Genomic DNA, 55,457 nt, shown 5'->3' with positions numbered 1-55,457 from the left:
GCGGCTGATCGCCAAGGCCGATGTCGTCGTCGAGAACTTCCGGCCGGGCACGCTGGAACGCTGGGGCCTGGACTACGAGACCCTGCGTGCGGACAATCCGGGGCTGATCCTCACCCGGGTCACCGGGTACGGGCAGAGCGGGCCGTACGCCGGGCGCGCCGGGTTCGGCTCGATCGGCGAGGCGATGGGCGGAATTCGCTACACCACCGGCGATCCGGATCATCAGCCCGCCAGAACCGGTATCTCCCTGGGTGATTCGCTGGCCGCCGTGTTCGCGACCATCGGCACGCTAGCCGCGGTGCACCACCGCGAACTCACCGGCCGGGGCCAGATCGTCGACTCGGCGATCTACGAAGCGGTGCTGGCGATGATGGAATCCCTGCTGCCGGAATGGGATATCACCGGCTACCAGCGCGAGCGCACCGGCGCGGTGCTGCCGAACGTCGCCCCCAGCAACGTCTACCCCACCGCCGGCGGCGAGATGATCCTCATCGCCGCCAACCAGGACACCGTCTACACCCGCCTCACCGCAGCCATGCGACGCCCCGATCTGGCTGCCGCGCAACGCTTCGCGACCCATTCCGCGCGCGGGGAGAACATGGCCGAACTCGACGACATCATCGCCGAGTGGACGAGCGCCCGCCCGGCGGACGAGGTCCTGACCCTGCTGCACGAGGCGGGCGTCCCGGCCGGGCGCATCTACACCGCCCGCGACATGTTCGCCGATCCGCACTTCGCCGCCCGGGAAGCCATTGTGCGACTAGCCCATCCGGACCTCGGCGACTTCCCCATGCAGAACGTCTTCCCCCGCCTCAGCGAGACCCCGGGCAGCGTCCGCCACACCGGCCCCGAACTCGGCGAGCACAGCACCGAGATCTACTCCACGCTGCTGGGCCTGAGTTCGGACGAACTCGCCGGCCTCGCCACCGCCGGCATCGTCTGAGGAGCAGCACCATGCCAGCGAACGCCGCACCGCCCGTTGCCGAATCAACACCAGCCCATCGCGCGCCACCCGATCTCGGCGCGGTGCTGTCTTCCAGCCCCGGGACATCCGACCTCGCGGCGGACTATCGCACCCACGGATTCGCAGCCCGGCTCGGAGCGGGCGAACGGCTCGCGGTGCTGGTGATCGACGTCTGCATGGCCTACCTCACCAACGGCTCGCCCCTGCGCGCGCCGGTGGAAGACGCGGTCGCGGCCACCGCGCGCCTGGTCGCCCGCGCCCGCGAAACCGGTGTGCCGGTGATCTTCACGCGGGTCAGCTACCGTCCCGGGACCACCGACGGCGGCCTGTTCCGCCGAAAGGTGCCCGCGCTCAGCTTTTTCGAGGAGGGCAACCCGCTGGCCGAGTTCCCCGTGGACCCGGCGCCGCTCCCCGGCGAGACCGTGGTGTCCAAGCACTACGCCAGCGCCTTCCACGGCACCGCGCTCGCCGCCGACCTGACCGCGCAGCGGATCGACACGGTGCTGATCACCGGGCTCACCACCAGTGGCTGTATCCGCGCTAGCGCGACCGACGCGTTGCAGCACGGTTTCCGCCCGCTGGTGGTGGCCGACGCCTGCGGCGACCGTGATCCCCGCCTGCACGAGGCGAACCTGCTCGACCTGGATGCCAAGTACGCCGATGTGATCGACCTCGCCGCAGCGCTGTCGCTGCTGCGCTGATTCTCGCCCGAACCCGGACCGACTGCGAACAACGATGTGCCGCAGCATGTTCCGACACTCCCCGATAGGACAATCATGGGCCCGCATCACTACGGCTGGTGGATTCTGCTGCACCTGGTGCTGTTCGTCTTCTGGCTCGGCGGCGACCTCGGCGTCTTCTACTCCAGCCGGTTCGTCATCGACCCGAAGCTCACCGCGCCCGCCCGCGCCACCGCGCTGGCGATCATGAGCGGGCTCGACCTGGCGCCGCGCATCTGCCTGATCCTGTTCCTGCCCAGTGGCGTGACCCTGATGGCGTGTGATCCGCACGGCGCCAGGCTGTTCGGCATCGACCTGTTCCCGTGGTGGCTGGTGGCCCTGGTGTGGCTGTTCGCGCTCGCCTGGCTCACCCTGGCGGTCGTCACGCACCGCACGCACGGGCGCCTCACGGCGGTGGCCCGCGCGGACCTCACGCTGCGCACCGCCGCGATCATCGGCATGGCCGTAGCCGGGGGCTACACGCTGATCGCGCACGACCCGTTCGGCGTCACCACGAATCCGCGCTGGCTCGGCGGCAAGATCCTGCTGTGGTGCGCGGCCGTCGCCGCCGGGCTCGGTATCCGGATCACGTTGCGCCCCTTCGGTCCCGCCTTCGGCCGGCTGATGGCCGGCGAAACCGGACCGGATCTGGAGACGGTCCTGCGCCGCAGCGTGAACGGCTGCCTGCCCTACGTGTGGACGATCTGGGGCAGCGTGCTCGCCGCGGCGGCGCTCGGGGTGTTCAAGCCCGGCGCGAATCTCTAACCGGCGTAACCCAACTGGGTCGACAGGGTCGTGGCGGCGTCCAGCAGCACCGGCGCGTACTCGTCCATGTGCGGTTCGAACCGCGGCAGCGGCCCGCACACGCTGATCGAGGCCACCACGCCGCCGTCGTGATCGAGGATCGGCGCGGCGATCGAGGCGGCGCCGATCTGCCGCTCCCCCATCGAGCAGGCGTAGCCGCGTTTGCGCACGGCCATCAGTTCGGCGCGCAGCTTGCGCTGGGAGACGATGGTGGCGTCGGTGAATCCGGTCAGCTCGTTGCGGCGCAGGTACTCGTCGATCTCCTCCTTGCGGAGGTAGGCGAGGATCGCCTTCGAGGAACTGCCGGCGTGCAACGGATACGGTTGTCCCAGAACCAATTCCATCTTCAGTTCCTGGTCCGGCACCACCTGGTCCACGTACATGCGGGTGTCGCCGCGGCGGATCGACAGCGTCGCGGTCTCACCGGTCAGCGACGCCAGCCGGCGCAGCTCCGGACCCGCCATCACGCGCAGATCGGTGCGCGCCAGATAGGCCCGGCCCAGCGCCATGGCCGCGTGCCCGAGCGCGTAGCGGCGGGTGCTGGGTTCCAGGGTGATCAGGTCGCGGCTGCGCAGAGCCGTAAGTATCCGGTGCACAGCGGCTTTGGTGAGGCCGAGCTCGTTGGCGATCTCGGTGACGCCGAGGTCGGCACGGCCGCTGCGGCCGAAGAGCAGCAGCACATCCATCGCGCGTTCGACCGCGGCGATGGAGCGACTCTGGCCGTCGGTTTCGGTATCGGGCACCCGGTCAGTCTAGGGGAGAGAATTTCCCGATGGGAAACACCATCCCACTGCTCCGCTTGCGCGAACTGCCCGACCCCGTTACCTTGTGCGTTACAGCGTTTCCACTACCGAAACGGACCAGCTATGGATTCCCGGTATCTCCGTACGGTGCTGGCGCAATGGGCCACCGGTGTCGTCGTGCTCACCACGCGCACCGAGGAGGGCGGTCACCACGGTATGACCGCCAGTTCTTTCACCAGTGTGGCGCTCGATCCGCCGCTCGTCTCGGTATGCGTGGCGTCGGACAGCACGACCTGCCGATTGATCCGCAGCAGCGGCGTGTTCGCGGTGAACGTGCTCGGCTGCGACCACGAGGAGATCGGCCGCCGCTTCGCCACCGCCTCGGCCACCGACCGGTTCGCCGTCGGCGACTGGGACATCGCGACCACCGGTACCGCCGTCCTCACCGACGCCGTCGCCTGGATCGACTGCGTGGTGGCCGCGTGCTACCCGGCCGGCGATCACACCATCGTGCTCGGGCTGGTGCAGGACGCGGCCACGCCGCGGCCGGCCGCCCCGCTCATCTATCACGACCGCACCTATTACGAGGGGATTGCCCGATGATCGGAGAACGACTCGTCGAAGACATGACCACGCCGGAACGCGAACGCGCCGAACGGGTCGAGTCCGTATTGCCGGCGCTGCGCGACGCGGCGGAGGAGGCCGACCGCACCGGCGCCTTCCCGCCCTCGCACGTCGCGCTGCTGCGCGAGGCGGGGCTGCTGGGACTGGTGGTGCCGGAGAAGTTCGGCGGTCTCGGCGGCTCCCTGCGCGACCTCGCCGCCGCCACCTTCGCGATGGGCACCGCCTGCCCGTCCACCGCGCTGGCCTATTTCTTCCACAGCACCAGCGCCTCGCGCGGTCTGCTGCCGCTGGAGGCCATCGACGCCGGACTGTTCGACAACGCCGAGATCCCGGTGGTGCGCGCCTTCGCCGAGAAGGTGCTGACCCGCATGGCCGACGGCAGCTGGCTGGCCAACTTCGCCTCCGAATCGGTGAAGACCTCCGGCGCCAACATCACCATCGCGACCACCGCGCGCAAGGTGGACGGCGGCTGGCTGCTCAACGGGGAGAAGTCCTTCGGCTGCGCGACCGGGGTCGCCGACTACTACCTCACCTCCGCCAAGCTCGAGGGTTACGACACCGCCGAGGGGCTGGCCACCTTCTTCGTGCCGCGCGACGCGGCCGGGGTCGCGGTGCGCGCGCCGTGGGACGGGCTGGGCATGCGCGCCACCGCCAACAACGGCATCCGCCTGACCGACGTGTTCATCGCCGACGACGAGGCGCTCGGTGTCCCGGGCGCGTTCACCAAGATGCTCACCCAGAGCCGCGGCAGCTTCGTGGGTAACCAACTCGCCATCGCGGCGGTCTACACCGGTTGCGCGCAACGGGTCTACGACGAGATCCTCACCGCGACCACCACCCGCACCTTCGCCGACACCGGCGAGCCGATCGCGTCCTCGCCGGTGCATCAGCTGCTGTTCGGCGAGATGACCCGCAGCCTGGAGACCGCCTACCTGTGGCTGCGCTACCAGCTGGAGGTGGAGACCGCCGAGGTGCCGTTCAAATCGAAGTCCGACGTGTTCACACAGTGGCGGCTGGGCAAGGGCGCGGTCACCGAGGCGTGCTTCGCGGTCGCGCTCGGCGCGCTGAAGGCCGGCGGCACGTCCGCGGCCTCGATGTCCGGGGTGATCGGCCGGTCGCTGCGCGATCTGGCGATGGGCCTGGTCATGACCTTCCCGGCCGAACGCGGCATGCTCGAGGTGGCGCGCATCGTCACCGAGGCGCGGGCCAACGAACTGTTCGCGACCGCACCCGCGGAGGCGGCCCGATGAGCGTCGAACTGCCCGCGATCCGCGATCTCGTCGACGGCGAATGGGGTACGCCGAGCGTGGATCTCGGTGTCGCCCTGGAGGATCCGGCCACGGGCGCCGCGGTGGCCCGGGCCGTCGCGACCGCACCGGACCGGGTGGACCGTGCCCTCGCGGTCGCCGATGCCGCGACCGGGCGCATCGACGCGGATCTGCTCGACCGGATCGCCGACGCGCTCGACGCGCAGGTCGGCCGCCTCGCCGAACTCGATGCCTTCGCCACCGGCGTGCCGATCACCCAGACTCGCCCGCTGGGCGTGATCGTCGCCGGATCGTTCCGGCTCGCGGCGGCGCAGCTGCGCGCCGGCGCCCTGCGCGAGGACCGCGACGGGGTCGAGGTGCACCGCCTGCCGCTGGGCCCGGCGCTGGCGCTGGTGCCGTGGAATGCGCCCGCTCCCATGGCTTCCCACAAGGTCGCGAACGCGCTGGCCGCCGGCTGCCCGGTGATCCTCAAGGTCAGCGAGCTGGCTCCGTACAGCGCGGTGGTGCTGGCCGAGGTGATCGCGGAACACGTGCCCGCGGGCATGTTCCAGCTCGTGCACGGCGATGCCGCGACCGGCGCCCGGCTGGTCGGCGATCCACGGATCAAGGCCGTCTCCTTCACCGGCGGCGTGCCCGGCGGGCAGGCGGTGGCGACCGCGTCCGCCCCGCTGTTCCGGCCCTGTCAGCTGGAACTCGGCGGGAACAATCCGCTGGTCGTGCTGCCCGACGCCGATCTCGACACCGCGGCCCGCGCCGCCGCCGAACTGCTGACCACGCTCAACGGACAGTGGTGCCGGGCGCTGGGCCGGTTGATCCTGCCGCGTTCGCGCGCCCCCGAACTGCTCGAGGCGGTCGGCAAACGGCTGGACGCGCTGCGGGCCGGGCCACCGCTGGACGAGGCCACCGAATTCGGTCCGCTGGTGCATTCCCGGCACGCGCGGGCCGTGGCGGCCGCCGTCACGGACCGCCCGCACCGGACCTTCGGCTCCTTCCCGGAGATCGGGAACTATGTCGCCCCCACGCTTCTCGACGGCGATCTCACCGACGAGATCTTCGGCCCGGTCGCCGGGGTGACCACCTACGACCGGCCCGAGGACATCGTGGCGCTCGCCAACGCGGTGCCCTACGGCCTGGAGGCGTACGTGTGCGGCACGGACACCGAATTCGCGCTGGCGGTGGCCCGGCGCATCCGGGCCGGTGAGGTGAAGGTGAACGGATCGTCGATCATGAGCCTGCATCTGATGACGCCGCGCCCGGCGTGGGGCGTCTCCGGCCTGGGCGAGGAGGGCACGGCGGAGACGCTGCGGTTCTTCACCGGCGCCCGGGTGGTCGGGGTCGAGGGGCGTTTCGCCCTGCACACGTCATGAGCACCGTCGCGATCGCCGGGGCCGGACCGGTCGGGCTGACCGCTGCCCTGTCGCTGGCCCGCCGCGGCATCGATGTCACCGTCCTCGAACAGGGACCGCGGCTGGCCACCGAATCACGCGCCTCCACCTTCCATCCGCCGACCCTGGAGATGCTGCGGGACCTCGGTGTCGTGGAACCGCTGCTGCGGGCGGGCCTGGTGGCGGAGACCTTCCAGTACCGCGAGCGCGGCGGCGACGCCATCGCCACCCTGGACATGGGAGTCCTGGCCCGCGACACCGCGTTCCCGTATCGGGTGCAGTGCGAGCAGAGCAAGCTCACGCCCCTCCTGCTCGACGCCCTGCCCGGCACGGCCGAGGTGCGCTTCGACCACGCGGTCACGGGTGTCGCGGCGGGCCCGCGCGGGGTCGCGGTGTCGACGTCGAGCGGAATCGTGCACTGCGACTGGCTGATCGGGGCAGACGGCGCGCATTCGGCGGTCCGGCACAGCCTCGGCGCGGATTTCACCGGCAGCACCTATCCGGGTCGTTTCCTGGTCGCGTCGGTCGAGGAGGATCTCGAGTCCGTGCTGCCCGGCATCGCGCCGATCAACTACGTCTTCGATCCGGACGAGTGGCTGGTGCTGCTGCGCACTCCCGACCACTGGCGGGTGCTGCTGCCCACCGCGGGCGACACCCCCGACGAGGACGAATTGCGCAGGCTTCCTTCACGTTTGGACCGGGTCGCCGATCTCGGCCGGCCCTGGCGGATCGCGCACGCCACCCTCTACCGCGTGCACGAGCGGGTGACCCCGCACTTCCGCACCGGGCGGGTGCTGCTGGCCGGAGACGCCGCGCACGTGAACAATCCGCTCGGCGGGCTCGGCATGAACAGCGGCATCCACGACGCCGTCCGGATCACCGACGCGCTCGCCGACGTCCTGTCCGGCGCACCGGAGCGGGTCCTCGACGACGCGGCCCGGCGCCGCCACACCGTGGCGGTGGAGCACGTGCAGCGCACCAGCCGCGCCAACTGGTCGCATCTGCACGGCCACGAGGAGAGCTATCGTGCCCGGTTGCGCGCGCTGGCGGCCGATCCCGTGGCCACCCGGGCGCATCTGCGGAAGGCGTGCCTGATGGACTCGCTGGAGCCCGCGGGATGAGGATCGAGCGGGAGAATCCGGCGCGCCCGGCGGAGATCGTCGGGTCGGTGCCGGTCACCCCGGTCGCCGCCGTGGACGAACTCGTCCGCGCCGCCGAGCACCGCGTCCGGGCGTGGTCGGCGCTGCCGTTGCCGCGGCGGCTGGATCGGTTGCGTACCGCCGCCGCGGCGCTCACCGCCCGGACCCCGGAGCTCGCGGTCCTGCTGGCCCGCGAGAGCGGTAAGCCGGTCGCCGACTGCCGTGGCGAGATCGGTTTCGCCGCACGCTATCTGGACTGGCTGTGCGCGCACGCGCCGGCGGTGTACGGTGCCACGGAACTCGACGACGCCGAGGGCCGGCTCGTTCTGGCCCCGCGGCCGTACGGGGTGGTCGTCGCGGTCACACCCTGGAACGCGCCGATCATCCTCTCGGTGCTGAAGCTCGGTCCGGCGCTGGCGGCGGGAAATACGGTGCTGCTCAAGCCTTCCCCGCTGGCGCCGCTGACCGTGAGCGCGGTCGCGGAGCTGCTGCCGGAGACCACGGTGGTGCACGGCGGCCCCGACCTGGTGCAGGCCCTGGTCGCGCATCCACTGGTCGGCAAGGTCGCCTTCACCGGCGGCGACGCGGCCGGGCGCGGCATCGCCGCGGCGGCCGGGCGCGCGCTGACCCCGGTGGTGCTCGAACTGGGCGGCAACGATCCCGCCGTATTCCTCGACGACTTCGCGCTCACCGCCGACGATTACGAGCGGCTGGTGCTCGCCTCGTTCGCCACCTCGGGCCAGGTCTGCATGGCCGCCAAGCGGCTCTACGTCCCGGAGCGCCGCGCCGGCGAGTTCCTGGAGGCGTATGTGGCCGCCGCACAACGAATCCTGTGCATCGGTGACCCGGTCGACGAGGACGTCACGATGGGACCGGTGGTGAATCGGGCAGCGGCCGAACGCATTTCGGCACTGGTCCGAGACGCCGGGGCCCGCGGCGCCGAGTTGATCACGCTGGCCCGCGCGCCGGAGACGGACGGTTACTACGCGGACGCGGTACTGGCCCGCACTCCGCCGGACGACGCGCCGCTGGTGTGCACCGAGCAGTTCGGACCGGCCGTGCCGCTGCTGACCTACCGCGGCGAGGACGAGATGATCGCGCGCGCCAACGATTCCGTGCTCGGCCTGGGCGCCTCGGTGTGGTCGGCGGACGAGGACCGGGCCTTCCGCGTCGCCGCGCGGCTGGAGGCCGGATTCACCTTCGTGAACACCCACAATCGCACCGGCATGTCGCTGCGGGCGCCGTTCGGTGGCGTCAAGCGCAGCGGCTTCGGCCGCGAGTACGCCGAGGAGGGGCTGCGCGAATACGTGCAGACCACGGTGATCCACGCGCCGGGCGTGTTCCGGCCCGGTGGCGCCGGCCTGCCCGCGCGGGCCTACCCGCCGGGACAGTAGGACACCCACCGGCGAATTCCGGTGGGGCGGGCCGCCTTCCGGGGGCCGGTCGCGAACCGCGCGGGGTCCGCGCCCGGTGCCCGAGGGGCGGAACGGCGGGTGGGCGGCAGCGTCGCTGCCGCCCACCCGATCGGCCACCCGGTTACCGATTGGTTTGCGGGATCTCGATGCTCAGCGGCATGTGCAGTTCGGCCACGTACCACAACACGAATTGCCGCAGGAATTCGTCGAACATCCACGCGACGTCCTTCGTCGGCGGGACGACTCCCTGCACACCCTCCTTCACCGCGACGAACGGGGCCCAGGCAACCTGCAGCAACGGGTTCCAGACCGGCTCCCGCGGAATCTGCAGCCAGTCCGCCACCTGATCACCGAGGATGAACCGGGTGAACGCGCCCAGGATGGGCTTGCTGAGCAGCGTCAGATCGAGGTCGAAACCCAGATCCAGCAGGCCGTGCGCGAGCGAAACCCCTTCGGCGGTCGGGGCGATGATCGGATCGAGGACCTGCTTGGCCTGATCGTCGGCCTGGTCCCAGGACGCCGGAATGTATTCGTCCCGGACGCCGAGGAAGTGACCCGCCAACTGCCAGCTGTGCAGATATCCGTCGGATTCGCCCGGCGGGATGTTCAGATTCCACTGCTTGAACACCCGCATGATGGTGGTGGCCAGGCTGTGCCAGGTCACCATCACATCGTTCTGGCTGATCGGCTTGATGTCGTCGGGCCAGTGCGGCGACGACGGCAGCAGATGGCGCACCGCGGCATGGATGATCCGGGTCTTGACGCACGTCACGATCATCTCGCCGTCGGGCGCGTACGCGTTGACGGTGCCGATGTCGTAACCGAATTTCGCGGTCTTGGCGATGCGGTCCTTCAGATGCGAACCGCCGCGCGAGTAGTACACCGCCAGCGCCTCGTGCGGGATGACCGTGGACATCATTCCGCTGGCGAACGCGTAGAGCACGCCGAGATAGGTGCCACGCTTCTGGGTGAACTGGAACGACTGCCCCAGCCTGTTCTGATCCGCCCACGACGGCAATTGCCGCGCGTACTCCATGAAGTCGCGCAGATTCGGCGGCAGCCCGGCCGGAATGGGCTGACCGTTGTGGGTCCACGTCGCCAGCAGTCGGTTGACCGCGGGCACGTCGGCGTTGTCCATCACATCGGCGACCACCGGATCCGCTTCGGGATCCCACATGGTCAGCGGATCGGCTCCGTTGCCGCTGCCGACAATCGAGCCCTCCGGGGCCCACGTCCAGGGCTCGGCCCTGGACGTCTGCGCCATGAATGTGAGGGCACCGACAGCCCCCAGCAGGCCGCCGCCTGCCCGGAACGCGTTACGTCTGCTGAGTCGGGTTGCGTCCATGCCACTGTTCCTCTTCGTCGAGTCACAGATACAGAGATACATTCTCTGCATCTGAGTATCATGATGACACCACACTGTGGGTGCCATCACAAGATGTCGGCGGGATTCGCGGCACCGGACCGCCCGGCGACCCGGGATCGCGCTGATACCAGCGCCTTTCGGGCAAACGCCGGACGACCGGAACGGGATGAACGCCCGGCATCGAGGGCGAAACGAACTAGTAAGGAGCAACCGATGAACCTGTGGATTCTCGTCCAGAATCTCCTCAACCAGCTGGACCTGGGGTCCGCCGCGACCGGGTCACCGATCTGGCCCGCGAGTGCCGTGGCGGAATAGATTCCGGACAGGGATCCAGCGGCCGGTGTCGTCACGTGTACGCGCCGGCCGTGGATTTCCCGCATCGCGCCGCACGCCGGCCGGTCGGCAAACCGGTCCGCTCGGCGGACGGCCGCGATGCACCGCGAACCGTGTCCTGGTGATCGTCACAAGTGTCGCCGTGTCACCTTGGTGGAATCAGGAATTCGAAAACAGGAGGAGAACATGGCGGACGCGCTGACGGATTCGGATGCCGGCTCGTTGCTGGCGCGCGCCCTGAGTGACGCGGTGGGACAGGTCGACGAGACCGACGACATCCGGTCACGACTCCTGGAAGCGGCGTACGAGCAGTTCTGCCGGATCGGCGTGCAGCGCTCGACGATGGAGGACGTCGCCCGCCGGGCGAATCTGTCGCGCATCACCGTCTACCGGCGTTTCACCACCAAGGACGCACTCGTCGAGCAGGTGATCCAGCGCGAATTCCGGCGCTATTTCGATCAATTCCTCCTGGACATCCAGGACGCCGAGACCGTCTCCGATCGCGTGGTGGTCGGCTTCGTGAGTTCGCTGCGCGCGATCCGGGACAATCCGCTGATCGGCGGGCTGCTGATCGCGGAACCCGATCGTCTGGTCAGCTCCCTGATCGGCGATCAGGGCCGGACCGTGGCCGCGGTCCGGCAGTTCGTGGCCGGGCAGCTGCGCCGCGAGCAGCGCGCCGGGCAGATCGACGCTCGCGTCGACACGCAGGTGGTCGCCGAGCTCATGGTGCGGGTGTGCGCGTCGTTCCTCACCATTCCCAGCGAGGTCATCGATCTCGACGACGACGAGAGCCTCGCGGATCTGGCTCGCCGGTTTCTCGTGCCGATGCTGCGGGTGGCCGAGTGAGCGAGCAATGTCGCCGAGTGAGCGGTGCGGCCACCGCACGTGTCGGTGGCCGCGGGATGCCCGGGGCGGATCAGCCGAAGCTGAGCGAGACCGCGGCCAAGATGTTGTAGGGATCGGTCAGGCTGGTGACGGCGATCGTGCAGGCGCCGGCGAAAGCGGTACAGTCCACGCCGCCGACCGAACCGACGAGCGTGATGCCGCCGACCGACAGGTGCCCCTGATCATCGGCGTTGCCCAGCTTGGAACCGCTCAGGTTGCAGTCGTTCGGCCCGGAGATCTGGGCGGTGCACTGCCCGACCGCGACCTGACTGAGGCCGGGCGCCAAGCCGTTCACCGAGACGCTGACACTCTGGCCGGCGGAGACCCCGCCGGTCTGGCTCACACTCACCGACGCCGCCTGTGCGGTGGCGCTGCCGAGCAGGGCGACCGCGGCCGCCGCCGCCAGCAGCGGAACGATGCGGGTTCCGATACGAGACATGTTTTCCTCCTTGATAATTCACTACCAGTGCGGATGAACTACAGCCGACGCCGATCGGCGAGGGCGGCTCCGGCGACGACGGCGAGCAGACCCGCTGTCACCGACCACAGCGCTACCGACGGCCCCCGGGCCTCGGGGGCGGCGGACGCGGCGGTTCCGGCGGCGGTGGCGGCCGAAGTGGTGGGCGGCGCGAATGTCGCACCGGCGAAGGCCATCGGCGTGACGGCCGTGTTGGCGGTGATCACCGGGACCGGCTGGGTGCCCGGCAGCGGGGCGGCGGCCACCTCGCACTGCTGCTTCAGGCAGTCGATCTCCTTGAACCGCGGATGCAGCGTCAGCGTCAGGGTTTTGAAGGTGCCGTCGGCGGCGATGTTCACGAATCCCGCGCCGCCGCCGAGGTCACAGTCGGTGAGCCCGTTGGTGTAGTTCTGCCGGCACAGCCCGACCGCGACCGCGGGCAGTCCCGGCTGGAAACCGCTGCCGCTCACGGTGATCCGCTGCCCGTCCGCCAGATCGGTGGTGGCGCTGACGTGCAGCACGGCCGGCGGGGCCGGATCCGCCATGGCGGGCGCGGCCGCGATCGGTGCGGCGGCCAGTACGGCGGCGGCGAACGCCACAGCGCCACGCCGGTTTACGCGAATCATCACGCGCCTCCTTCGGAAACGGTTTCGGGAGCGGGAGCGGGCCGGGTGATGCCCGGCCGGGTGACGAGCAGTGCGGCGGCGAGTACCGGCAGCGCGAGCAGGGTCAGCGCCGTACCGTCACCCCACAGGTGCCGCAGGCCGATCGCGAGGCCGAGCCCCACGGCCGCCGCGACGGGTGGAACGAGCAGCGCGACAACATATTTCGTCGCCCGCGTGCCCACCGCGACCGAATTCGGCTCGGAGTCGCGCAGTGTCAGGGCGCGGACCGCGGCGGTCCCGGTCACCGCGATCCCGATCGTCGCCTGCCAGGGTCCGGGTCCGGTGGCGACCAGAATCGGACCGCCGGCCGCCAGGACGAGCAGCGGCGCCGCCGCCGTACGCCGGGCGCCGGGGAGCAACGCGACCAGCATGACGGGAATCAGCGCGACGGCCAGATACGGCGGCTGATCGGCGTCCAGCACGGTCCAGCGGAACAGCAGGAGATGCAGCGCCGGAAGCACGGTTGCGCCGACGGCGAATCCGGCTGCGGCCCGGATGATTTCAGCACCTGCCGGTCTCGCCTCGGCGACCGCCGGGGCCGTGCGGCCCACTGTGGATTCCGCCGAATGCGAGCCGGCCGCCGCCGGAATCGGCGCGTACTCGGACGATCGGGATCGCGCGCCGGCGGCGAGCGACTCGGCCGCATCCGGCCCGGGAGAGTCGACGACGCCGGTCGAGGACGTCGCCGCGAGTGCGGGGGCCTCCGCTTCGCCGGAGACGACGGCTTCGGGCGCACCGAGCTCGGCGGTGGTCGGCGGTGCGGCGGTGGTCGACGGATCGCGCACTGCCAGGACCGATCCCGCGAGTGCGGCCACGACCCCGGCGACGAGCAGCCCGGCGCCCGGGCGCTCGGTGACGGCCGCCGCGACCGCGGCCCCGGCCAACGCCCCGGCGCTCATCGCGATCCGGAAGGCACGAGCCCCGCCCCGGACTCGCGCGGCCACGAGCAGCGGACCGGTCACGACGCCGGCCAGCAGGATGCCGGCCAGCAGGGCCGGTACCACCGGAATCGCCCCGGCGAGGACCAGTCCCACGCCCGCGAGCAGCGCGAGCACCCCGGCACCGCGCCCCGGCGGTGGTAACCGGCGGCGGGCGAGCAGGATCGCCGACGCCGCGAGCACCGCCGCGGTGGCGGCGATGTAGCCGACCACCGCACCGGGCAGTCCGGCCCGGCCGCCCAGTGCCTTGCCCAGCAGCACGATCTCGATGCCCGCCATCGGCCCGGCCGCCGCGGCGGCGAGCAACGGCAGCCACGCGGCGGTGCGGCGGGCCCCGGATTCGGCGATGAACGGCGGCCGGGTGGACGGGGCGGCTCCTGTTCCGGTGGATGCGCTCGGTGTCGTCATCTCTCACCTCCAGCCCCGCGTTTCCCACAAGGAAACACGGTTTCGCAGTTGCCATATTGAACCCGGACCTGAGGTGGGTGTCAAGCGCGAATGCGCACGTAACAGCCTGGAAACAGGCATTTTTCAACCCGAACGGCCACCGGCTCGGAGATTTGCCCGCCCGCTGGACAGATCCGCGACATCGGTACAGAATCGCACTTGTTGGAAACAGCGTTTCGACCTCCGAAACGCTTTCACCCAGGAGGTGCGCGTTCATGACGCGAGTCGCCGCCGCCCAACTCGCCGCAGGCACCGACGTCGCGGCCAACCTCGACGCCTGCCTGCGCCTGATCGACGCCGCGGCGGCCGCCGAAGCCGAGTTGGTGGTGCTACCCGAGTTCTGTAACCACCTATCGTGGTACACGGACCGGTCCCACGCGCACCGAATGGCGTGCCGGACCGGAGATCATTTCCTCGGCCCGGTGGCCGAACGGGCCGCCCGGCATCGGATGTATGTGAAGATCGGCGTCACCCTGGCCCACGACGATGGCGGTACGACCGGCGCGAGCCTGCTGTTCGGACCGGACGGCGAGCTGCTCGGGCAGTCGCACAAGCAGATCCTGATGGGCGCGGAGAACGACCATCTCGTCTGCGGCGAGTCCGATTCGGAGATCATCGACACACCGCTGGGCCGCCTCGGTCTGTACGCCTGCATGGAGGGGGTCATCTGCGAGGTGGCCCGCTCGCTGGCGGTGCGCGGCGCGCAGATCCTGTTGAACAGCCTCAACTCCTTCGCCTCCGACGAGGCGGGCCTGCACATCCCGGTCCGGGCCGCGGAGAACAAGGTCTGGGTGGTCGCGGCCAACAAGGTCGGCCCGCTGCTCCCGGCGGATCGGTTGCCCGACATCGCGACCCGGCTGGGTGTGCCCACCGACAAGCTGCACGGCGCCGGCGAGAGTCAGATCGTGGCCCCGGACGGCACCACGGTGGCCCGTGCCCCCGCGACCGGCGAGTCGCTGGTCGTCGCCGATATCGACGTCGCGCGGGCCGACGACAAGCGCCGCCCCGACGGCACCGACATCCTGGCCGCCCGCCGCCCCCAGCTGTACACCCCGCTGCTCAGCGCCGAGAAGGTACGCCGGTCCCCGGCCGGAGCGGAAACGCTGACGGTCGCGGCGGCACTGGGCGATCCCGCGCAGATCGCCGCCGCGGTAGCCGAGGGCGCGCGGCTGATCGTGCTGCCGGAATCGGCCGCCCTCGGAGTGCCCGAAATCGTTGCCGCGCTGGGAGATTCGGACGCACATGTCGTGCTGACCGATGCCGGCGGCACCGGCCTGCTGGTGAACGCCGACGGCATCGCCGGCCGCGCGCCGCGGCTGCACGGGCACGACGCCGCCGGAACCGGGATCGAGATCTTCGAATTGCCCTGGGGCAGGCTGGCCCTCGTGGTCGGCGACGACGCGCTGTTCCCGGAGTCGTTCCGGCTGGCCGTGGTTCGCGACGCCGATGTGGTCGCCGTCCCGCACACCCCGGCCGAGCCGTGGGAGGTCCGGCTGGGGCTGCCCGAGCGGTCCGCCGAGAACCGGCTGAACATCGTCGCCGCCGGAACCGACGCGGCCGGTGGCCTGATCGCCACCGTGTGCGCGCTCAGCCCCGACTTCACCCTCTGGACCGCCTGGCAGGGCCCGTTCACCGGCCGCATCAGCCATCCCGACCTCTTCACCGCGCCGCCGGGCGCGCCGCGGCTCGTCGCCACGGTCCGCCCGGCCCAAGCGGTCAATCGCGCGGTCTCCCGGGGCACCGACCTGGTGGCCGGGATCCCGCTCGCCGCACTCACCGCCCTCACGCGGGAACCCGCCACCGCCACCACCGAACCGGAGCTGCCATGAGCGAAACCCTGCAACACGTCGAGCAGATGGTCGACGAGAACCCCAGAACCGATGTGAGCGAGATCTTCCGGGAGTGGCAGGAGATGCTGGCGGGCTTCAAGAGCCGCCTCGACGACCGCTTCACCCTGACCCGCGACGCGTCCACCGCCGACCTCGACACCTACGGCGACCCGGACAACGGGCCCTCCGGCAGCCTGGCCGCCTACAGCGGTCCGGAGATCGACTGGCTGGTCCACTCGTGGATCGGTGATCCCCGAACGGGTTTCGTGAACATGCACCTCACCGCGTGGCTGGGCCCGCAGGTCCGGGTGCCGCATCTGGCGTCGGCACTGCTGCTGTGGCCGCAGGGCTGGTTCTACGTCGACGGCGTCCCGCGTGGCGATCTGGTCGGCGACGGCGACTACTTCGACCGCTACTACGCCGAAACCGACGAGTCCTGGCTGACTTTCAAGCAGGACCATCCCGACTTCACCTGGTTCACCAGCCGGACCGGATTCATCCGGGCCAGCCTGTCGCCGACCGCGTACTGCTACTCGTTCCCGACCACCCGGCCCAACCTGGACACCGTCCGCGACGTGCTCAGCACGACCGTGGATCGCTGGCTGGGCTGGGTCGACGCCGCCGAACCCGTTCCCGCCGAAGAACAGGCCGCGCTGGCGGAACGGGATCTGCGGATCCGCCGCAACATCGCCGAACGCGATCCGGCGAATGTGATGGGCGAGCGGATGTTCGGGGCCGACCTCACCGCACGCCTGGTGCGCGCGCTGTGGGGCGGCGACCGCGTCTCGCCGAGGCCGGTGGGCTGATCATGACACTCGTTCGCTCCCTGTGGTGGTCGGCCCGCACCGACGGCGACGCCCCGTTCGACACCGCGCATCTGAAGGTCTACTACCCCGCCGTCGCCTCCGGCGACGACGCCGAACGACTCACCGGCGTGTTCGCCCCCGACCCGGCTCGCGCGCCGTATCCGGTGGTGCTGTTCCTGTCCGGCGTCAACGTCGGCCAGGACGCGTACCGCCGCTACGCCACCGCGATCGCCGAGGCCGGCTTCGTGGTCGTCACCTTCGACCGGGTGGCCGACCTGTTCGGCGGCCAGCGCGGCATCACCCCGGGCGTCGACCTGGCCGCCGCCCGGCCCGACAGCTACGGCACCCGGCCCACCTGTCCGACCATCACCGCCGTGCTCGCCGCCGTCGCCGAACTGAACGAGACCGAACCACTGCGCGGCGCACTGGATCTCGACCGGATCGCGCTCGGCGGGCACTCCGCCGGCGGCACCGTGGTGTTGCAGTCGGCACGGTTCTTCCCCGGTGTGCGCGCCGTATTCGCCTGGGGCGCACACACGATGGTGGCCACCATGCTCGGCTGGGAGCCGGGAACCGTGCTGCCCGCGCAGGTGGAGTGCCCGGTGCTGCTCGGTGTCGGCACCAACGACGGCGTCATCCAGGGCAGCGCCGACCGCTACGGCGAATCCGACGACAACGCGCGCCCCGATCCGGTGGCCCGCACCTTCACCGAGGCGCTGCCCGACGGCGAGCACCTGCTCGCGGTCGTGCCGGGCGCCAACCACTTCGGCATCGCCGACGCCGACCCCACCGCGGCCCGCGCCTTCCTGGACGGACCCGCGGAGGCCGACGGCCTGACCCCGTTCGCGCGGCTGACGACGCTGTTCCTGCGCACCCACCTGTCGGATTCGGCCTCGGCACGCGAGGAATTGGCCGGTTTCGACGACGGACTGCTGCTGAAACGGCACTGAGGAGATCGCTGTGCTCAAGAATTTCTGGTACGCCGTCGAATTCGCGTCCAAGGTCGGCACCGAACCACGCCGGGTCGTCTGCCTCGGCCAGAACTTCGTGCTCTTCCGCACCGAATCCGGTGCGGTGAGCTGCCTTTCGGATCTGTGTGTACATCGCGGCGGCGCGCTGTCGATGGGCACGGTCTCCGGCGACCTCATCACCTGCCCGTATCACGGCTGGCAGTACAACAGCGGCGGCGTGTGTGTCCGCATCCCGGCCAACGCGCCGGAACGCAACATCCCGCGCAAGGCGCGGGTCGACGCGTATCCCACCGTGGAACGCTACGGCATGGTCTGGGCCTTCCTCGGCGATCTGCCGGAGGAGCAGCGCCCGCCCATCCCCGAGATCCCGCAGTGGGGCGATCCGGCCTTCCGCGCCGTCGAGGTCGAGATGGAGCTCGACGCCAACTACGAGCGCACCTTCGAGAACGTGGTGGACGCCTCGCACACGCCCTTCGTGCACGGCACCGCCTTCGGCAATCCGGATTCGCCGCAGATCCCGGATTACGAAGTGCAGCAGACGGATTGGTCCGCCGAGGCCGACATCAAGATGAGTCCGCCGCCGCCCAAGGGCCTCTGGGGCCTGCTGGCCCGCCGCAAGGAACGCCCGGAGTACGTCACGGTGACCAACGGCTGGTACCTGCCGAACGTGGTCAAGCTGCACGTGCGGCTGCCGATCGGCGATCTGATCCTGTACGACTTCAACATTCCGCTGTCGCAGGATCGGACCCTGGTGAAGATCCTCGGCTTCCGCAGCTTCTTCACCGGCGCCTGGGCCGACGGCAACGCCCGCAAGCGCATCGAGAAGATCCTGCTGCAGGACCGGCCGGTGGTGGAATCGCAACGGCCGGAACTGCTCCCGTTCGATCTGGCCGACGAACTGCACGTCCGCAGCGACGCCCTGCAGATCGCCTATCGCCGCCGCCGCGCCCAGCTGATCGAGGACGGCTGGTGGGTCGGCGATTCCGACGTCGTCACCGGCGACAGCCCGCACCGCAGTGCGACCGTCATCGCCTCGCCGGTGCGCCGCGAGAATCCCGAACTGGCCAGCGCCTGGGTACACAAGACCCGCAACGGAGGATCACCGCAATGAGCCTGCCCACCGCGCTCAGTGAGCGCACCCTCGAAACACTGTCCGGCGCATTGGGACTGGCCGTCGACGTCGACGAGCCGCTCACCGGTGCGATGTCCCCGAATCCGGTGGGCCGGCTGCGCGTGCTGCGCGGCGGCCCGATCGACAAGCTGGTCACTGTCGACCTGGTCGTGCCGCCGATCGGCCTGGACAGTCACATGGTCTTCGCGTTCACCGGAAGTGATTCGGCCGTACCGCATTTCACGCTCGACGCGGTGTACAGCGGGGAGTACTACGCGATGCACCTGGATCTGATCCCGCGCGCGGATCTGGCCGTCGAACTGGAATACCTGGACGCCGCGTTCCTCCCGCTGACCCCGCTGCTGGACGCCGCGTGGCAGGTGGAAGGCGTCTCGGCCGCGGCCGTCGGGCCCCGGCAACGCGCGATGATGTCGCCGTGGATGCTGGTGTGCCGGGCCACCGAATCCGCCTTCGGCGCCCTGAGCGCCACCGTGGACGCCTATCTGCGGCACTGGCTCACGCTGGTGGACAAGGGCGTTCCCGCCGTCGGCGCCGACCTGCCGGCCCGCGACCGGGCCAATCGCGCGAATCTCTTCAGCCCCGAGGTGGATCCGGTGTGGGCCCAGGTCACCCGGCTGCTGGGTACGGAGCAGTCCGAGCGCGTGCGACAGGAGCTGGCGCGGTGAGCGTCTCGACCGAATCGATCGCGAGCGCGGCGGAGCCGAACCGGGACGTCGCCGGTGCGCCGAGTCCGGGCCGCGTGTCGGAGCCGAGCGCAGACGGCGGCGCCGGGCCGATCTCGAGCAGCGCCGCCGAGCCGAGCCGCTGGCAGCAGCGCATCGCCGGCGAATGGGTGGGCCGCCCTTCGTTGTTCGACGCCGAGGGCGTGTGGCACGGATTCGAGGACATCCGCCGCTCGTCGGTCTTCGAAGACGGCCGGACCGTGTACTACATGGACGGCGGGCTCACCGGCGGCGGCAAACTCGCCGGGCGGTACGCGCTCGGCGCCTCGTTCGCCTTCGGCGTCGTCGACTCCGACGGCGACCGCATCTACATCGGTCCGGACTTCTACGGATCCGGCCAGCCCTACGGCGGTTTCGTGGACGCGCATTACTACGGTCCCGGCTGGCAGGTGTCCCTGAACACCTGGAACCAGACCGTCGGCGATACCCAGGTCTATTCGTCGGTGCTGTCGCAGGGCCCGTCGGTGGTCGGCGTCTTCGACGGCGTCTACACCCGCGACCCGGATCTGGTCGACGACCGCCTCGCCGCCGAAACCCGCTGCGGCGCGGTGCCGTTCACGCTCCCGAGCAAGGACCCCTCGCGTTTCGCCGGTGACCTCGAGGTGTGGAGCGTCGATCAGACCGCGCTGGGCAAGACCCGGATGACGCTGGACGTCACCCCGCACAGCCTGCTCACCGCCGAACATCACGTGACCATGTCCGGCGCAGTGGATTCCGAGACCCGCGCCGTGGTCCGGCGCGACGGCACCCGCTGGTTCCACGAGGGCCCGGACGTCTGGGGCAACGGAACCGCCTTCGGCCGTGCGCATTTCGTGCGCATGCACCGCACCGACGGCGTCCGCCTGGTCGGCCGGGAATTCATGATCGACGCCGAGCCGGGGATGGGCGCCGGCTCGACCCTCGCGGTGGTCTACCAACTGTTCGAGCACAACCGCCTGGCGACGATCCTGCACGGCCTGCTGGAGCGCGAATGACAACCCGCACGGTGGTCGTCACCGGCGGCACCCGCGGCATCGGCCTCGGCCTGACCCGGGAACTGCTCGCCGCCGGGCACCGGGTCGCGGTGTGCGGCACCGACTCCGAGCGGGTCGCCGAGGTGGCCGCGGAACTCCCCGCGGCCCTGGCGATCACCGCCGACGTCACCGATCGCGCGAGCCTGCGCCGGCTCTGGGACGCGGCGGTGGACCGCTTCGGCGGTGTCGACGTGTGGATCAACAACGCCGGCGTCGCGCACCCCCGGGCCCCGATCTGGGAGCTGCCGGAGACCGAGGCCCGGAAAGTGGTGTCCACCAACCTGATCGGCGTCCTGAACGGCTGCGCCGTGGCGATCCCGGCGATGGCCGCGGCCGGCGGCGGCCACGTGTGGAACATGGAGGGCCTCGGCAGCGACGGCCGCTCGGTGCCCGGCCTGACCGTCTACGGTTCCACCAAACGCGCCGTCACCTACCTGACCCGCGGCCTGGCCCGCGAGGTCCCGGCCGGGGTCTCGGTCGGCCTGCTCAGCCCCGGCATGGTGGTCACCGACCTGCTCACCGGCGGCTACGCCGACCCGGCCGAACTGGCCAAGGCGCGCAAGGTGTTCAACATCCTGGCCGACCGCGTGGAGACGGTCACCCCGTGGCTGGCCGAACGAGCCGTCACCCGCACCCGCAACGGCGAGCACGTGGCCTGGCTGACCACCGGAAAGGTGATGCGCCGCTTCGCGACCGCCCCGTTCCGCCGCCGCGATCTGTTCGCCGAGACACCCGAATCCTGATCCGAGGAACCGCCATGCCCGATGTACTCGGCTGGCGCGCCAAATTCGGCGTGCTGGCACCGTCCACCAACACCGTGGTGGAACCGGATTTCGCCCGCTTGGGCGTCCCCGGCGTCACCACCCACTTCGGCCGCATCCACATCCGCGACCAGAACATGAGCGACGACGCCGGTATGGGCCGGCTGCTGGACCAGATCCGCGCCGAGATCGTCGCGGCCTGCGAGCGGGTCCTGACCTGCGAACCGGACTACATGGTCATGGGCATGTCCGCCGAAACCTTCTGGGGCGGTGTGGAAGGCAACCGCGCGTTCGTGCGGCAGATCCACGAGGTGACCGGCCTGGAGGTCGCCACCGGCGCCGAGGCGTGCCGCCGGGCCCTGGAGTTGTACGGCGCCACCAGGATCGGCGTCGTCACCCCGTATCAGCCGGTGGGCGACGAGAATGTCGTGCGGTTCTTCGGCGAACTCGGCGCGAAGGTCGGCGCGATCAAGGGATTGCGTTGTCCCACAGCCGTTTCCATCGCACACGTCACCGAGGACGAACTGCGCGCGGCGCTCCGCGAGGTCGACGGCGACGACATCGACGCCCTCGTGCAGTGCGGCACCAACCTCTCCATGCTGCGCCTGGCCGACGAGGCCGAACGCTGGCTGGGCAAGCCGGTGATCGCGATCAACGCCGCCACCTGGTGGATGGCGCTGCGCGACAACGGTTTCGATGATCGGATCGAGGGCGCGGGTGGCCTGTTGCGCGACCACTGACACCCGGCGCGCGACCCCGGGACGGCGGCGGGATTCCTTCCTCTCATCCCGCCGCCCGGCGCCCGTCCGGCCGCGGCCGGACGGGCGCTGTCGCGTCGCGCTATTGATGGGTCGGATCGATCCAGCGCCCGATCGACGCCGATCGCACCGGCTCGATCAGCCGCGGCGCCAGGGTCTGCGGGAACTCCGGCCCCCAGTTGGTGGGGTCACCGGTCATCACGACTTTCGCGTTGTCCGTGTACCAATCGACCAGATCGGCATCGGACCGCAGCAGCCACGTACAGCCCTGCTCGGCGTCGGCGGTGAAGTCGCCGTGCCGGATGAACGGCGGCCGCCAGAAATACGTGCCCGGCCACATGGTCCCGAAGTTGTACTCGAAACCCCCGTCCAGGCAATAGGCCTCCTCACTGCACGGGTGATGCGCCAGCGGCACTTCCCGCCACCCCGGCTTGGCCTTGATCAGCCGGGTGTAGAACCCGGTCTTCTCGTCGCGATGCAGCAGTTTGATGTAGAGCCCCGGTACCGGCGTGCCGCCGAGATCGAAACGCATGGGACTGCCGTCCTTCACGTCGATCCACGGCATCGCGGCGGAATCGAGAATCACGAGAACCTGGTCGGGACGGACACTTTCGCGATCACCGTCCGCGAGCTCGAAGGCCCAGTCCGCCCCCTCGCGGAACAAGAGGATCTCGGTCCCCGCCGAGACGGTGAGCGACGGCGTCCAAACCCCCACGGGCGCCGTCCAATACCCGCCCGGCCCGAGCTCGGTGTCCCCGATGGTGACCCGCCCCGACAGGACGTACCACTCCGTCTCGGCCGCGTGCACCCCCGCCGGCCGCGACCAGTCGCTGATGAAAGCCACCTTGAGCGAGGCGGATCCGTCCTCCTCGTCGTAACTGAGATTGCGCTGTCGCGCGGTCCCGGTGGCGTGCTGGAACTCGGCGATATGCCAGATCAGGTCTTTTTCGTCGATGAGTTCGACATGCGGACGCATGGATCCTCCTGGAGGAGTGTCGATTTACGCTACAAAATGTATCGCTTACCAATAAGCGCTGCAACCTGTACTGTTTATCCCGTGAACAGACCCGGACGCCCCGCAGGCCCGGCCGCCGACACCGCCGAGATCGTGCTCACCGCGGCACTGGAGCTGATCCTCACCGAGGGCGCGGCAGCGCTGACTCCGCAACGGCTGCACAGCATCACGGGTGTGGCGCGCACCACGATCTACCGGCACTGGCCCACGACGAGAGACTTCCTCGCCGCGCTGATCGAGGTGGCCCCCCACCCCGCCGCGGAGCCCACCGGCGACGCGGTCACCGACCTGCACGCCGAGGTGGACCAACTCTGCGATCGCCTGCGCGACAAGCCCGTCGCCGCCTTCCTGCGCGCCCTGATCACCGCCTCGGCCACCGACCCCGACTGCGCCGACCTGCGCCGCCGCTACGTCCGGGACCTGCTGGCCCCCTTCCATCGCGGCGTCCGAGCCCTCGGCATCGAGGACGAGTCCGTCGTCGAGGAGACCGCGAAGGCCGTCGTCTCCCCCCTCCTGATCGATGTGCTGCTGCTGGATCTCCCGGTCGATCGCGACCGGGCCCACCGCACCGTCGCGGAAGCGCTGTCCCGCACCACAATTCCCCCGTCCTGACCCCAGCGAGGTTCCGATGACCAATGCCGTAGGCCCGAGAGCCGTCTTCGGCGTGATCGTGCCCAGTACCAATACCGTTGTCGAGCACGATTATTGGCGATCCGGAGTTCCCGGCATCGCCTATCGCGCCGGCTCCATGTACATCCCGGATCCGGTGATGGGCAACGACGACGATTTCCGCGCCCTGCTCGGCCAGATCCGCGCCTCCATCGACACCGCCGTCCGCGACGCCCTCACCGCCGAGCCGGACCGCATGGTGATGGGTATGTCGGCCGAAACCTTCTGGGGCGGTGTCGAAGGCAATGCCGCGTTCGAACAGCGCCTGCGCGACCGCACCGGCCTCCCCGTCACCACCGGCGCCAGTTCCTGCCGCGCCGCCCTGCGCGAACTGGGCTGCCACCGCATCGCCGTCTTCTCCCCCTACCAGCCGGTCGCCGACGTCGAGGTCGGCCGCTTCTTCACCGAAGCGGGCTTCGACGTAGCCGCCATCACCGGCCTGCGCTGCCCCACCGCGATGGACATCGCCCGAGTCGACCCGGACCGCCTGCGCGCCATGGTCGCCGAGATAGACGTGCCCGGCGTGGAGGCCGTCGTCCAGGTCGGCACGAACCTCTCCTTCGTCGCCCAGGCCGACGAGCTGGAACGCGAACTCGGCAAACCGGTGATCGCCATCAACGCCGCCACGCTCTGGTACGCGTTGCGCGACCACGGTTTCGACGATCGAGTCGACGGCGCCGGCACCCTCCTGCGCGATCACTGACCACAACGGAAACACCGTTTCGACAGAAGAAACACACAGGCAACCGGCCCGCCCCGCCCGGCACATACGGTCGGCGCACAACGTTCCCCCCTGCCGTCCCGTTCACGGAACAGCCTGTCCCCCACTTGGAGTCGCGATGCGCGTCCACCTCGTCACCCTGATCGCCGCCGCCTGCCTGGCGGGCCCGGCCGCCACCGTCCCCGCCGCCGCGGCCCCCACCACCGTCGACATACCCTGCGCCGGCGCGATCCACCACCAACCCGCCGACTGGTATCTCCCGGAGGGCGCCCCGCGCGGCTTGGTCTGGCTCCAGCACGGTTTCGCCCGAACCGACGCCAACGTGGCCGATCTCGCCGAAACCCTCACGGCGGCGGGCTATCTGGTCTTCACCCCCAGCCTCCCCTTCATCGATCCCGCCGGCTGCACCCTCCAGAACCTCGGCGACAACACCCCCTTCCTGAACCAGGTAGCGGCCCTGTTCACCACCGCCGACGACCCCACCGGCCCGCTGGCCACCTCCCTGGCCGCCGCGGCGACCGCCCGGAACCGCCCCACCCCGGCACTCCCCCGCGACCTGGTCTTCATCGGCCACTCCGCCGGCGCCGAGGCGGTCGAATACGTCGCCCACCGCCTGCACACCACCGCTCCCGCCCAATGGGGGAACCTCCACGGCCTGATCCTCCTCGACCCGGTGAAGTCCTTCCTGGGCAACAACACCGACACAGCCCTCACCGATCTGGACCGAACCCCCCTGCCCGTCCTCACGATCTCCGGCCCACCGGCCCCCTGCAACAACTTCGGCACCGGCACCACGGCCCTGCAAACCCTCCTGCACCGAACCTTCATCGGAGTCCGCCTCCCCACCGGCGCCCACACCGACGCCGAGGGCGCCAGCACCGACGCCCCCGGCGAAATCTTCTGCGGCGCACCCCAGCCCGCCAACGTGGCCACCCTCCAGCACCTGGCCACCGAGTGGACCACCGACTTCCTCACCGCCACAACCACTCCCGCCGACTACCCCACCGGCACGCCGCCCACCATCCAAGCCGCCCCGAATGCCGAGCCCCTTCACGGCGCCTGATCACATCTCCATCTCCCCGTGATCATGCCCACTCCCCGGCGCCCCGCCCATCATCCGCAACATGGGAATCCCGCCCGTCCGCACGAACCGCGCCACCAGCACAGCGGCGAGCACCAGGAACACGATGTTCAGCCAGGTCGTGTAATTCCACCGAATCCCCTCCGTCATGACCATGGCATCCCGCTCGGTAGGCGTCAGCCGCGCCACCCCGAACAGAATCTCCACCAGGTACCCCGCCCCCACCATCGCGACGTAGAACGTCCCGAACAGAACGAGCGTCATCCGAACCCCGTAGTACTTCCGATAGATGTTGAGAATCGGCAGGATCAGCAGATCGGCGAACACGAACGCCACCACCCCACCGAAACTGATGCCCCCGTTCCACAGCACCGCCGCCAACGGCACGTTCCCGATGGAACACACGAACGCCGCGATAGCCACCGCCGGCCCGACGATCGGCCCCCACACCGCCGACAACACCGAATGCCCCTCCAGAAAAAACCTCTGCCAGAACGCATCCGGCATCCAGGCCCCGATGGCCCCCGCAATCAGCAACCCCACCACCAGATCCCGCAGGATGGCGGCCCACTCCATCACGAACACGTGTGCCACAGCCGTGAATCCCCGACCCGACACCAGTCGCCGCCGGAACGACCCCTCACCCGCTATCGCCATGTCCATGCCCGCATGCCCCTCCATAGCCCCGGCCACCCCTCGCTCCGCCTGCTCCCGAGCAGCCTCCACCAGCCGAGACCGCACGAAGACCCGGAACAACAGGGCCACGAACACGATCATGATCGGCCCACCCACGAACTCCGCCACGGTGAACTGCCACCCCAGCAACAGAGCCAGAATGATCCCCAACTCCACCACCAGATTGGTGGAACCGATCTCGAAAGCCATGGCCGCCGTGAAGTTCGCCCCCTTCCGGAACAACGACCGAGCCAGCGCCACCGCCGCATAGGAACACGACGAAGAAGCCGCCCCCAACCCCGCGGCCACCGCCAACGTCCGCGGCCGATCGTCCCCCAGCAACCGCACCACGGTCGACTTCCGCACCAGCGCCTGCACCACGGCGGACAAGAAGAACCCCAGCACCAGCGCCCAGAGAATCTCCCACGTCATGGCCCCGGCCAACCCCAGCGCATGTCCCACAGCCCGCACAACGATTCCTTCCCTCGCACCACCGAGTACTCGAGAGACCATATACCCCCATGGGGTATATGCCAATCACCCGGCACCCGCGACATCGAGACCGCTCGCCCGCGACCGATCCGGTTCAACGCGAACCTGGCGCCGTGACCTGATGCCAGTCCAGCGCTCATCCACGCGACCTGGACAGCGGTTCGGTAGCGGCGCCCGGCATGCGGCGGATCGCCGGATCCGCCGCCCCCCGTGCTCTACCCTGGGTCTGTCGAACACCGCGGCGATCACCGGAACAGGCTGGTGATCAACACGATTCATTCGAGTACGGAGCCGGAGGGAAAGATGGGACGATGGGCGGCAGGGGCACTGGGGCTGGTAGCCGCGGTCCTGGTGATCGAATGCGGCGGGCCGGCACATGCGGCCGATCCCGTCTACTTCACCTATCAAGGTCTGAACTGCGCGGTCTCCCCCGCCGGCCTGCTGGGCTGCGACCTGCCCGACGGGCTGATGGTGACGCAGCGGCCGGGATTCCTGCCGTCGGGCAGCGCGGACGGCCTGACCCTGCCGACGCCGGGGCGGCAGATCACCCAGGACGTCGTGGGTGCCCCGATGCACGGGACCTCCCTTCCCGGAACCCCGTTCACCCTCCCCGGCGGCAATCCGGCCCCGGTGTACGAACCGAACGGCTGCCCGGGACAAGCCTGCACACCGAATCCGCCCCTACTCGGAACCCAGATCCGTTGTGGCGACGGCCATTACATGGCCCGCGGCTGCGTCACCGCTGACCGGCACGGATTCTCGCTGGCCCAGCCCGGCCAGGTCACCGTCTACTGAGTCGGTACCGCACGGCCGTCAGTTCGGCGGGAACTGCCCCTGCGCGGTGACGGTGGCGCCGTTCAGAGTGAATATCACCACACCGGATCCGGTCGGGCAGCACAGGGGATCCTGCGCTTCGGGCCATTTGTACTGCACCGAGACGGTGTCACGGGTCTTCCCGAGCACCGTGGTGTAGGCGTACGGCTGCGTGGTGGCCGTACCCAGATACGTTCCGCCCGTGAAGAACAGGACGTGCGTGACGGGGTGGATCCCCGGCCCCTGCAGAGCCACCCACGACAACACCCCCGCACATCCGGCCGCGATCGGATCATCACTCGCACCCTGCACAACCCACTGATCATCCGGCAACTGACCTGCCAGACTCACGACCGCGGAGTGGACGAGCGCCGAATTCACGTCCAAGCACAGCCCATGACCACTACCGTCCCCAGTGGCCACACCCGGGGACGCGGTGACCGCCGACGCGGTGGCGGTCGACGAACCGGCCGACGGCACGGGCCCGGCGGCGATGACCCGGCTCGGCGCCACACCCACGTCCGTCATCACAGCACTGTCCGCCGCCGCCGGTCGTTCGGTCGTGTGACATCCCACGACAGCACACGCGGCGACCGCGACCGCCGACACGACCGACAACTTGATGTTCATACCTGTCCCCACTGTTTCGTTCGAATCGAACCCGTCGCACGCGAGCAGCGCCGCACCGGATCTCCAGGCCGCAACCAATTCGTGACGAATTCTGTTGTACAGCAATACATCAGAACCATCGGACCACTACCATCCCGCGTTAACTCCCGCCACAGCAAGCGGTCGCACCGGTAGCGATCGACCTCCACCGGCGAACGATGGCTCGTAATGAAACATGCTCCGCCAGAACCTCATTCACCGACACAGCGGCCGCAGTTCGACGGATGCCGAGACATCGCGGGCCCGGGTCCGCGGTTGGCGTCCGCCCGGTTATGAGTATCCGCACCAGCACGATCTGTGGCATGCCCGAGGATTCACAGTCCCGCTCTGGTCCCGCTCTGCGTATGCCGGCGGATGTAACCGCACGGCGGACCCCAACCAGCCCGGGCACGGCATCCGAGAGCGGGCGATGCTCGACATATCGGTGCAGCTCAATCCGCCGATTTGGTTGAACAGGGGTGTCGTGAGGTACTCTCATCGAGCACTCGCCAAGCGGGTGCGGCGGGCTGTGGCGCAGCTTGGTAGCGCACTTGACTGGGGGTCAAGGGGTCGCAGGTTCGAATCCTGTCAGCCCGACCATCGTAAAACCCCTCCTGACCTGGCCAGGAGGGGTTCTCGTGTCTCCGCCGGAAGGCAGCGCGGGGCTCGGTTGTGGACCAGTTGTGGACCAAACGGCAATCACCGGGCATATCGGGCACGTCACGCGTGAGGTGGCACACAGGACGTCGAACGTGCCTGGCACGGGTCGGCGAGCAGTTCCGGGACGCGCCATATGGGCCGTAACCGAGGTCGGCAACTCCCCACAATCCAATTTGCCGAAGGATTGCCTGACTGTTTTTGGTGTCGATTCCGTGGGGAATCTCAATCCCCCCGGCGTGCCCACCCGCCTCCTGGTCGATGACGAAGGTCAGCAGCGCCAGCTGCTCATGCACTTCGTCCGGAGCGTTTCGGCCATGTTCGTAGATCACCTGCCAGGCGCCAATGAATCCCACAGCCGAGCGGAGCAGCACCGTGCTCGGCTTGACGGCACCCGAGAACACCCGCAGGAAGACTCCGGCGTCAGGCAGTGGCCATCCCGGTTGTGCTTCCACTGCGGGCAATGCCCACACCCCTGGTAGCGGACCCATGCGTTGAAACGGCAGTGACATGTGAATCTCCTTGAGAAGATCTGAGAGGGAACAACTTTCGGGAAGGCAGGCGAAAGCGACCAAGCAGCAGGAGACCGAACTCATCGTCAGTCCCACAGCCCGGAACACGGCAGGAACGGAAGACCCGGCTGTACGTCGTCATCGACGACCACGCTGAGATCCAGCTCGGAGAAGCTGGCAGCCAGTTCGTCGGCCACGCTCTGGGCCTGTTCGGCACCAGCTTGGAAGTCGAGTCGCAGTGCACCGAGCTCGATGTGGATATGACGCACATTTGGCCGCATTCCTCTTGTCTCCCTTGCTGTTTGGTTAACCTCAGCGACGTTGACCTACCGCAAGCCTGAATTTTCCCCGGTCAGGGGCTATACCGTCCCCTCGCGGCCAGATATGCGTCCGGCGCATAGTCCAGTAGCTACCAAAGGATTAGGCTCAGGTCGTTTACTCGCAAAGCGAGAAATCCCCAGGTCAACGGCTTAGTTCAGGGAAGGAACCATTCGGTATGAGCCAGACGGCAACTACTGCGGCCCCCGATGCCAAACCCCAACGACACACGGTCAACGGCGATGTTCATCTGCTGCTGCGCCGCGGGCATGAGGTGCTGTTCGGCCTGCGCCAGAACACCGGATTCGAAGATGGGGCATGGCATCTGCCCTCGGGACACCTCGAGGTCGGCGAATCCGTCGTCCAAGCGGTGATCCGGGAAGCAGTGGAAGAGATCGGGGTGACGATCAGCCCCGAGGACGTCCACTTCACGCACATCATGCACAACTCGGCATCAGGTGGCCGGGTGGCGTTCTTCTTCACGGTGCGCACCTGGCAGGGCGCTCCGGAGAACCAGGAGCCCGACAAGTGCGGTGATCTCCAGTGGTTCAACGTCAATGAACTGCCCGAGCACATGATCGCCTACTGCCGGTTCGCCATGGAACGCATCGCCGAAGGCCAGCAGTTTTCGACCTACGGCTGGTAGCTCGATGCTGACGGCACGCGCCCAACCGATCGTCTGCTTCAGCTACCTTGCCGCGGCTCAGCTCTGGCGCGTGCCGCAGTATCCCCCTGCCAACTCCGGCGCCTCGATCGAAGCGGCCGAATACTCGATCGCCGCCGACGCACCGATGGCAGCTGCGGTACTGGTGGCCCTCGATGCCCCAACACTGCTCATTGCCAACAACATTGGCACCGACCACCTCGGCGGGCAGGCCCGCACCTGGCTCGAGCAGCACAACGTTCCGACCACAGCCGAGGCTCACGAGAACCTGAGCACCCCGTCGATCACGGTCATCGCCGACGGCGCAGCCACGCGAACATGGTTCGCCCATCTGCCCGGTGTGGTCGACGCGCTCCAGCAGGTAGATCTGTCGCCGGTTCACACCGCCGCATTCGTGTACGTCGATGCCTATGAACTCATCGAGAAGGCCGCGGTGCGGGTCGTCGCTGCGGCCAGAGCGGCGAATACCCCAGTGCTGATCAACCTCGGCGGATCACCACTGTCCGATGGTGTACGCCAGGCCGTGGCCGGCTACGAGAAGCTGCTGCTTCAGACCAACGTCGATGACGACGACCATGCCGAAGCACCCGTGGTCGCTAGAACGCTTCTCGCTCAGACGGAAGCGGCCTGGGTGGTGGTGACGGCCGGAGCATCCGGTGCAGTGGCCGTCAGCCGCACCGAGGAGATCTCCGTGCCCGCCTTCTCGGTGGTGGTGCGGCATACCCATTGTGCCGGCGCCGCTTTCTCAGGTGGGCTGCTCTATGGCCTCTGGGCTGGTTGGCCGATGGAGCGCAGCATGGTGCTCGGGTCGGCCAGTGGGGCACTGCGGTGTGCACGGGAGCAGGGTGGCGCACTGCCGACGCTCCGCGAATTGGAAGCATTTATCGCGGTTCATGGACAAACTTTCGCCAGCTGATGCCTCGGGATGGAGAATGGAGGCCAACAGGTTCGAGAGGAAGCCGGGATGGGTTTCAGAGAAGACATGCGCGAGGCCGACGATCGGTACATCAGCCCTGAGGACCAGTGGACGGAATTGCAGGACTGGTTAACTGATTTCGTGCCGGAAGCTCACAGACGAGGATGGAAACCGGAGGTATATCCGCCAAAAGGTGACGGACATAAGATTCATGGCTGGTGGGTCTATGGTCATGGACGCGGATTCGTGTGGGTCGTTGCCGAAGACGGTTCTATCTGGCTGGTCGGAAAGGAAGGTTCCCCGCGTGGACCGTTTGATAGCCTCTCCGCGGCGGAGATCCTGGACGTGAAGGAATTCAAAGCATTTCTGACTCGCGCATTGGCGAACCCTGAAATACGGTTTGGCCCTTGGAGTGGGTGAATTTCCGACAATCTCGGTGTAGCACACGGTCAGATCGCCAGACCGACCTGACCGTGGTGGAAATCGAGACATTTTCTGGTCAGTAAACCTCCCACTCCTCCATCCACCCCATCACCTCAGCGAACCGCGCCCGGCTCATCCGCTTCCTCGCGGCCTCCTCGGCGGATTCCTCCTTGGCCCCGTACTGCCACCACGCCTCGCCGGTGTGCCGGTCCATCACCAAAAACCGATCCTTGACCGCCGGGCCCCGTATCACCAGGGAGGCGGTGAAGGGTTCGGCGACAACGGCATGCACCATCGAGTGGTGCAGGGCGTAGGAGGTGCCCACTGGCTCCTCCCGAGCCAGCAGCACCCGCAGGTTCGTCGGATCCACCAGCTCATCCAGTTCGGCGTTGCCGAACAGGTAGTGCCGGTAGTGTCCGCGCAGAATCCGGCTGGCGTAGCTCCACCGGTGGTTGTGTGGCCGGTCGAAGTATCCCGGCAGGAAGATGTGCAGCCGGACCCGGAAGCCGGCGGTTGGATCATCGTGCAGCACGATCTTGTCCAAAATGTCGTAGTGCTCGCAGAGCTTCATCAGTTCCGGCCGATCAGGCAGATCGGCGAGACGACGGCGAACAATGTCCGGGTCCAATGCCAGCTCGTCCAGTGCCGTCCGGGTCACATGCTCGACCGCGTCGAGGTTGTCCCAGTCCAACGTCCGCAGTGGTTCCACCACGGAGTCCATGTGCATGACCTTCACTCCTCCGCTTGAGATTCGTCTTTCGCGCTGGATTTCCACAACCGGCAGACCGGCACGATGTCGTCGTAGGCCGCACACGAGGATTGGCCCAGCACCACCTCCTCGGCCGGGCAGCCACCCATGCAGGCGCTGGATTTACAGCCGCCGCAGGAACTTTGGCCGAGAGCGCTGGTGAACAGCTCGAACTCGTTGACGCCATGGTTCAGTTGCACCTGGCCGTCGACCATCTCCGCGAAGTGCAGCTCGGTGTCGAACAGGTAGGAGCAGACGTAGCACCGGCCGTCCGGGAAGATCGAGATCCGATCCAGGGTCCGGCCGATGCACCCCTGGTAGCCCTCGGCGGCGTAGCGTTCCATCTGATCCCGCCGGGCATATGTCGGCTGGTACCACACCCTCGTTTTGTACTGTGGTGCAACAGTATTCAGGTGGTCGCAGAACTTCACCCACTCCGGCGGCGTCATGGCCAGTTCCGGATTGCCGTGGCCGGTGCCGATGGTGGAGAAAACATGGAACTTCACCAGGCTGACGCCGAGCACATCCGCAATGTCGAGGAGCTGCAACACATCTCGCTCATTGGCCTCGTTCACCGTGCAGATGATCCGGGCATCGAAGCCCCGCTCGGCCAGTTCGCGGGTGGTTTCTATCGCTTCGTCGAAGGTGCCACGCCCGCGCACCGCATCGTGAGTGTCCCGGCTGCCACCATCCAGACTGACCTGCACGTAGGCGAAATCGTCCGGTTCGAGCTGCCGGAAGCGGCGCAGCGCCGGTTTCTGGGCATTCGTGGTGGTGATGACGTGCTCGTAGCCCAGCTGGCGGCTGAGGCGGATCACCTCGCAGTAGTGCGGGTGCAGCGTCGGCTCCCCACCGAGGATGGTCAGCTTGTTGCCCCCGAGCTTCCTCCAGGTGGCGAGGGTGTCCACGATCTTCGGCAGCGGCATCTTCAGTGCCCGCTCCAGCCGTTCGCCCATATAGCAGTGCTCGCAGCGCAGCTGGCAGGCTTCGGTGATGTACAGGTAGACGTTGCGAAACCGCCCATAGGGGATGCGGTCGATCCGGTCGGGCCGCGGCACCGCGGCACCACGGGGCATCCGGGCATGGCCGTAGCTATCACCAGCCGCACGAACCTGCGGGTTGGGCAAAGAAACATGAGTCATAACGTTGAACTCCGTGAAATAAGCAGTGGGGCAAGCAGGTTCGCTGCGCCCTCGATGGTGTTGGTGGTATCGAGCTGGGTGACCGGCACGCCTGCGGAGGTGAAGCCATCCCGGATTCCGGCGGCAGTCTCGTGGTAGCGCTGCAATCTGGCCTTGAACAACCGCGGTGAATCGCCGCGTCTGGGATGAAGCAGCCCGCCGCAGCGAACACACGCCCAGGGGTCGTCCTCCTGCGCCAGGGCGGGAAGGCGAGGATCGTGGATCGGATCCCGTTCGCACCGGTGGCAGACTTTCCGGGTGCGGGCTCGCTGCTTCAGGGTCTTGGCGTCGGTGATCGCTTCGATCGGCTCGATCCGGCACCCTGGCGCCGCGGCCAGCATGATGGCCAGGAGCTGATCGACCTGCCCGCGGCTACCGGGAAAGTTGTCCATCAGGATGGTGTGAACCATCGAATCCCCTTGTGTAGCCGTCACATACGACCGAACTGCTCGACCAACCGTGAACTCGTCGATCCACCCGAGCCGCTCTGGCGATATGGCCGTGGCGGCAAGGGCCTCGGTCGGCACGTGCTCCCGCAAGCGGAAGATCCGCCGACCGGGTTCCGATCCGAGATGCAACGTCAAGGTGGTCTTGCCAGCAGCAGGCGGTCCGAAAATGGGAACGATCAGACGGAGCGCCACCGTGGTCCCCTTTCGTGTGAGCCGTTGAGGTTCTGACCCGTTCAGGGTCGGTTTCGGCGGCGAAAACGGCTACGACAAGGGCGTATTCGGGGTATGTATGAAACGTATAGCCGTCACCGTCAAGGGCTGGTAGGGTCACCCGACCGACGGGTAAGGGCGGGAAAACCCCAGGTAAACCAGGAGCGGACAGCCATGAGGCGGGAGCCTGATCAGCAGCGCTACTGCGCGGACTGTGGTACCAGGTTGAACAGCTTCAACAACGAAATCCTCTGTGGCCCATGCGAAGTTGCCTCACGAGGCGAGCGGCATCAGCCGCCGACAGTACCACCGAGCTTTTGGCGGACGGACCAGATGCGCGACGCCTGCGGCACCTGGCACATGGGCCGGGTGATCTATGCCTACCGGACCCACCCCTTCCACATCCGCCAGCTGCCGCAGGAACTGATGGCCACCTGGCTGGGGTTGACCCAGGCCCAGCTGAGCCGCATCGAGAAAGGCCCGGCGCCCGAGCAGCTCTCCAAGCTGATCCGGTGGGCCGAGGCGCTCGGTATCCCGCATGAGCTCCTGTGGTTCAAATTGCCCGACAGCGACGCCGCTTCGACGGTGGCCACCAGTTCCACCGGCGATGATGCCGTGGCCCTCGCACAGTGGTTGACCTCTAATGGCACCAGCCCACCGCCACCGAATCGTGGCGAAGAGCTGGCACGAGTCGGCCGGGCACTTGACGATGCGCGGCGCTATTTCGACGGCTCCGTCATGGAGTTCTTCCGCACCCAACTCGTTCGCTGCAAGACCGACGATGGTTTCCTCGGTCCGGCCGAAGCCTTACCGCTGACGCTTGCCGTGATCGGCGCCATCCGCCGGCACTCCAGAGATGTTCAGCCCGAGGTTCGCCGCCAGCTGCTGGCGCTGGGTGCTGATGGGGCCGAATTCGCCGGCTGGCTGTATCGGGATCTCCACGATCCGCTCACCGCGACGTTCCTCTACGACCGGGCCATGGAATGGGCGCAGGCAGCGGGGAGCCTGCCGATGCAGGGCTACATCCTTCTCAAGAAATCCCAGATGGCCTACGAAACACGCGACAGCGGCACCGTGTTGACCCTCGCCCAGGCCGCCGGGGGTGGCCCCTGGCAGTTGCCGATGCGGGTGAAAGCCGAAGCGGTGCAACAGGAAGCCTTGGGCCTGGCCATGATCGGTGAACCCGCCAGTGTGGTCGATCACCATCTGGGCGAGGCAGAAAAGCTCCTCGCTCAGGCTGATCGCGACGACGACCATCTGTTCGGCACCTACTTCACCAACGACACCCTGCTGCTGCGCTCCGCCAGCTGCTACACCGAGGCGGGCAAACCGCGACGGTCATCTCAGCTGTACACCACCGTTCTCGACAGTGGCCGCCTCTCCAAACGTGACCAAGGATTCTTCAGTGCACGGCAGGCCCATGCCCTGGCCCTCAGTGGTGAGCCCGATGAAGCAGCCGACCTCGCCACGAAAGCGATTGCCGTGGCACGTGAAACCCATTCGGAACGCACCATGAACGTCGTGCTCGAAGTGATGCGCGCGCTGGAGCCATGGCGGACCAGAACACGTGTTCGTGCTCTGGTCGGTGTCCTACGCCCCCGCGGTTGACCCGCTCCTCAGCCAGCGCGACACGATGCCGATCACCTCGGCCTGGTACTGCTGGCTCTTGGGATTTAGGTACTGCGGATCATCGTGGACGGCGAAACCATGCTGCGACCCTTCGATCTCGACCAGTTCCACCGGCGCGGTGAACTGAGCAAGGGCGGCCCGCGAACCGTCGATCGGCACCAAGGTGTCGGCGTTGCCGTGAACGATCAGGGTGGGGGTGGTGATCTCACCGAGGATTTCGTTCGGCTTCAGCCAGAACACCTCGTTCAGCAGCGGCCGACCGTGCTTCAGGGTCGGCGTGAACTGCACGGCGCCAGTGTTATTCAGCTCCTTGGCCCGCTCATCGCTGATCCTGTCATCGTGCCAGTAGTCGCGGGTGTCGATGGTGCGCTTCTTGTAGTCGAACTGCGGATTGAGCAGCACCAACCGATGCAGCTCATCCGGCCGCTTGGCGGCGTAGTAAGCCGTGACCCCACCGCCGAAACTGGCTCCCAGCAGACTGATCTCCGTCGCACCGGTCACCTTGCGCAGTTCGGCCACCACGACGTGGATGTCGTTGAGGATCGTGGAGAGCGTCAGCTCCTCCTGGCGGCCTTCGCTGTCACCGTGGCCGCGCAGGTCGAATCGGAGGGAGGCGACGCCAGCCTCAGCGAGGCCGGCGGCCAGTCGGGTGAAGAATCCACCCTCCTCGCGGGTGACACCTCCACCGTGGACCAGGACCACGGCTTGAGCTGCCGGATGCTCCGGAGTGACCAAGGTGGCGGCGAGGTGGAGGCCGTCGAGGGTGCGGATGCTGAGGATGGTGCTCGAAGGAGTCACGATGTTAGTCAAGCAGATACGAGCTGGCGGTTCGAGCTGGTGCGAGTCGGCATCCCAGGTGATGGACATGGCGTTCTGACCTCGATGACGAATGCGACCACAGTAGTTCGGTCCATAGTACGACCTTTGCGTCACATAAAACCGTACGGCACTTAGACCATGTCTCACATGGGTGTTGTTTTCGCCTTGGCCAGCTTCTTGAAGCCGGTGAGGGCGGCGGCGAGGGTCAGGAATCCCAGGTAGTGAGTTCCCTTGCGCTCGTATCGGATTGCCAGCCGGTGATACCCGGTCAGCCACGAGATCGTGCGCTCGACCACCCACCGGTGACGGCCGAGACGCTCGGTGGACTCGATTCCCCTGCGGGCGATGCGAACTGCGATCCCGCGCCGCCGCAGCCAACGTCGCAGTTCTGGCTGATCGTAGGCCTTGTCGGCGTGAAGCTTCACCGGCCGGCGCCGCCGTGGACCTCGCCGGGATCGCACGGCCGGGATCGCCTTCACCAGCGGTTTCAACGCCTGGGAATCGTGCACGTTCGCGCCCGAAATAGCTACGGACAGAGGAACTCCCGCTCGATCGGTCAGTACGTGCAGTTTCGAGCCGGGCTTGCCCCGATCGGTCGGATTCGGGCCGGTCAGGCCGCCCCCTTTTTCGCCCGCATGCTCGCTCCGTCGACCACCGCCCTCGACCAGTCGATCAAACCCGCGGCACCCAGCTCGTCGAGGACCGCCCGATGCAACCGCCGCCACACCCCCGCCTTCGTCCACACCGTGAACCGGCGATGCGCCGTCGGCACCGTCACCCCGAACGACGGCGGCAACATCCGCCACGCGCAACCACTGGTCAGCACGTACACCACCGCCGTGAACACCGCCCGCTGATCCACCGGCGACACCCCCCCACCCTGCGGACGCGCACGGAACTCCGGCAACAGCGGCTCGGCCAACTCCCACAACTCGTCCGGCACCAACCGCAGTGACAACGCATCCACGACTGAACATCATGCAGCACAACCGATCTCAACGCACCAGAAACGAATCACATCCATGTGAGACATGGTCTTATTCATCTGATCGTCGAGCCACGGCGTGCCCTTTACGGTTTGCTGATGCATGGCTGTACCCTTATGACCGCTCCTCTGAGGCCCCAGCGCTGCGCCGTTGACGGTGTTCAGGTATTAGGTTTGCTGTTATTATTCATAAGGACATCAGACAATGAGTACGAAGAGAGTTAGCCCGGCCATATTGCCGCCCCTCAAGGAGGCGCTGCTTCGGTCGTTCTGGTACCGCAAGGATTTGAGGGCCTACCTTTCTTCATGCATTTCGGATCGCGAGATAGTAGCCCAACTTGATTGGACCGACTATAAACGCAATATTATTGCTCAGCTTATCGATAGTCTCGCGGCGAATCAACACAAGTACTACGACGACCTACTGAATATGCTGCTTGCCACTGCCGAAATTTCAGATCCGGCTCACTTGAAGTCCGTCGAAGATGGTCAGGCGAAGTACGAAGCGGCGCTTGATGCGCTTGCGACACTGCGTAAGCAGGTGGAGCCTTACCTCAAGCTGCGCGATCAGCGAGAGCAGGCAGCGAAGCGTCAGGAAGAAGAGCGAGCCCGCAACGAGATGAAGCGAGCCGTCGCCGAAAAGCTGGAGCAACTCAAGCTGGAGTTCAAGGAGATCGTCAGTCAGGCCGCGCAGAAACGCGGGTACTCGTTGGAAAAGTTCATCAACGAGTTGTTCGCTCTCTTTGATATGGACGCTAAAGGATCTTTCCGGATTGTCGGCGAGCAGATCGACGGGGCCTTCACACACGAGGGAACCGAGTACCTGTTCGAGGCCAAGTGGCAGCAGGAGCGGACACCGCTCAGTGATCTCGATGTCTTCGCCGGGAAGATCAACAGGAAGCTCGATAACACCTTGGGGCTGTTCCTATCCATGAATGGGTTCGAGCCCACAGCGATCAGCACGCATTCTCAGAATCGGCCAATTATGATCCTAATGACAGGTGCCGATTTGAGCGCAATTATCGAAGATCGCATTTCGCTTCCGCAGCTGCTGACCCGTAAGCGGCAGCACGCGAGCCGAACTGGTGATGTGTTGATCGAGGCGTATGCACTGCTGCTTGACTGACGATTCGTGCGAAATTAGGTGCTGGTGGCGGTGCCCGTGAGGCTAGGGCTACCAATGGTTGAGTAGTTCAGCCGTTGTCACGCGCAGCGCGTTGGCTAGCCGTTGCAGCGTTGTCAATCTGGCCCAGCGCTTGCCTTGTTCGATCGAAGCGATCGTGGCAACCGCCAGATCTGATCGTTCGGCGAGTTGCTCTTGCGTCAATCCACTGGCGCGCCGAAGAGCGGCGATATTTTTGCCGAACGATCGGAGGGCACGAGCTTCTTTCGAATTCATTCACCAATAACAGTAAACAACTATGACTAAGAGTTACAGAGACCCGTAGTATTAGTTCGCATCGTGTTCTATAATAAGTAACGGATGAAACTAATACTCATAGTATGGGCGCCATCCGAGTAAACGGAGACAACTCAATATGGACAAAACGACGACAGCTCAGAATGAACAAAGCGGCAGCATAGAAGCTGAATACGACGACGTGTTACGCACGCTTGCCGAGCACGGCTTTGACGCTGGTATTGCCGACACCGGTGGCGGCTGTGAGTCGATCGAGATCCCGCTTGATGATGGTGGTCGACTGCTTGTTAACGATAAGGACGATCTGCTTGCGTGGGAACGCGCCAACCACAGCGGATGGAGCGTGAGCCGATTCGACGAAGATGGGGAGATGGTGCAGTTTGAATCAACAAAAGTTGGGTCTGTCGGCGGACTCCTGGTGCTAATTGCGCAGCTTGTCGATCGCCAGATCAGCATCGGCAGCGACTTGCATAATAACGGCAATCTGTCAAAATAATAGCAATGGGTACCAATTATCCAAAATACGAACTCCTCGCCAAGGCACTCGATGCCCAGTTCGGCAATATCTACGAGTACAACGTGGCCGAAGGTGAAGATCCCGCCTTTGACGGTCAGGAATGGACCGATGAACTCCGTACCGCGGTGCGGCAGTATCTCCTCCATGATCTGCCAGGAGATATTCGGGGGCAGTTGTTCCAGCTCGACACCGACGGTGCCGCTATGGATATTGGCATTGAGGAACAGGTGGATAAGCTCCTCGCGCTGGAACCCTGGGAAGTAGCCTTCGAAGTCCGTAACGGAGCGGTGGCTGCCGTTCCGACGCTCCAGGAACTGATAGGCCACCTCGGAGCCTGGCCCTCCGGGGAAGAGTCAGCCGACGCCATCGTGTGGTTGGAAGCCCATTCCGACATGAACGAGTGGCGTGAGATTGCACGGGCCAGTAACCACCCCGAACTACGAGCGATGATGGTGCCAGTCCACCACGGACGATCACCCCTTCCGGACGATTTGGTGCGGGTGCTGTCACCGAAAGAGCTTCTGGCGGCGTGGGACGCCGCAGTGGGGCCGGCCAGCACTGACCTCACCGATGCCGAATGGCGACTACTCGCGCCTGCGTTCCCGCTGCAAAAGGTCAGAATTCGAAACAACGCTGCTGTAGCACTTCGTCCACCAAGCGACAATGAGCTCGCTCGAAAACGCCAGAGCCTGAACGGTATCCGCTACAAATTCGCGCACAACGCGCGATGGTCGCAGGTGCCAGGCCGTTATGGCAAGCATGTCTACCAAGCATGGTTCAATTACACCAAGAGTGGATTGTTCATCCGCTTGCGAGATGCACTAATCGGGAAGGCTGAAGCCAAAACTCTTGTGACTTGGTTGGATCAAGTCATCGCCCGCGGACAGAATAAATACAAGCCGCACCAGCGAGAAGGGGCGATATGAGCCTCCATCTGCATCCTCGGTCGTGGTACCTCGAAAACGTGGCGATCGTGGGCTATGTGCCGCAGGTGGGCTACCTCTTCACTGCCACAATGCGCTGTCGGGAGTGCCGGCGTGTTCGCACGAGAACTTATCTGGATATCTTGCTCGTCTTCAGGTTGAGCCTCATGGGTGTTCGTGATCCCGGCTACCAGCCTAGGGCGAATGCGCTTTCCGAGCAGATCAGGGATGAGGTGTGGGCGGCAGTTTGATTGGCGGGCAGTAGATGCCCCGGAACACTAGACGGTTGAGTCTGCAGCTACTGGTTCAGATAGCACTCGTCGAACTTCCGTGTAGATTTTGGATAGGTTTAGCGCTTGGCCATCGCGGTGGATTACTTCATCTCCGGCTATATTCTCGTCAACCCTAACAGCACTATCGGTATCAATGACTCCGTTATATAGATGGGGAATAGCCATGAGTGCTGGGCCATCTATATAGAAGAGGCTTGCCAGTGCGGGTACGTAGAAGTATTTCATATATAGTTGCTCCAGTTAGATTATATTCGCAGTATGCGCCAGTGAACTGCGATTGACAAGAAGAGTGTCGAATGGAGTATAGAGTTCGGCAACAAATATCATCTCGTTGCTGGTCAGATTTCAGCCCCGCGCTCGCGCAGGGTGACCGAACGAGCCGACAGCAGTTTTGCGTGGCTTTCGCTGCTCCCTGGTATCCTTCTGGGCTGAAAGTTCTCACAGTACGTATCAAACGAGTGTTCGGTGCACTGCGCAGGGAGGCGGCAAGTGATCATATGGGGGTGTCGCTGGAGGCCACCCGTCCAGGAACCCGGCGAAGAGTTGCCACACAACCCCGATGAAGTGTGGAAGATTCTCAGCCAGGGGCACGACTGGATCAAGTTTGCCGACACCAAGGCGGGAGCCGATCTCACCGCATCGGGCGTTCTCGGAGGGCTAGCACTCAAGTCGTTGCCCCCGTGGGTGAAGATGCACGACGCACCATTTCATTATTGGCTCATGCTAGCCAGCTGTATTTTCTCCGGCATCTCCGCACTGATTGCCCTCTTTGTCCTAATACCTCGCGTGAAGAACAACCATGGATCGTCGCTCATCTTCTTTCGAGATATCGCACTGGCGCACCCTAATGCCGAATCTTATCGGCGGCGAGTGTACGAATCCGCAGGAACCAACGGTGGCAGCCTGGTAGGTGATGCCTACGAACAAATCTGGACGGTCGCCACGGTTGCCAGGATGAAGTTTCAGCGGGTCGGCATGGCTATGTACTGCTTGGGTGCAGCGCTAATCTTTGCTGCCGTATCGAGTTTCCTAGGAGGGCTCTCGCTGTGAAAAGCACTGGCACGTTCTATAACTTTATCTCGAGTTATAATCGAATTAACAAAATTCTTGACAGCTCCGATAACGATTACCAGGAGTCGGACAGCCTTCCTAAACGCGAAAAACTGACTTTCGACAATGGATTTTATGCCAACTGCACGGCCATGTTTGTAGATATTCGAGGGTCGAGCAAGCTCCCGGAAAAGCATCGTCGGCCTCGCTTGGCAAAGCTATACCGGGCGTATATTTCTGAACTAGTTGCGGTTATGGACGGCTGCAACGAATGCGTCGAGGTGAACATTGTAGGCGATGGAGTCTGGGGCGTCTTCGACACACCTTATACCACTAATATTGATGCCGTCTTCGCGGAGGCTGCCCGCGCCAACTCTATGGTCAAAATGCTCAACTACCAGCTTAAAAAGCATGGTTATGATGAGATTCAAGTTGGTATAGGTCTTTCTTGGGGGCGCGCGCTAGTCATCAAAGCGGGTCTGTCGGGCAGTGGCATAAACGACATCGTCTACATGGGCGACGTCGTTAATGAGGCAGCTCATCTGGCTGCCAATGGCTCCAAACGACCATATAGGGACGAACCACTGATGATCTCAAACGTTCTCCAGTCGAATCTCAAGGAGGAGTACGGTGCACTATTGAAAAGAAATTATGAATACGACTGTTGGCACGGCTATATAGTTGACACCGCAATGGAGGACTGGTACGTAGAGAACTGCAAGTGAACAGCAGCTTGTGTGCGCGGGTCATCGGCTCTCGCTGCTTCTTCGGAGGCGACTCAGCTGGAGTCGGGTTGGCTCGCCAATCGGCTGATGTGTCATAGCCAGATCATCCGCCACCAGCAGAGAATGCGCTTGCAGATCAGCTCAAAACCTAAGTGCGACATAGGTTGATCATCTCGTCGCTTACCGCATGTCGATCCCGCGCTCCCGCAACGCCTTCCACACACTCCCTTTGGCCTTGCCCACCGTCCGAGCGACAGCGTTGAGCGACTGCCCCTCGCCGTAAAGCCGTTCCGCCCGGTCGATCTCCTCCTCCGTCATGGGCTGGTTCCGCATCTGCACCCCGTGCTCCTGGAGGATCTTCAGCAGCCCGCCCTTGGACAAGCCGTACCGCTCGCACAACTGGTTGGTGGAAGTACCGCCTCGGTAGGCATTGACCATCTCGGCGATGGTGGTGGGCGACAGCCGTCGATCAAGTCGTCGCGGTCGAACTGTGCTGCTACCTGTCGACGAAGGCCGGCGGGCTGGAGCAGCGTCGATCTTGGCGATCACCTTCCGAAGCCAGTCCGGTTCCCACTGTTTCAAATACCGTCCGGTAACCCCGACCATCGCAAAACCCCTTCCGACCTGGGCCGGAAGGGGTTTGCTATTACTCAACCACCCGCAGAGTTGGGACCAATTTGGGACCACGCGGCCCATCGCGCGCGAAGTCCGGCCCATGTGGGCCAACAACTCCGGGATCTGCGACGCACCGCGAACCGGGTCGATGTCCGGCTCGCCGACGTTGACCGGTACCCGGATGATCGTCGTCGACGGCCCAAAGCAGGCAAGACCCGCACCGTGTTCCACGCCCGTGCACGCCTTCGATCCGGGAGCGCGGGTGGTGCGGCCGGTCCACGACGGACTCGCTGACCTGGCGGCCCATCCCCGCCTGACTGGCAGCAGAGACACGCTGGGCCGCCCTGTCATCGCGGCCCACCTCAATAAACCGCGATGCGCTCCACAAGTTCCTAGGCTCGTTGGATGCACCTGGACCTGATCGCGATCATCGTCGACGAATACCAGCCAGCCATCGACTTTTTCGTCGACACCCTCGGATTCGATCTCGTCGAGGACAGCCCCGCACTGACCAACGACGGCTACCCCAAACGCTGGGTCGTCGTTCGCCCGCCACACGCGCACACCGGCATCCTCCTGGCCCGCGCCGACGGCCCGCACCAACACGCCACAATCGGCAATCAAGCAGCCGGGCGGGTCGGATTCTTCCTGCGCGTCGACGACTTCACCGACGCCTACCAGCGGATGACCGCCGCCGACGTCCAGTTCGTGACCCAACCCCGCAACGAGCCCTACGGACGAGTCGCCGTCTTCCTCGATATCGCGGGCAACCGATGGGACCTCCTCGGACCCACCGAAAGCGACTAGACACCCTCCGTCGCCGGGCAAACCGCGCCCTCTCGGCGAACACCCCAGCCACCCGGCCTGCCGAACGCCGCTCACACGGTCACCGCCACCGGACCGATCCTCGCGCGACACCAGCGAACGAGTCCGCCGACATGGCAGATGATCAGGCTGTGGCGCCGGGCCCGTCGCCGAGCGCCAGGTCCAGGGAGTGGTACAGGTCCAAGACCTTATCCAGCCCCATCATCTCGAGCGGCCGGCGGACCTGGGGTGACACCACCACCCGCAACTGACGCGGGCCGCGATTCTCCGCGGCGGCCAGCAGCACGGTGAATCCCACCGAGCCCATGAAACCGACCGCGGACAGGTCCACGATCACCGCCTCAGCGGCCGGCGCGACGGCCTCGAGCGCACTGCTCAACACCGCCGCCGACGTGATGTCGATCTCCCCCACCGCCTCCACCACGACGATGCCACCGTAGTGATGCTCCGACACCGTCAGCAACTGCGGAACGTCCCCATCGTGCACGGTCACCTCCTCTCGATCGCCCGCGAGAATAGCGCCGCGCGACCACACCCCGCCAGCGGGGACAACACCCCGGCGGGGGTCCACGAGCCGGGTGCAGCCAGTCCGTTCTCATCGACAACGGGTACCGGCCCGGCTTATGGATGGTGACTGACCTTTTGACCGGTGTCGGGTGACTGCTGCCCCAGCACATCGCGGACATGCCGACAGCCCCCGAGGAGGGTCGGTGCGGGCGTCAGTGTCGGCTCGCTTTCTTGACTGACATTCAAGAACCCTTTACCGTTGACGTACGGTCTTCTTGGACGACACCCAAGAAGGACGGTGGTGAGGCGGAAGGACACGGTATGACGATCAGCGGGCCGGATCAGCACGATGCAACAGCGATGCAGCGACGCGAGGTCACCTTCGCGTCCGGCGGGGACACCTGCGCCGCGTGGCTGTACAGCAAGCCCGACTCGCAGGGGCCGCGACCACTGGTGATCATGGGTCACGGGCTGGGAGCGGTGCGCGAGATGCGACTCGATGCCTACGCCGAACGGTTCGCCGCGGCGGGTTGGTCGGTGCTGGTGTTCGACTACCGCCATCTCGGCGCGAGCGGCGGATACCCGCGCCAACTCCTCGATATCGGCAAGCAACGCGCCGACTGGCATGCCGCCCTGAAGTTCGCTCGCGCCTTACCCGATGTCGATGCCGATCGAATCGCATTGTGGGGTAGCTCTTTCGGTGGCGGGCATGTTCTCCAGATCGCCTCCGAGGACAGCGGTGTGGCGGCGGTGGTGGCGCAGTGTCCTTTCACCGACGGACCCGCGTCGCTGCGTTCCCGCGTGCGGATCGCCCCGTTCAGTGCCCTGATGCTGGTCGCGGCGGCCGTCCTGGACACGGTCGGATCCTGGGTGGGCGCGAAACCACTCCTGCTACCCATGGCGGGCACCCCGTGGATGCCCGCGTTCGTGGCATCACCCGACGCCCTGGCCGGCGCTTCGGCGCTATTGCCGCCGGGGACCCGGCTCTCGCGGCGCACCAGCGCACTGCTCGAGCGGTTGCTGTCCCTGCGCGCTCGGATATCGACGAATATCGAATCGACCCGCGACGACGGCAGCGAAGAACCTCCGAGCACCGTCGGTCGCGACAGCATGTGGGGTGTTCTGCACGGTCCGAAAGCTGAGTTCCACGCCGCCAACGCCCTGGCCGCGCGGCTGGCTCTGCGTCTTCCGTTGTATCGGCCCGGTCGTGCTCTGGCCCGTTCCAGCACCCCGACCCTGTTGTGCGTCTGCGACAACGATGTGGCCGCCCCCGCGAACACCACGAAGCGTCTGGGCCAGGGGCTGGCGCATGTCCACGTCCGAAGCTATCCGTGCGACCACTTCGACATCTATGTGGGCGATCGCTTCGAGGACGCCGTCCGCGACCAGATCCATTTCCTGACAACGCGATTCGCGTCCACGCGCGCCTCATAGCGGCGGGCCGCACGCTGCGACGCGCGCACGCCGGACCGGAAGTCAGCGGGCAGTCGCAGCGCTGTCGTGAGCGCGGTGCAGCAGTGCCTCGATCACCACACGCTTGCCGGATTCGGGCATCGGGTGGGTCAGCAACCCCTCCACCACGAACACCCCGATCGTGACCAGGGGACCCACCTCGCCGGCAGGCACCCCCAGCTCGATCAGGTCGGTCCGGAAAAATCCCTCGCCCAACGCGTGGAACTGCTCGTGCCATGCAGCGACGGCCGCGGACTCTTTCGCTCGGGTGTGGACCGTGCTCACCAACCGGCCCAGCTGCTCCAACTCCCCGACCAGCCACAACAACCGATCCACCACCCCCGAGTCCGAGAGGGCGCTGTAGGCGGCCATCGAATCGGCCAGCACCGCGTTCAGCACCGCGATCAGCACCGCGTCCTTGTCCTGGAAGTACCAGTACAAGGTGTTCGACACTACCCCCGCGTCCCGGGCGATCCGCGCCATCGACGCCGCGTCGTAGCCTTCCTCGACGAACAACCGCCGCGCGGCGCCGACAATCTCCGCACGCTTCTCTTCTCGATCGCGGGGCCGTCTGTTCCGAGGCATCTCCCAGTCCTGACTCATCATCCGACGCTGACCCAACCCTATCTCGGACATCCCTCGAGACGACCGCACCACCCGATGCCGAGGCAACGTCGACCTGCGGCGCGATCGACGGCCGGGATCATGACGGATTGAGCGGGCCCGAGATGTCCACCGACGGAGACCGCCTCGACATCGCCTGCGGCCGACCGTGATTCGCATTGCCGCTCATGAATGTCGATGACTACCCGGAACTTCCGCCCGTCCCGCCGCCTGGGCGGTTACAGAGTATCCGCGCTGTAGGGCAGCCCCTCGCCCAGCGCCCAGTTCTCGGCGATCCGGCCGTTGTCGATGCGGAAGATCTCGATCATCATCGGCCGGACCCCGCCATCCGTGGCCGGGATTCCTTCGACCGACGAGCGAACCGCTACCCTGTCGCGATCGACCAGGACGTCTTCGGCGACGACACGGATGTCGGGGAACTGGGCAACGAGACTGCGCCAGGCGCTCTTTCCCGCCTCGAACCCTGTGGTCCCGAGCGCGTGGCTGAAACAGTCCGGGGTGTGTAGTTCGTCGGCCTGATCGAACTGCCGTGTGTTGAAGCACTCCTGCATCCGCCGTACCACGGTGCCGGGATCGAGCATGGTCATGAGATGTCCTTGTCGCGGGATCGGAATCCGGGTGCGGCCACCATAAGCGGGGCGTCGCACCGGTTACAGGGAACAGCTTACGGGGCGTCGCCCCGGTTATGCTGGGTGTGCGATGAACGAACAACAGCCCCAGCCCATCCCGTTCGAATCAGCGACCCCGCGCGGCAGCTCCCGAGGATTGCGCGCCGACGCGCGCCGCAACCGCCAGGCCGTCCTGCACACCGCGCAGCGACTGTTCGCCCGGAAAGGACTCGGCGTCCCGCTCGACGAGATCGCCCGACAAGCCGGCGTCGGCCCCGGGACGGTCCACCGCCACTTTCCCACCAAAGAATCGCTCTATCTTGCGGTCTCGATCGATCAGCTCGAGCATCTGGTGTCCGACGCCGCGACGCTGACTGCCACCGACGACCCCGCCGCGGTCTTCACGCTGCTGTCACGCATGATGGCCAACGGCGCCGAGAACGGCGCCGTCAAAAGCGCGCTCACCGCCGCGGAATTCGATGTGCGCGTAGTCGCGCCCGAGATCGCTGTGGCGTTGACCGGTCATGTCGCCGACCTACTTGATCGGGCGCGTGCCGCCGCCTTGGTGCGCGACGACATTACGGTCGAGGAGGTGATGGCGCTCGTCGCGGGCGCGTTCACGGCGATACATCACGCCGACGCGCAATCCAGCCCCCCCCGCGCGACGCACATCGCAAACGTCATCCTGGATGGACTACGCCCTCGCCCCTAGCGAACGAACGCCGGCGACGAACACCCCCCTCGGCATCGGATGCGAGACCCGGTGGCACCCGATGCCGAGTCGCCGGCGTGTGCGGCTGGCCTGCTACTTCTCGATCGTGATATCGGCGAAGTCGATGAGGAAGGCGTCGGGGTCGTCGTCCTCATCGAGGTGGTAGCCGGCGCTGGTTCAGGCATCGGTGCGGCGGATGCGGCGGGACGCCGGAACCGACAGGCTCACTTCGCCTGGGTGATCGAAGGATCGATGAACTGGTTGGTGGCCAGCCGATCCGGGGTCAGGTCCGCCGCCGGTGCCACCTTGCCGGCGGCGAAGATCGGCTTCGTGACGTCCAGAACGTGTGCCACCCTGGCCATGTCGAAGCTGCCCAGCCCCGGACCGGTGCCGACGATGCCCTGATCGAGCATCGCGCGCACGGCGTAGCGCGCGTTGTCCGCGTCGTAGGACCAGCCGGTGTCGTACTTCGCCACCGAGTCGACGATCACCGTGTTCGCCGCGTCCGGGGACGCGAAGTAGTCGACCGCACTGCGTTGCAGGACCGGGACGAGCCGCTGCAGGCAGGCCGAATCCTTTGCCAGATCACCGGTTCGGACCGCCAGGGTCGACTTGTAGGTGTCGAATCCGGTGTCGGCGACCAGTTGATACGCCACCGGCTTGTTCCACGCCGACACCTGATGTTCGTAGGTGTACGGCTCGGAACTGGCGAAACCCTGCTGCGCCGCCTTGCCGCCGGCCGCGACGAAATACGAGGGGCTGCCGTCGTAGCTGGCGTCGGTCTGGTCCTTGTCCAGGATGCCCGCTCCGACAAGGTAACTCATGTACGCCTCGCCCTGCTGATACAGCACCTTGGCGTGGGTCGCCCTCAGATCGGCGATCCGGTGCACCTGGGGATAGGTCGCCGGATCCCACATGATCATCTGCGGGCTCTTCACCATCGGCGCGAACACGCTGGTGACCGGGGTGGTCGCGGAGGAGACGATGGCCTGTTCGGTATCGAGCGTGCCGAGCAGGATGTCGGGGTCCTGGTACATCCGCGACATCACCGGCTGGAAGCCGATCGCCGGTCCGCCGGAACGGATCTCCATGTCGACGCCGGTGTACTCGCCGTGCGAGAACAGCGGTCCGCTGGTGATCTTGTGGTCGCGGTCGATGCGCGGCTGCCGGGTGATCAGATTGTAGAGCGCGCCGAACTCCGCCTCGGGATTCCACCCGGCCTGCACCACGATCGTGGCCGGGCAGACCTCGCGCAGGTTCACCGAGCCGATGGCGCCGGACCAACCCGATTGCGCCGGAGCGGGATCGGAACAGGCGGCCAGCCCGGCGACACCGGCGGCCGCGGTCAGGGCGGCCAGTATTCTGCGTGCCCTCATCGGAGCACCTCCTCGTTCTGCTCGGCGCCGGTGAGCCGGTAGGACCAGCCGCTGTTCGGCAGTTCGGTGGCCCGGGTCACGTCGTTGTCGGTCTGATCGTCGGATTTGCCTTGTGCCAGTAGCCCGTACGGGTCGACCCGGCGTTTGAACTCGGCCTCGGCGCGGGCCCAGGGCTTCATGCCGCCGGCGCGCAGAGTCGGGGTGTGGGTGTTGGCGATCGTCAGGCCCAGCTCCTGCAATCGCGCGGTGATCGCGGCGAGCTGTTCCTGCCCGGTGAAATCCCAGACCGGCGAGCCCTGCGCGGCCAGGCCGCCGTCGATCCGCTTCATCTCGATGTGGGTCGGGCCGAGGTTCGCGAACTCCTCGCAGACCCGCATGATCGACTCGTACAGACCGGTTTTCGGGTACAGCGCGAGCAGTCCGATCAGATTCCGGTTGGTGCGCTGGAAGTGCATCATCGAATGCCCCCACGTGTACTCGTACAGCGGCAGCCGGTACGGGCCCGCGCCCTCGGCGCCGCGATGCCGGATCACGCCGCCGTTGTCGGCCACCAGATCCTCGACATTCGGCATGCTCTGCGCGGCGGCCAGCATCAGCACCATCGACTCACCGGCCGGGATCAGCTGCGCCAGATCGGGATACAGTGTCGGCAGCGGATGTTGTTGCGGGGACACCACTTTCTTGAGCACCCCCTCGCTCTCGCAGACGTCGACGGCGAACCGGGCCGCGCCGGCGAACGCCGGGAACGAGATCACCAGCTCCTGCCAGTCCCAGGCCGGCGCGGTGGGCAGCTCCACCTCGGTGATGATGCCGTTGGCGCCGTAGGCGTGATGGACGATGTTGACATCGTCGCCGGTCAGCTCGATCAGCCGGGGCTCCTCCTCGACGGTCATCACCTCGAGGGCGGTGATGTTGCCGCGATCGCGCAGGATCCCCCACTGGCAGCTGCCGATGCCGGCGTGCCCGCCCGCGAGGTAACCGCCGATGGTGGCCTTACGGGTGGTCGACGGATGCATCCGCAATTCCCAACCGGTGGGCCGGATCTCGGCGTCGATGTCGGCGATCAGGGTGCCGCACAGGGCCCGGACCGTGCCCAGTCGCTGCCCGACCACCCCGGTGATCCCGGTGACATCGATCACCGCGCCACCGGTCAGCGGTACCCCCTGCCCGAACTGGCCGGTGCCGCCGCCGCGCACGGTGATCGGAATGCGATGGCGCGCACAGGAAGCCACCACCGTGCGCAGTTCGTCCTTGGTGGCCGGGACGATGTACACGTCGGCGAGCCGGCCGCGCATCACCTCGCGCAGCAGCGGGCTCTGCGCGAAGCGGTCCCGGCTCTTGGCGCGCAGCACCCGGTCGTCCACCGAATGTTCGATGTCGCCGAGGTCGGCGACCAGGTCCCGGATCGGCCCGGGGTCGAGTGGTTCGGACATACTTCTCTCCTTGTCACGGGTGCGGAGTTCTTCAGGCGGCGCGGTGGAGGCGGGAAACCCGGTCCCGGCACTCGTGTTCGAGGGCCCGGTCGCGGTCGGCGGGCCCACCGGACACCCGCCGCCCGCCGAGATAGACGTCGGTGATGTCGGCCGCCGACAAGGCCAGCACCGCGAGCGGCCACAGCTGCGCGGCAGGCAGATCCGTCCACGGCACGGCCGGATCGCAGACCACGAAATCGCCCGCCTTGCCGACCTCGAGGCTGCCGACGACCCGGTCGACACCGAGCACGGCGGCGCTGTCGAGGGTGTGCATGCGCAGTATCGTGCGGGCGTCGAGGATCGCGGCGTTGCAGGTCGCGGCGCGCAGCAGATACAGCCCGGTGCGCATGTTCTGGAAGGGATCCGGGGTGTCGGCGCTGGCCTGACCGTCCACCCCCATGCCGATGCGCAGGCCGGCGTCCCGGTACCTGGGGATGTCGGCGATCCCGGATCCCAAGCGCCCGTTGGACAAGGGGTTCCAGACCATCGCCGCACCGGCGTGCGCGGCGGCGTCGCGGATGCGGGGGGTGGTGTGGATGAAGTGAGCCAGCACGGTGTCCGGCCCGATCCGCCCGCCCGCCATTAGATCGTCGAAGCCGTCCTGCTGCACGGCCGCGACGTTCGGATCCTCCAGATAATGGGCGTGCAGACCGATGCCGAGTTCGCCGAGCAGCGCACTCTCGCGCCGCATCTCCGAAACACTGTGCGGCCCCGTGGTGTTCATCGACAGGGCGAGCACCCGGTGCCGGTCGTCGGCGATCAGGTGGAGGAATTTGTCCAGCACGCTGAGCCGTTCGGCCGCCGACGACCACAGCGGCGGCGAGAACGAATAGGCGATGCGCGCGGTCGAATCCAGCGCCGCCTGCCACTGCTCGGCCGGGCCCGCGCCGAATTCGTGGGTGTGATTGCAGATCGTGGTGATGCCGTGCCGCAACAGATCCCGCTCGCCGTGCCGCGTGAACGCGTACATGTCACCGGGTTCCAGCGCGGGCCCGAACCGCTTGTGCAGCCGCTCGATCCAGGCCATGGTCGAACAACCGTCGGCCACACCGCGAAAGACGCTCTGCCACAGGTGACTGTGCGCCGACACGAATCCCGGCAGCACCAGCGCGCCGCTCAGATCCACCACGGTCTCCGGTTCCGGACCCGGCACGTGCTCCCCCGCGCCGATCTCGATGATCGTCCCCGCCGCATCGGTGACCAGGTGGCCGCGATACGGTTCGCGACCGGGGTTGTGCACGGGGAACAACGTGCCGCCGGTGAATACGGTGCGGCCGGTCATCGGTGCCTCCCAACTCTGCCAAAACGTTTCGGCATCGGATGAGAGACAGCGTGACGGCCGCGGATTGCGTCGGCGTGAACTCGCTTTAACATCGTGTTGCCAAAACGTTTTACCGCAGCGTGTAGCATCGGGAGCGAGCCCGGCGACCATCGCGGGCAGCCGAGCCGACGCGCACCGAGAACGAGGAGTCACGCTGGCCGCCGCACGCCCCACCATCCGCGATGTCGCCGGCGCCGCCGGGGTGTCCGTCGCCACGGTCTCGCACGCGCTCAACGGCAAGGGCCGCCTCGATCACCGCACCCGCGAACGCATCCTGCGGGTCGCCGCCGATCTGGGCTACCGCGCCGACCCGCGCGCCCGCGCGCTGCGCACCGGATCCGGCACCGTGCTCGGCATCGTCGCCTCGCTGATGTCCGACGAGGGGGCGGACCACGACGGCCGGCTGGATTGGTACATGCGCACCGCGGCCGCCGCCGCGACCGAGAGCATCAACGCGGGCTACGCGCTCACGCTGGTCCCGCCGTCGGATCCGGCGAGTTGGGTACCGGGGCTCGCCGTCGACGGCGTGCTGCTGGTGGATCCCGATCCGGACGACGACCTGATCGATCGGCTCGCCGATCGCGGGCTGCCGGTGGTGGTGATCAGCGGCGACTCCGACCGGCCGGACGTGGCGACCGTATCGCTGGATCGCGACAGTGCCGTCGAATGCGCGCTGGGCCATTTCCTCGCCCGCGGCCGTTCCCGGCCGGCTCTGATCGTCGACGCCGGCCGCCGCCAGACCGCGGCGGGCACCCGCCGCGCCTACCTCGCCTGGTGCGAGCGGCACGGCCTGCCGCCGCGCATCGCGGTGGCCGATGCCGGCCGGGCCCGCGGCGAGGCCGGCCGCCGGGCCGCCGTCGAACTGCTGCAACACTTTCCGGACACCGACTGTGTCTACGCACCGCTGGATTCCATCGCACACGGGGTCGCCGCGACCCTGACCGCCGCGGGCCGCGCCGACATCGGCCTGATCACCGCGGACGGCATGATCGCCCGCCTGCACCATCCCCCGCTGACCGCGATCGACACCAAGCGTGAGCAGCAGGCCGTCGCCGCGACCCGGCTGCTGATCGCCCGGCTGCGCACCGGCGTCACCCAGCCGTCGGAGGTGTTCACCGCCGATCTGATCGTCCGCGACCCGCCCGAGTGAGTCCCACCACGATGCGGGATCGATTCATTCGCTCCGTTCGGCGCTACCGACGGGCGGGCATCGAATGTCCGACGTCGTCGCGGCGCCCAGCGTCACCGTCAGGTCGTTGCCGATCGCCTCGAACGCGAGCTACTTCCGCCCCGCGGTCGACGGATCGGCCGGGTAACCAAGGCTCCCGACGGATCCGCGGGCCGACGACGCGTCACGCGCCCGCCGGCGCGGCGACCCCGCACAGCGAATAGCAGAACACGAAGGGCGCCTCGCCGTCGTTGAACCAGCCGTGCAATGCGCCGTTCTGGATCACGCAATCCCCCGCGCGCAGCGGCACATCGACGCCGCCGTCGAGCCGCATCCGGCCCTCGCCGCTGAGCACGACCACGAAATCGACTGTCGCGGTGCGATGCATGCCCGGCTGTTCGGTGTCGAAGGTTTCCAGCAGGCCGGGCAGTTTGGTCTCCGCCTCGGCGAGGACCGAGGCCATCACATCCTCGGGCACAGCGGAATCCGGTTCGTAGGACAGCCCCGGCGGCACGGAGATGAACCCGAAGCGCAGCCCGCCCGGCCCCGGGAAGTACCGGACGCCGGTCCCGTCGGGAATCCGGTCCACCGGCAGCCGCGGCGCCTCGTCGAGTTCCCACGCCCGATAGAGTTCGGCGCCCGGCAACAGCGCCAGGGTCACCGGATCGATGGTCTCGTCGGAGAGGATCCGTCCCTGTCCGGTGCCGTCGTCACCGACCACGATCCTGCGCATACGAACTCCTCCAGCCTGTTCGGTGACCGGCTTGTTCGCCACCGATTCGAATTACGCCCCGCCGTTCACGGGCCGCCGTGACCGCGACGCTATCGGCCCGGCCCCGAGCTCCGGTTGTCACAGCGCGCACGAACGCTGTCCGTACGCGCAGATCCGCAGGCCGCGACCGGCGTTCGCATCGGAACGCGCAGCCGTACCGTCCCGGAAAGCACGGCCGGTACCGGCACGGTCATCGACCGGAGCCGGAGCACCGCACGAGAGTCGGATTCAGTCGGCAGGATCGATGTCCCGCACCGCATGGGCGATCAGCCGCATCGGTTCGGTGCAGGAGTCGTATCGGGCCCGCGGATCCTTCGCGAGTGATTTGTCCAGGATGGAAGCGACCGCGTGCGGGATCCAGTGCTGCCGCCGCGAGATGTCCGGTGGATCCGCGGATATCTGGGCGTGCGCGATCGCGAACCGGTCCGATCCCGGAAACGGCGGCCGACCGGACAGCAACTCCACCGCCGAGCAGGCCAGGGCGTACTGATCGGTCGCCGGAAGCAGCGGACCGCCCCGCAACAATTCCGGCGCCGCATAGGGCACCGACGCGATGACGAAGCCGTCCAGCCGCGGCGGCGGCTCGTCCAGCAGCCGCGCCGAACCGAAGTCCGACAATTTGACGAGAGTCGGATTGTGCTGGTGCACAAGCATATTCGCCGGTTTGACATCCAGATGCAGCACACCCCGGCCGTGGGCGTAGTCCAACGCCTCGGCGATTCCGCCCAGCACCCGCAACGCCACCGCCAGATCCCGGCTGTCGTGCAGGGCAGGAGCCAATTCCGAGGCCGCCACCCCGTCGACGTATTCGGCCGCCAACCACATCCGTCCCCCGAACCGGCCGTGGTCCCACACCCGCACGATCGACGGATGATCCAGTCGCGCAGCGAGATCGTATTCGTGCGCGAACCGCGCCTGCCCGGCCGGCGAGGCACTCTCCCCGGCCCCGAGAATCTTCAACGACACCGTGCGCTGCCGCGCCACATCCTCGGCGAGATACACCTCGCTGCTACCACCGGATCCCAGTAGCGCGCGAACGACGAACCCCGCGAAGCGGTCCTGCGGCTGCAACAACACCGGCTCAGCGTAGGTCGTCCATCACCCGAATCCACACCGGGCGTAGCCGTTACTCCGCGCGGATCCAGTACAACCGGTTGACCAGCACCCGACCGCCCATCGGGGTCGGCGGTGTGGCGAGTACCAGCCGGTCGCCGGACAGTTCGGCGGTGCGTCGTTGCTCGCCGCCGACCCAGTTCGGGAACAGGCTCATGTGCAACGTGTGCACGACTTCGCCGGCTTCCAGCCGGT

Annotated in this window: 60 protein-coding genes and 1 tRNA gene (2 of these 61 only partly in view); 36 read left to right on the top strand and 25 right to left on the bottom strand. The window is 67.0% G+C overall.

All coding sequences use genetic code 11. The features are described from left to right. The 3 genes from NRB56_RS08440 to NRB56_RS08430 form a co-directional block, all read left to right on the top strand. On the top strand, positions 1-943 hold the 3' portion of the coding sequence (locus NRB56_RS08440; protein ID WP_153340066.1) for a CaiB/BaiF CoA transferase family protein. The gene continues 272 nt to the left of window position 1, outside the view; only the last 943 of its 1,215 coding nucleotides appear in the window; the start codon falls outside the window, past its left edge; it ends in the stop codon at positions 941-943. Positions 944-954: 11 nt separating this feature from the next. Continuing rightward, positions 955-1,665 carry an isochorismatase family protein gene (locus NRB56_RS08435; RefSeq protein ID WP_227837365.1) on the top strand — a complete coding sequence of 237 codons (711 nt, stop codon included), beginning with the start codon at positions 955-957 and terminating at the stop codon, positions 1,663-1,665. 75 nt (positions 1,666-1,740) lie between these two features. Continuing rightward, positions 1,741-2,448 (top strand): hypothetical protein, encoded by a 708-nt coding sequence (locus NRB56_RS08430; protein WP_153340064.1) that lies wholly within the window; start codon positions 1,741-1,743, stop codon positions 2,446-2,448. On the opposite strand, the gene NRB56_RS40065 is transcribed toward NRB56_RS08430, so the two are convergent. After that, a complete protein-coding gene (locus NRB56_RS40065) occupies positions 2,445-3,230 on the bottom strand; it encodes an IclR family transcriptional regulator (RefSeq protein ID WP_319942718.1) in 786 nt (261 codons plus the stop codon). The two genes, NRB56_RS08430 and NRB56_RS40065, sit on opposite strands and share 4 nt — an antisense overlap. 123 nt (positions 3,231-3,353) lie before the next feature. On the opposite strand from NRB56_RS40065, the gene NRB56_RS08420 reads away from it, so the two are divergent. From NRB56_RS08420 to NRB56_RS08400, 5 genes are read left to right on the top strand one after another with little or no spacing between them, the layout of a single operon-like run. After that, positions 3,354-3,833, top strand: a complete 480-nt coding sequence (locus tag NRB56_RS08420; RefSeq protein ID WP_153340062.1) for a flavin reductase family protein — start codon at positions 3,354-3,356, stop codon at positions 3,831-3,833. After that, positions 3,830-5,104, top strand: a complete 1,275-nt coding sequence (locus NRB56_RS08415; RefSeq protein WP_227837363.1) for an acyl-CoA dehydrogenase family protein — start codon at positions 3,830-3,832, stop codon at positions 5,102-5,104. Before NRB56_RS08420 ends, NRB56_RS08415 begins: the two co-directional genes overlap by 4 nt. Continuing rightward, complete coding sequence (locus NRB56_RS08410; protein ID WP_153340060.1) at positions 5,101-6,489, top strand: aldehyde dehydrogenase family protein; 1,389 nt, start codon at positions 5,101-5,103, stop codon at positions 6,487-6,489. The genes NRB56_RS08415 and NRB56_RS08410 overlap by 4 nt, the downstream gene beginning before the upstream one ends. Further along, on the top strand, positions 6,486-7,628 hold the full coding sequence (locus NRB56_RS08405; protein ID WP_153340058.1) for an FAD-dependent oxidoreductase: 1,143 nt from the start codon (positions 6,486-6,488) through the stop codon (positions 7,626-7,628). Before NRB56_RS08410 ends, NRB56_RS08405 begins: the two co-directional genes overlap by 4 nt. Further along, positions 7,625-9,040, top strand: a complete 1,416-nt coding sequence (locus tag NRB56_RS08400) for an aldehyde dehydrogenase family protein (RefSeq protein WP_153340056.1) — start codon at positions 7,625-7,627, stop codon at positions 9,038-9,040. Before NRB56_RS08405 ends, NRB56_RS08400 begins: the two co-directional genes overlap by 4 nt. Before the next feature lie 142 nt (positions 9,041-9,182). Here the strand turns inward: NRB56_RS08400 and NRB56_RS08395 are convergent, their stop codons facing one another. After that, positions 9,183-10,406, bottom strand: coding sequence for an oxygenase MpaB family protein (locus NRB56_RS08395; RefSeq protein WP_153340054.1), 1,224 nt, complete (start codon positions 10,404-10,406; stop codon positions 9,183-9,185). Between the two features lie 540 nt (positions 10,407-10,946). On the opposite strand from NRB56_RS08395, the gene NRB56_RS08390 reads away from it, so the two are divergent. Continuing rightward, positions 10,947-11,606 carry a TetR/AcrR family transcriptional regulator gene (locus NRB56_RS08390; protein ID WP_153340052.1) on the top strand — a complete coding sequence of 220 codons (660 nt, stop codon included), beginning with the start codon at positions 10,947-10,949 and terminating at the stop codon, positions 11,604-11,606. 70 nt (positions 11,607-11,676) lie between these two features. On the opposite strand, the gene NRB56_RS08385 is transcribed toward NRB56_RS08390, so the two are convergent. The 3 genes from NRB56_RS08385 to NRB56_RS08375 are packed head-to-tail and all read right to left on the bottom strand — an operon-like array spanning position 11,677 to position 14,113. Next, positions 11,677-12,084: a neocarzinostatin apoprotein domain-containing protein gene (locus tag NRB56_RS08385; RefSeq protein ID WP_153340050.1), complete on the bottom strand. Its 408-nt coding sequence runs from the start codon at positions 12,082-12,084 to the stop codon at positions 11,677-11,679. Positions 12,085-12,122: 38 nt separating this feature from the next. Further along, positions 12,123-12,728, bottom strand: a complete 606-nt coding sequence (locus tag NRB56_RS08380; protein ID WP_153340048.1) for a neocarzinostatin apoprotein domain-containing protein — start codon at positions 12,726-12,728, stop codon at positions 12,123-12,125. Continuing rightward, entirely contained in the window at positions 12,728-14,113 is a 1,386-nt protein-coding gene (locus tag NRB56_RS08375) for a hypothetical protein (RefSeq protein WP_153340046.1), read from the bottom strand. The genes NRB56_RS08380 and NRB56_RS08375 overlap by 1 nt, the downstream gene beginning before the upstream one ends. A gap of 254 nt (positions 14,114-14,367) precedes the next feature. Between NRB56_RS08375 and NRB56_RS08370 the strand changes: the two genes are divergently transcribed. From NRB56_RS08370 to NRB56_RS08335, 8 genes are read left to right on the top strand one after another with little or no spacing between them, the layout of a single operon-like run. After that, positions 14,368-15,981, top strand: a complete 1,614-nt coding sequence (locus NRB56_RS08370) for a nitrilase-related carbon-nitrogen hydrolase (RefSeq protein WP_153340044.1) — start codon at positions 14,368-14,370, stop codon at positions 15,979-15,981. Further along, positions 15,978-16,787 carry an oxidoreductase gene (locus NRB56_RS08365; protein WP_153340042.1) on the top strand — a complete coding sequence of 270 codons (810 nt, stop codon included), beginning with the start codon at positions 15,978-15,980 and terminating at the stop codon, positions 16,785-16,787. The genes NRB56_RS08370 and NRB56_RS08365 overlap by 4 nt, the downstream gene beginning before the upstream one ends. A 2-nt stretch (positions 16,788-16,789) precedes the next feature. Continuing rightward, the gene (locus NRB56_RS08360; protein ID WP_153340040.1) at positions 16,790-17,737 is read left to right on the top strand and encodes an alpha/beta hydrolase family protein; all 948 of its coding nucleotides are present in this window, start codon (positions 16,790-16,792) and stop codon (positions 17,735-17,737) included. Between the two features lie 10 nt (positions 17,738-17,747). After that, the gene (locus NRB56_RS40060; protein ID WP_319942717.1) at positions 17,748-18,869 is read left to right on the top strand and encodes an aromatic ring-hydroxylating dioxygenase subunit alpha; all 1,122 of its coding nucleotides are present in this window, start codon (positions 17,748-17,750) and stop codon (positions 18,867-18,869) included. After that, positions 18,866-19,555 (top strand): hypothetical protein, encoded by a 690-nt coding sequence (locus tag NRB56_RS08350; RefSeq protein WP_153340039.1) that lies wholly within the window; start codon positions 18,866-18,868, stop codon positions 19,553-19,555. The genes NRB56_RS40060 and NRB56_RS08350 overlap by 4 nt, the downstream gene beginning before the upstream one ends. After that, a complete protein-coding gene (locus tag NRB56_RS08345; RefSeq protein ID WP_227837361.1) occupies positions 19,552-20,586 on the top strand; it encodes a hypothetical protein in 1,035 nt (344 codons plus the stop codon). Before NRB56_RS08350 ends, NRB56_RS08345 begins: the two co-directional genes overlap by 4 nt. After that, the gene (locus tag NRB56_RS08340; RefSeq protein WP_153340037.1) at positions 20,583-21,368 is read left to right on the top strand and encodes an SDR family oxidoreductase; all 786 of its coding nucleotides are present in this window, start codon (positions 20,583-20,585) and stop codon (positions 21,366-21,368) included. The genes NRB56_RS08345 and NRB56_RS08340 overlap by 4 nt, the downstream gene beginning before the upstream one ends. Before the next feature lie 14 nt (positions 21,369-21,382). Beyond that, complete coding sequence (locus NRB56_RS08335; protein WP_153340035.1) at positions 21,383-22,126, top strand: maleate cis-trans isomerase family protein; 744 nt, start codon at positions 21,383-21,385, stop codon at positions 22,124-22,126. 100 nt (positions 22,127-22,226) lie between these two features. On the opposite strand, the gene NRB56_RS08330 is transcribed toward NRB56_RS08335, so the two are convergent. After that, entirely contained in the window at positions 22,227-23,120 is an 894-nt protein-coding gene (locus NRB56_RS08330) for a DUF4437 domain-containing protein (RefSeq protein ID WP_153340033.1), read from the bottom strand. A gap of 81 nt (positions 23,121-23,201) precedes the next feature. On the opposite strand from NRB56_RS08330, the gene NRB56_RS08325 reads away from it, so the two are divergent. The 3 genes from NRB56_RS08325 to NRB56_RS08315 all read left to right on the top strand — a co-directional run bounded on the left by NRB56_RS08325 (position 23,202) and on the right by NRB56_RS08315 (position 25,612). Further along, the gene (locus tag NRB56_RS08325; RefSeq protein WP_319942716.1) at positions 23,202-23,771 is read left to right on the top strand and encodes a TetR/AcrR family transcriptional regulator; all 570 of its coding nucleotides are present in this window, start codon (positions 23,202-23,204) and stop codon (positions 23,769-23,771) included. A 16-nt stretch (positions 23,772-23,787) separates the two neighbouring features. Then, positions 23,788-24,531: a maleate cis-trans isomerase family protein gene (locus tag NRB56_RS08320; protein ID WP_153340029.1), complete on the top strand. Its 744-nt coding sequence runs from the start codon at positions 23,788-23,790 to the stop codon at positions 24,529-24,531. Between the two features lie 136 nt (positions 24,532-24,667). After that, entirely contained in the window at positions 24,668-25,612 is a 945-nt protein-coding gene (locus NRB56_RS08315) for an alpha/beta fold hydrolase (protein WP_153340027.1), read from the top strand. Here the strand turns inward: NRB56_RS08315 and NRB56_RS08310 are convergent, their stop codons facing one another. Beyond that, positions 25,613-26,818, bottom strand: a complete 1,206-nt coding sequence (locus NRB56_RS08310) for a permease (protein ID WP_153340025.1) — start codon at positions 26,816-26,818, stop codon at positions 25,613-25,615. It lies immediately after the preceding gene. A gap of 282 nt (positions 26,819-27,100) precedes the next feature. On the opposite strand from NRB56_RS08310, the gene NRB56_RS08305 reads away from it, so the two are divergent. Continuing rightward, positions 27,101-27,592: a hypothetical protein gene (locus tag NRB56_RS08305; RefSeq protein ID WP_153340023.1), complete on the top strand. Its 492-nt coding sequence runs from the start codon at positions 27,101-27,103 to the stop codon at positions 27,590-27,592. Positions 27,593-27,610: 18 nt separating this feature from the next. Here NRB56_RS08305 and NRB56_RS38270 read toward each other — a convergent pair whose 3' ends face one another. Then, a complete protein-coding gene (locus tag NRB56_RS38270; protein ID WP_194290769.1) occupies positions 27,611-27,961 on the bottom strand; it encodes an LppP/LprE family lipoprotein in 351 nt (116 codons plus the stop codon). 64 nt (positions 27,962-28,025) lie between these two features. Between NRB56_RS38270 and NRB56_RS38265 the strand changes: the two genes are divergently transcribed. Both NRB56_RS38265 and NRB56_RS08295 read left to right on the top strand, forming a co-directional pair. After that, the gene (locus NRB56_RS38265) at positions 28,026-28,178 is read left to right on the top strand and encodes a hypothetical protein (RefSeq protein ID WP_194290768.1); all 153 of its coding nucleotides are present in this window, start codon (positions 28,026-28,028) and stop codon (positions 28,176-28,178) included. Positions 28,179-28,781: 603 nt separating this feature from the next. Further along, a tRNA-Pro gene (locus tag NRB56_RS08295) sits at positions 28,782-28,858 on the top strand. Positions 28,859-29,513: 655 nt separating this feature from the next. Here the strand turns inward: NRB56_RS08295 and NRB56_RS08290 are convergent. Next, positions 29,514-29,696 (bottom strand): hypothetical protein, encoded by a 183-nt coding sequence (locus tag NRB56_RS08290; protein ID WP_153340019.1) that lies wholly within the window; start codon positions 29,694-29,696, stop codon positions 29,514-29,516. Between the two features lie 227 nt (positions 29,697-29,923). Here NRB56_RS08290 and NRB56_RS08285 point away from each other — a divergent pair, with 227 nt between their 5' ends. From NRB56_RS08285 to NRB56_RS08275, 3 genes are read left to right on the top strand one after another with little or no spacing between them, the layout of a single operon-like run. Then, positions 29,924-30,391 carry an NUDIX hydrolase gene (locus tag NRB56_RS08285; protein ID WP_153340017.1) on the top strand — a complete coding sequence of 156 codons (468 nt, stop codon included), beginning with the start codon at positions 29,924-29,926 and terminating at the stop codon, positions 30,389-30,391. Between the two features lie 4 nt (positions 30,392-30,395). Beyond that, entirely contained in the window at positions 30,396-31,325 is a 930-nt protein-coding gene (locus NRB56_RS08280; RefSeq protein WP_153340015.1) for a carbohydrate kinase family protein, read from the top strand. 48 nt (positions 31,326-31,373) lie between these two features. Then, positions 31,374-31,745, top strand: coding sequence for a hypothetical protein (locus tag NRB56_RS08275; RefSeq protein ID WP_153340013.1), 372 nt, complete (start codon positions 31,374-31,376; stop codon positions 31,743-31,745). A 79-nt stretch (positions 31,746-31,824) separates the two neighbouring features. Here NRB56_RS08275 and NRB56_RS08270 read toward each other — a convergent pair whose 3' ends face one another. From NRB56_RS08270 to NRB56_RS08260, 3 genes are read right to left on the bottom strand one after another with little or no spacing between them, the layout of a single operon-like run. Further along, positions 31,825-32,475, bottom strand: a complete 651-nt coding sequence (locus tag NRB56_RS08270; protein WP_227837359.1) for a hypothetical protein — start codon at positions 32,473-32,475, stop codon at positions 31,825-31,827. Between the two features lie 5 nt (positions 32,476-32,480). Then, positions 32,481-33,623 carry a radical SAM protein gene (locus NRB56_RS08265; protein WP_227837357.1) on the bottom strand — a complete coding sequence of 381 codons (1,143 nt, stop codon included), beginning with the start codon at positions 33,621-33,623 and terminating at the stop codon, positions 32,481-32,483. A gap of 11 nt (positions 33,624-33,634) precedes the next feature. Next, positions 33,635-34,318 carry an adenylate kinase family protein gene (locus NRB56_RS08260; protein ID WP_319942715.1) on the bottom strand — a complete coding sequence of 228 codons (684 nt, stop codon included), beginning with the start codon at positions 34,316-34,318 and terminating at the stop codon, positions 33,635-33,637. 243 nt (positions 34,319-34,561) lie between these two features. Here NRB56_RS08260 and NRB56_RS08255 point away from each other — a divergent pair, with 243 nt between their 5' ends. Beyond that, on the top strand, positions 34,562-35,944 hold the full coding sequence (locus NRB56_RS08255) for a helix-turn-helix domain-containing protein (RefSeq protein ID WP_227837356.1): 1,383 nt from the start codon (positions 34,562-34,564) through the stop codon (positions 35,942-35,944). Here NRB56_RS08255 and NRB56_RS08250 read toward each other — a convergent pair. Both NRB56_RS08250 and NRB56_RS08245 read right to left on the bottom strand, forming a co-directional pair. After that, a complete protein-coding gene (locus NRB56_RS08250) occupies positions 35,927-36,832 on the bottom strand; it encodes an alpha/beta hydrolase (protein ID WP_153340007.1) in 906 nt (301 codons plus the stop codon). The two genes, NRB56_RS08255 and NRB56_RS08250, sit on opposite strands and share 18 nt — an antisense overlap. 95 nt (positions 36,833-36,927) lie before the next feature. Further along, positions 36,928-37,742, bottom strand: a protein-coding gene (locus NRB56_RS08245; RefSeq protein WP_406603452.1) for an IS5 family transposase whose coding sequence is annotated in 2 segments (ribosomal slippage) — positions 36,928-37,406 and positions 37,406-37,742 — 816 coding nt in all. Because the reading frame shifts where the segments join, the coding sequence is not laid out codon by codon here. Between the two features lie 232 nt (positions 37,743-37,974). On the opposite strand from NRB56_RS08245, the gene NRB56_RS08240 reads away from it, so the two are divergent. Next, entirely contained in the window at positions 37,975-38,895 is a 921-nt protein-coding gene (locus tag NRB56_RS08240) for a hypothetical protein (RefSeq protein ID WP_153340005.1), read from the top strand. Between the two features lie 48 nt (positions 38,896-38,943). Here NRB56_RS08240 and NRB56_RS08235 read toward each other — a convergent pair whose 3' ends face one another. Beyond that, positions 38,944-39,168 carry a helix-turn-helix domain-containing protein gene (locus NRB56_RS08235; protein WP_153340003.1) on the bottom strand — a complete coding sequence of 75 codons (225 nt, stop codon included), beginning with the start codon at positions 39,166-39,168 and terminating at the stop codon, positions 38,944-38,946. 139 nt (positions 39,169-39,307) lie between these two features. Between NRB56_RS08235 and NRB56_RS08230 the strand changes: the two genes are divergently transcribed. The 4 genes from NRB56_RS08230 to NRB56_RS08215 all read left to right on the top strand — a co-directional run bounded on the left by NRB56_RS08230 (position 39,308) and on the right by NRB56_RS08215 (position 42,697). Next, positions 39,308-39,685, top strand: a complete 378-nt coding sequence (locus NRB56_RS08230) for a hypothetical protein (RefSeq protein ID WP_153340001.1) — start codon at positions 39,308-39,310, stop codon at positions 39,683-39,685. Between the two features lie 5 nt (positions 39,686-39,690). Next, complete coding sequence (locus NRB56_RS08225) at positions 39,691-40,632, top strand: transposase (RefSeq protein WP_153339999.1); 942 nt, start codon at positions 39,691-39,693, stop codon at positions 40,630-40,632. Positions 40,633-41,411: 779 nt separating this feature from the next. Continuing rightward, positions 41,412-41,972: a Pycsar system effector family protein gene (locus NRB56_RS40055; protein ID WP_153339997.1), complete on the top strand. Its 561-nt coding sequence runs from the start codon at positions 41,412-41,414 to the stop codon at positions 41,970-41,972. Then, the gene (locus tag NRB56_RS08215) at positions 41,969-42,697 is read left to right on the top strand and encodes an adenylate/guanylate cyclase domain-containing protein (RefSeq protein ID WP_319942714.1); all 729 of its coding nucleotides are present in this window, start codon (positions 41,969-41,971) and stop codon (positions 42,695-42,697) included. The genes NRB56_RS40055 and NRB56_RS08215 overlap by 4 nt, the downstream gene beginning before the upstream one ends. Before the next feature lie 180 nt (positions 42,698-42,877). Here the strand turns inward: NRB56_RS08215 and NRB56_RS39635 are convergent, their stop codons facing one another. After that, complete coding sequence (locus NRB56_RS39635; protein ID WP_264767001.1) at positions 42,878-43,543, bottom strand: helix-turn-helix domain-containing protein; 666 nt, start codon at positions 43,541-43,543, stop codon at positions 42,878-42,880. Between the two features lie 174 nt (positions 43,544-43,717). On the opposite strand from NRB56_RS39635, the gene NRB56_RS08205 reads away from it, so the two are divergent. After that, on the top strand, positions 43,718-44,119 hold the full coding sequence (locus NRB56_RS08205; protein WP_153339994.1) for a VOC family protein: 402 nt from the start codon (positions 43,718-43,720) through the stop codon (positions 44,117-44,119). Positions 44,120-44,261: 142 nt separating this feature from the next. Here NRB56_RS08205 and NRB56_RS08200 read toward each other — a convergent pair whose 3' ends face one another. Continuing rightward, positions 44,262-44,624 carry an STAS domain-containing protein gene (locus NRB56_RS08200; protein ID WP_153339992.1) on the bottom strand — a complete coding sequence of 121 codons (363 nt, stop codon included), beginning with the start codon at positions 44,622-44,624 and terminating at the stop codon, positions 44,262-44,264. A gap of 341 nt (positions 44,625-44,965) precedes the next feature. Between NRB56_RS08200 and NRB56_RS08195 the strand changes: the two genes are divergently transcribed. Beyond that, on the top strand, positions 44,966-46,078 hold the full coding sequence (locus NRB56_RS08195; protein WP_227837354.1) for an alpha/beta hydrolase: 1,113 nt from the start codon (positions 44,966-44,968) through the stop codon (positions 46,076-46,078). 42 nt (positions 46,079-46,120) lie between these two features. On the opposite strand, the gene NRB56_RS08190 is transcribed toward NRB56_RS08195, so the two are convergent. Next, on the bottom strand, positions 46,121-46,681 hold the full coding sequence (locus NRB56_RS08190; RefSeq protein ID WP_153339989.1) for a TetR/AcrR family transcriptional regulator: 561 nt from the start codon (positions 46,679-46,681) through the stop codon (positions 46,121-46,123). A 257-nt stretch (positions 46,682-46,938) separates the two neighbouring features. Then, complete coding sequence (locus tag NRB56_RS08185; RefSeq protein ID WP_227837352.1) at positions 46,939-47,301, bottom strand: ester cyclase; 363 nt, start codon at positions 47,299-47,301, stop codon at positions 46,939-46,941. 118 nt (positions 47,302-47,419) lie between these two features. On the opposite strand from NRB56_RS08185, the gene NRB56_RS08180 reads away from it, so the two are divergent. Next, entirely contained in the window at positions 47,420-48,040 is a 621-nt protein-coding gene (locus NRB56_RS08180) for a TetR/AcrR family transcriptional regulator (protein ID WP_153339985.1), read from the top strand. A 224-nt stretch (positions 48,041-48,264) separates the two neighbouring features. On the opposite strand, the gene NRB56_RS08175 is transcribed toward NRB56_RS08180, so the two are convergent. Genes NRB56_RS08175 through NRB56_RS08165 form a run of 3 tightly spaced genes read right to left on the bottom strand, consistent with a single transcriptional unit; the run spans position 48,265 to position 52,170 of the window. After that, positions 48,265-49,416, bottom strand: a complete 1,152-nt coding sequence (locus NRB56_RS08175; protein ID WP_153339983.1) for an ABC transporter substrate-binding protein — start codon at positions 49,414-49,416, stop codon at positions 48,265-48,267. Continuing rightward, positions 49,413-50,849: an FAD-binding oxidoreductase gene (locus NRB56_RS08170; RefSeq protein WP_153339981.1), complete on the bottom strand. Its 1,437-nt coding sequence runs from the start codon at positions 50,847-50,849 to the stop codon at positions 49,413-49,415. Before NRB56_RS08170 ends, NRB56_RS08175 begins: the two co-directional genes overlap by 4 nt. A 31-nt stretch (positions 50,850-50,880) precedes the next feature. Continuing rightward, positions 50,881-52,170 carry an amidohydrolase family protein gene (locus NRB56_RS08165; protein ID WP_194290767.1) on the bottom strand — a complete coding sequence of 430 codons (1,290 nt, stop codon included), beginning with the start codon at positions 52,168-52,170 and terminating at the stop codon, positions 50,881-50,883. On the opposite strand from NRB56_RS08165, the gene NRB56_RS08160 reads away from it, so the two are divergent. Continuing rightward, positions 52,064-53,359, top strand: a complete 1,296-nt coding sequence (locus tag NRB56_RS08160; RefSeq protein ID WP_153339977.1) for a LacI family DNA-binding transcriptional regulator — start codon at positions 52,064-52,066, stop codon at positions 53,357-53,359. The two genes, NRB56_RS08165 and NRB56_RS08160, sit on opposite strands and share 107 nt — an antisense overlap. A gap of 202 nt (positions 53,360-53,561) precedes the next feature. Here the strand turns inward: NRB56_RS08160 and NRB56_RS08155 are convergent, their stop codons facing one another. From NRB56_RS08155 to NRB56_RS08145, 3 genes are all read right to left on the bottom strand, one after another. Next, positions 53,562-54,110, bottom strand: a complete 549-nt coding sequence (locus NRB56_RS08155) for a cupin domain-containing protein (protein ID WP_153339975.1) — start codon at positions 54,108-54,110, stop codon at positions 53,562-53,564. A gap of 267 nt (positions 54,111-54,377) precedes the next feature. Then, positions 54,378-55,226, bottom strand: coding sequence for a serine/threonine-protein kinase (locus NRB56_RS08150; protein ID WP_153339973.1), 849 nt, complete (start codon positions 55,224-55,226; stop codon positions 54,378-54,380). Between the two features lie 49 nt (positions 55,227-55,275). Next, positions 55,276-55,457 carry the 3' portion of a lipocalin-like domain-containing protein gene (locus tag NRB56_RS08145; RefSeq protein ID WP_153339971.1) on the bottom strand. 247 nt of this gene lie beyond the right edge of the window, so 182 of the gene's 429 nt are visible here — the last part of the coding sequence; the start codon falls outside the window, past its right edge; its stop codon occupies positions 55,276-55,278.

It is taken from the genome of Nocardia aurantia, from assembly GCF_009604425.1.
Taxonomy (GTDB): Bacteria; Actinomycetota; Actinomycetes; order Mycobacteriales; family Mycobacteriaceae; genus Nocardia; species Nocardia aurantia.
This window is presented reverse-complemented; position numbering and strand designations above follow the sequence as displayed.

Coding starts and splice junctions, on each gene's coding strand:
- NRB56_RS08405 (WP_153340058.1), top strand. CDS start 6,486: ATGAGCACCGTCGCGATCGCCGGGGCCGGACCGGTCGGGCTGACCGCT.
- NRB56_RS08335 (WP_153340035.1), top strand. CDS start 21,383: ATGCCCGATGTACTCGGCTGGCGCGCCAAATTCGGCGTGCTGGCACCG.
- NRB56_RS08415 (WP_227837363.1), top strand. CDS start 3,830: ATGATCGGAGAACGACTCGTCGAAGACATGACCACGCCGGAACGCGAA.
- NRB56_RS08410 (WP_153340060.1), top strand. CDS start 5,101: ATGAGCGTCGAACTGCCCGCGATCCGCGATCTCGTCGACGGCGAATGG.
- NRB56_RS08235 (WP_153340003.1), bottom strand. CDS start 39,168: ATGAATTCGAAAGAAGCTCGTGCCCTCCGATCGTTCGGCAAAAATATC.
- NRB56_RS08195 (WP_227837354.1), top strand. CDS start 44,966: ATGACGATCAGCGGGCCGGATCAGCACGATGCAACAGCGATGCAGCGA.
- NRB56_RS08175 (WP_153339983.1), bottom strand. CDS start 49,416: ATGAGGGCACGCAGAATACTGGCCGCCCTGACCGCGGCCGCCGGTGTC.
- NRB56_RS08275 (WP_153340013.1), top strand. CDS start 31,374: ATGGGTTTCAGAGAAGACATGCGCGAGGCCGACGATCGGTACATCAGC.
- NRB56_RS08165 (WP_194290767.1), bottom strand. CDS start 52,170: ATGACCGGCCGCACCGTATTCACCGGCGGCACGTTGTTCCCCGTGCAC.
- NRB56_RS08380 (WP_153340048.1), bottom strand. CDS start 12,728: ATGATTCGCGTAAACCGGCGTGGCGCTGTGGCGTTCGCCGCCGCCGTA.
- NRB56_RS08190 (WP_153339989.1), bottom strand. CDS start 46,681: ATGCCTCGGAACAGACGGCCCCGCGATCGAGAAGAGAAGCGTGCGGAG.
- NRB56_RS08400 (WP_153340056.1), top strand. CDS start 7,625: ATGAGGATCGAGCGGGAGAATCCGGCGCGCCCGGCGGAGATCGTCGGG.
- NRB56_RS08240 (WP_153340005.1), top strand. CDS start 37,975: ATGAGTACGAAGAGAGTTAGCCCGGCCATATTGCCGCCCCTCAAGGAG.
- NRB56_RS08420 (WP_153340062.1), top strand. CDS start 3,354: ATGGATTCCCGGTATCTCCGTACGGTGCTGGCGCAATGGGCCACCGGT.
- NRB56_RS08250 (WP_153340007.1), bottom strand. CDS start 36,832: ATGTCCATCACCTGGGATGCCGACTCGCACCAGCTCGAACCGCCAGCT.
- NRB56_RS08180 (WP_153339985.1), top strand. CDS start 47,420: ATGAACGAACAACAGCCCCAGCCCATCCCGTTCGAATCAGCGACCCCG.
- NRB56_RS08365 (WP_153340042.1), top strand. CDS start 15,978: ATGAGCGAAACCCTGCAACACGTCGAGCAGATGGTCGACGAGAACCCC.
- NRB56_RS08360 (WP_153340040.1), top strand. CDS start 16,790: ATGACACTCGTTCGCTCCCTGTGGTGGTCGGCCCGCACCGACGGCGAC.
- NRB56_RS08385 (WP_153340050.1), bottom strand. CDS start 12,084: ATGTCTCGTATCGGAACCCGCATCGTTCCGCTGCTGGCGGCGGCGGCC.
- NRB56_RS08315 (WP_153340027.1), top strand. CDS start 24,668: ATGCGCGTCCACCTCGTCACCCTGATCGCCGCCGCCTGCCTGGCGGGC.
- NRB56_RS08370 (WP_153340044.1), top strand. CDS start 14,368: ATGACGCGAGTCGCCGCCGCCCAACTCGCCGCAGGCACCGACGTCGCG.
- NRB56_RS08310 (WP_153340025.1), bottom strand. CDS start 26,818: ATGGTCTCTCGAGTACTCGGTGGTGCGAGGGAAGGAATCGTTGTGCGG.
- NRB56_RS08230 (WP_153340001.1), top strand. CDS start 39,308: ATGGACAAAACGACGACAGCTCAGAATGAACAAAGCGGCAGCATAGAA.
- NRB56_RS08390 (WP_153340052.1), top strand. CDS start 10,947: ATGGCGGACGCGCTGACGGATTCGGATGCCGGCTCGTTGCTGGCGCGC.
- NRB56_RS08270 (WP_227837359.1), bottom strand. CDS start 32,475: ATGCACATGGACTCCGTGGTGGAACCACTGCGGACGTTGGACTGGGAC.
- NRB56_RS08305 (WP_153340023.1), top strand. CDS start 27,101: ATGGGACGATGGGCGGCAGGGGCACTGGGGCTGGTAGCCGCGGTCCTG.
- NRB56_RS08280 (WP_153340015.1), top strand. CDS start 30,396: ATGCTGACGGCACGCGCCCAACCGATCGTCTGCTTCAGCTACCTTGCC.
- NRB56_RS08185 (WP_227837352.1), bottom strand. CDS start 47,301: ATGCTCGATCCCGGCACCGTGGTACGGCGGATGCAGGAGTGCTTCAAC.
- NRB56_RS08205 (WP_153339994.1), top strand. CDS start 43,718: ATGCACCTGGACCTGATCGCGATCATCGTCGACGAATACCAGCCAGCC.
- NRB56_RS08225 (WP_153339999.1), top strand. CDS start 39,691: ATGGGTACCAATTATCCAAAATACGAACTCCTCGCCAAGGCACTCGAT.
- NRB56_RS08340 (WP_153340037.1), top strand. CDS start 20,583: ATGACAACCCGCACGGTGGTCGTCACCGGCGGCACCCGCGGCATCGGC.
- NRB56_RS08330 (WP_153340033.1), bottom strand. CDS start 23,120: ATGCGTCCGCATGTCGAACTCATCGACGAAAAAGACCTGATCTGGCAT.
- NRB56_RS08435 (WP_227837365.1), top strand. CDS start 955: ATGCCAGCGAACGCCGCACCGCCCGTTGCCGAATCAACACCAGCCCAT.
- NRB56_RS08395 (WP_153340054.1), bottom strand. CDS start 10,406: ATGGACGCAACCCGACTCAGCAGACGTAACGCGTTCCGGGCAGGCGGC.
- NRB56_RS08170 (WP_153339981.1), bottom strand. CDS start 50,849: ATGTCCGAACCACTCGACCCCGGGCCGATCCGGGACCTGGTCGCCGAC.
- NRB56_RS08430 (WP_153340064.1), top strand. CDS start 1,741: ATGGGCCCGCATCACTACGGCTGGTGGATTCTGCTGCACCTGGTGCTG.
- NRB56_RS08155 (WP_153339975.1), bottom strand. CDS start 54,110: ATGCGCAGGATCGTGGTCGGTGACGACGGCACCGGACAGGGACGGATC.
- NRB56_RS08320 (WP_153340029.1), top strand. CDS start 23,788: ATGACCAATGCCGTAGGCCCGAGAGCCGTCTTCGGCGTGATCGTGCCC.
- NRB56_RS08375 (WP_153340046.1), bottom strand. CDS start 14,113: ATGACGACACCGAGCGCATCCACCGGAACAGGAGCCGCCCCGTCCACC.
- NRB56_RS08285 (WP_153340017.1), top strand. CDS start 29,924: ATGAGCCAGACGGCAACTACTGCGGCCCCCGATGCCAAACCCCAACGA.
- NRB56_RS08160 (WP_153339977.1), top strand. CDS start 52,064: ATGATCGTCCCCGCCGCATCGGTGACCAGGTGGCCGCGATACGGTTCG.
- NRB56_RS08350 (WP_153340039.1), top strand. CDS start 18,866: ATGAGCCTGCCCACCGCGCTCAGTGAGCGCACCCTCGAAACACTGTCC.